The following is a 57,671-nucleotide window of genomic DNA, read 5'->3' on the forward strand; positions in this document are numbered from 1 at the left end:
CCCACTTGCTGTATGGAATGTACCGGTGACAGAGCCTGTCTCTTACAAAATCAGTAATGCTAACGTCTCAGTCAAGGAATTAGGATACGCTGAGGTAGAAGCCGAAATTTCTTCTGCCCTGAGTGGTGTGCATGATCTGTACGTGGTGTTTCATGAACCAGATCTTCGAATCGACGGATTATCATTCACTGTAAAAGATACAGAGGTAAATCCAGGGAACCCAGGAACAAATCCGGGAACGAATCCTGGTTCGCCAAGCTCGCCAGGTTCGGGTAGTGTTGGTACACCTGGCGAGACACCCGCATCAGGATCCGAGAATAAAGGCGAGATTGATTCGGGAGGGAATACCGCTGCTGCCGTCTCCGTAGAAAAGGGAAGTGAGACGGACCAACAGAAGGTAAAACGCATTCAAAAATCGGGCGTGAAGATAATCGGGGTGCCGTGGAATGTGACCATTAAAACTAAGCAAGGTATATTCTTCACGACAACTCTGCCTGTTGACGCTAGCGTTGCTGCAGACGCCACAACAATTGCATATATTGGAGAAGAAGGAGCACTTACTCCAGTCCCCGGCGTCTTGACTCAGGATACAAATGGTAACAAGGTATGGAACGTGCTGCTTAATCAAGGAGGAACCTACGCAGCTATTCAGGCATCACGCAGCTTTGTTGACGTTGATTCATCGGCTTGGTATGCCAGAGATATAGCTAAAGCAAGCAGTTTGCTTCTGATCAACGGCGTTTCGGATCAGCGCATGCAGCCGCAGGGAACGACAACATCCCCCCAAACGTTAATGGTCGCTCTGAATGTGTTAGGCATCGAGCCGGAAGCATCTGCATCCAATGAAAAATGGTTTGATCCGGTATTACGAGCTGCCGTGAAGTATGACCTGACGGAGGAAGGGCAATACGAGCCTAACGCTCCAATGTCCAGAGAGAACATGGCGGTGGTACTCGTTCGAGCATTGAAATTGGCTGGAGTAAATACAGAGCTGTCGGAAGCCGAAATGGATTCCTGGCTGGAAGACTTCAAGGATCAGGCTCAGCTAACACCTGTGAGTCGGCCAGCCATGGCAGCAGCCATCAAGCTCGGTATATTCCAGGGTTCACCCGATGGACTACTGCAACCTCAGAGCACGCTGACACGCGCACAACTTGCTGCCGTTATCGTCCGAGCCCACGATCAGGTTGCGAAATTGCTTGATCTTTAAGCCATTAAACAGCACTACGACAACAAGGAACTGGGCCATCAAACATGGCCTGGTTCCTTGTTATTTGCGGAGAAGGATTTATGCTGTTTTCGGAATTCTTCTGGAGTCCAGCCTGTCACTTTTTTAAATACCCGGAAAAAGTACTTTGGATTATCGTAACCCAGCTGTTTGGCAATACGGTAGATTTTGTCGTCCGTACTCGCTAACAGGTATTTGGCATGCCCGATTCGTAGACGGTTCACGTAATCGGTAAAGTTCTCGGAGGTCTTTTCTTTGAATAAATAGCTGAGGTAACTCGGGTTCAGATAAAACAGAGACGATACCCACTCCAGCGTCAAATCCTTGGTAAAGTGATTATCTATATACTTTTTTACGTTATCGATGACCTGATCCGATGCGTACGGGTTATCATCTTTCAACAGAAGTGCTGCTCCGGTCAGTACCTTTCTCATGTATTGCCGGATGCATTCCATATCGAAGGAGACGTTTAGAACAGCCTCAAGACTTGAGGAAGCATTATTGCTGCTCCCGTTTTGAAGATAGTCATTTAACAGCCGCTTAGTTTCTGTAATAATCTCCCTGCATTGTTCCTTCAGATGGGTAAGCAAGGTGTCAGGCTGCCGGATGTAGAAGGCAAAAAAATCGGTGATGAGTTCGTCAACCTTCTGTGAATTTCCGCTCTCAATGAAGAACAGCAGTTCAAACATTCGAGTCCACTTCAGAGGACTGAACGGAATGTTTCTCTCGGAATACACGTAACATTTGCCAAAATCAGTTATGGATCGTTCATCTAAGGCAAGGATGGTTTGGTGGTGCGCTTCTCGGACACCGTCAGTGCCTGTGAGCGGCGAGCTGATCCCAATGCAGATGTCTGTAGATTGCGCTTTCGTCAAAATCACGTTTGCTGTTTGAAGCGCCTTTTTCTGCAATTCATGAAATTCACATTCCGGATCATGAATCAGGAAAAACAGAAGCTGCTCCGATTGCGGATGAGGAATGTACAGACCATTTGAAAATGTAGGCAGCTGCTGTGCCGAGAGCGGTTGAGGGCTATAGACCGTCATTAGAACAGACTGCTCAGCTGCAAAGATGGCAGCAAATTCTGCAGAACGGAACGCAGGCTTTTTGCTGGATGCATTGGGAGCCAGCACAACATTCAAGAAGGCCTGCATATCAGCATCGATTTTCATCTGTTCTGTTTCTACGGTTCGCAGAAGGACCTCACGCTCCAAGGAACGCTCCTGTTCGATGGCATGAATAGCCTGATGGAGCGTGCTGTGAATCTCCTCTCTGCTAAAAGGCTTCAGCAGGTAATTAACGACCTTGGCTGAGATAGCCTCCTGCATATAATCAAAATCGGCATGACCACTAATGACAATGAGCTTCATCTGCGGATATTGCTGCCGTACCGTTCTGATTAGCAGCTTGCCATCAACTTCAGGCATGCGCATGTCCGTAAAGATAATATCCGGCTTGGTTGAATCAATCAGAGCGAGTGCATCTGCACCGTTATCCGCCTCGCCAAGAAGTTCAAGCGAATGATCGAAATTCTCTAATTTTTTCAACAGACCTTTGCGTATCAACGGCTCGTCATCCACAACGATAAACGTGTACATCCTTTGGTCACCTCTTTTCCCAATCAGCTGGAATCTCAATCGTAATTTGTGTTCCCTTATTCAACTCGGTATCAAAGGAAAGTCCGTAGGCATCTCCGTAATACAGTGCAATTCTTGAATGCACGTTTTTGATGCCGATACTTTGCTTCTGCCGCTGGCCAACGGCGACAAATTCAGGTGGTTGCATGAGCAGCTGTCGAAGCTCTTCCGCCTGTGACTCAGACATGCCAATACCATCGTCCCGGATTTGAAATACAATTCGGTCACCTTGAAAGAAGCCTGTAATGGAGATGGATCCTTTTCCGCGTTTGTTCTCGAGCCCATGAAAAATGGCATTTTCCACAAGAGGCTGCAGCAGTAGTTTCAGCATGCGACGGCTATGTATCTCCGGGTCCACATGAAGATCGAAACTGATCTTGTCACCGTACCGGATTTGCTGGATAGCCATATAGTTTTCGACATGTTTGAGTTCCTCGCTGACCATGACCAATTCGCTATCTGTTTTGATGCTGTAGCGGAACATGTCTCCGAGCGACTTGGTCATCACCACGATGCTCTCGACTTCTTCGATCTCAGCAATGCTATTAATTGATTCCAAGGTGTTGTAGAGAAAGTGCGAGTTAATCTGGGCTTCGAGCGCTTTCATCTGTGAATCCAGCATGAGAATTTTATTTTGGTAGCTCTCCCGTATATGGGTATCGATATCCTTCATCATTTTGTTGAACTCGTGATACAAAATGCCAATCTCATCGACTTGCCTGGCCACTTGAGGTTTGATGGTTACGAATCGGTGAGATTTGGTTTTACGCATCATTTTGGTCAATTCGATGATGGGTTTGGTGATCAGGTTCGACAAAAAGAAGGAAAGCAGCAGGAAGATGACTCCACAGCTAACAGCCACATAGAACAAGAGCTTCTGCGATATATTATATTCCTCATACAGCCGATCCATGGAGATGTTGGCGATCACATTCCAGTTGCGTCCGGGTACCTTCTGAATCACCGTCATCATGTTATCCTGTATGGATTTGTACTGGGCATTGCTGCCGACCTGCTCAGTTGCCTTAACAAGAGAAGCAGAGAGAGGCGTGCCCATTTTGCTTCCATCTGATGAATAGAGAATCTCGCCAGCATCATTTGCCAGATACAGATTGGACAGACTTGGGGCCGGATTTCGGTTCAAACCGTCGAAGATGTTCATACTGCAATCCAGCATAAACACACCAAGAAATTCATTATTGTTAGGATCGTAGAGGGCTCTGGAGAAACCTATTGATTCCTTGGCGTTAATGATATACGGTTTGACGCCGACTTCACCAATATAGAGATCACCTTTACGCTGAATCGTATCTAGGTACCACTCATCCCGAAGAGCGATATAATCGAGGCGAAGGTCGGTGCCGCTGCTGCCATAGCTGATCCATTTGCCATCTGGCGTGAACAGGTATAACCCATTGATGTAATTGTAGCCAAGCAGGATGTTCTCGAAGATTAATTTCAATTTGCTGCGGATCATGAAGATTTCATACTGGTCGTTCGTCCCGTTGAGCTTGATGAGTTCGTCACTCACTGTGCTGTAAGCGGTTGCATTAGAGGATTGCTGAAGTAGCGTGACGGAGATTCGGTCAATATTCTGCAAAATCTCTTCCATGCTTTTGACCGAATTGCCGATGGTTGTCGACGTCACGAGTGAGGTCTGTTCGTTCACCAGCTTCGTGTAACTTCGATAGGAACTGACAGAAACGACGATAATCGGCACAATCGACACGAGGACAAGGACCAGAAAAAGTTTAGTTTTGATGTTGAACAGAATCATACGTGCTCCTCCCGCCATTGTCAAATCTAAAAATAGTGCACCAAACGAGCCAAAGCAAATGCACTTGAGCGCACCTTATGATGAGAATGTGCACAAAGCAAGAATAAACATGAATTGGGGGAATGACAAGATGGAAAAAAGAAAACGACTCTGGTCCTTAACGTTAGTGCTTCTCATGATCTTCCTGAGTGCATGCAGCTCTGGCAGCTCGGAAGAGAGTGGAACGGATAATAGCAATGGGGGAACAGATGAGTCCGGGAAGGCCATTACGTTAACCATGATGCTATCGGGAAACAAGGCCTCTGAAGGAGAGGATTTTGAGCTGGAGACCTTACCGCGTCTAGTCAAGGAAAAGTTCCCGAATATTACGCTGGAAGTGCAGAAGCTGCCTGACGACCAGTACAACACATCTGTGCGAACCAAGCTTGCGGCCGGTCAGGGTCCGGACATTTTCTGGATCTTTCCGAAGAATGCGGCTGGCGGCGTTAATGATTTTGCGAAGGCAGGATTCGCTGCAGATCTATCCGACCTGACGTTCTGGGATAATATCAGCGAGGGAGCGAAGGAAGACATGTCCTACGAGGGCAAACCCTATGGAGTAGCTGAAGGGCTTGATTTTCTGGGTGTTTACTACAACAAGGAATTGTTAGAGCAGGTAGGGTATACCGAGTTTCCGAGAGATTGGTCCTCTTTCCTGGAACTGTGCCAAAAGCTGCAAGCTGCAGGTGTAACCCCAATAGCAATGGGCGATAAAGACCCGTGGATGATTCAATTCGGCATGTATCCGATCGCTGCCAATGTTGTATATCCGGGTGAGATGGATTTTGATGTTAAACTGCAAAACGGTGAGAAATCGTTGACTGATCCAAAGTGGATCGAAACGATATCCAAATATAAAGAGCTCTATGATAAGAACTATGTGGTTAAGAACTCGCTTGGCATTGGAAGTGCCCAATCTGCACAGTTGTTCATTGATGGGAAAGCAGCCATGACTTTTACCGGAACATGGGATTACGCTTCCATGACCTCCAAGGGTGCAGCTGAATTTACACGCGGATTTGCCTCACTACCGGGTAACGAGCCAGGACAGCCAGTGTTTGTGTCCGCGGCAACGTCAGCGGGGTACGCTCTGAACGCGAAATCGGCAAATTTGGACGCTGCTAAGGAAGTGCTGAACTACCTGTTCGACGGCGAATCAGATCTTTTCAAAGCGTTTGTGGAAGCCAACAGCTCCATTAGTGTTTATAAAGATGTGCAGCTTGAGAACGAATTGTTCAAGGAAGTTAACGACAACTACCAACAAACCGGAAACTCCGTTTATTTCAGTAATCAGATGTGGCCGGCAGGAGTGTCGGATGTTATGCAATCGAAGTTTGCTGAAATCATCGCAGGTCAGAAAACAACACCTGAGGATGTGGCAAACGCCATGGAAACCAAGTTCAGAGAGCTGTGGAAAAACTAGAATGATGCTGTCTACAGCAATGGGAAGCAAAGTTAGCCTTTCTTCCCTTGCTGCAGGCCTTCTTGGAAAGGATGGAGCAGGATGAGCTCTACTGTAATGAAAAAGTCCATGTACTGGTTTGCCTTACCGGCATTACTTTTCTACCTGACTTTCTGGATCTTCCCGATCCTGCGGTTGTTCCAGTACAGCATAACGGACTATAACGGATACGCCCAAGCCTACAACTATATCGGATTCGGCAACTATAAGGAATTGTTCAGCAGTGATATCCTTGGTATTTCATTAAAAAATACGCTGATCTACACGTTTGTCACCGTGATCGCCGGCAATATCATCGGGTTGGCACTGGCTCTGCTGTTAAACATGAAAATAAGAGGAACCGGGATCTATCGTTCCCTGGCGTATATTCCCACATTGTTTAGTGCAATTGTAGTCGGATTTTTGTGGAGCTACGTATATATGCCGGATTACGGACTGATTTCTTCCTTTCTCGATAAGTTGGGTATTGCGAACGAATTGAATTTCCTGGGGGACTATTCGACTGCCCTGTATTCAATTATCTTCGTCGAAATCTGGAAGACCATCGGAACAACGATGATTATTTTTCTCGCAGGGCTCCAGACCGTTCCCACCGATCTGTTGGAAGCCGGTCGAATGGACGGCTGTGGTTCCTGGAGATTGCTGCGGCATGTCAAAATTCCATTGCTGTCAACAGCGATTACGATCAACGTAACGCTAAGCTTAATCAATGGCCTCAAAGCCTTCGATTTCCCGTTTATCATGACCAATGGCGGCCCCGGAACGGCTACCAACACGCTGATCTATACGATTTATAAAATGGCATTTACAGAACAGCTCTTCGGTAAAGCTTCGGCACTTGGTGTCATTTCATTTGCCGTAATTATCGTGATTACCGCCGTCTTTGTGCTGAAAATGAACAAACGGGAGGTGTCGGCATGATGCTTCGTAAGTGGCTCAGCAAAGGGTCAGTTCAGCTTGTTGTACTCGCCGTTATGGCACTGAATCTCATTCCGTTGATTATCGCCTTTTCGACTTCGCTTCGTGATCCTAGCAATAATACGAACCCGCTGGCATTGTTTCAGGAATTATCTCTCGCAAGTTATAAGTCTGCCTTCGAGCGTATGCATTTCCCTGAAGCGCTCTGGAACAGTATTGTATTGACGGGCGTATCGGTCATTTTCGTAGTTCTGTTCGCAGCCATGGCTTCGTATCCGATGGCGCGTTTGAAGACTAAGTTAAGCAAGTTTATGTATCTGTTTTTCTTGTCTGGACTCGTGGTCCCTGCGCAGATGGTACTGATCCCGATCGTGCAGATGATCAATGCACTGCATATTCCAACCAACCAATACACGCCCATCTTTATGTTTATTACGTGCAGTCTTCCGTTCTCCACTTTCCTGTATACCGGCTTCATTCGGAGTGGTGTTCCTGAAGAAGTGGAGGAAGCTGCACACATCGATGGGGCAGGATTGTTCCAACGCTTCTGGACGGTGGTATTTCCCTTACTTATTCCCGTGACCGTATCCGTCATTATTACGCAGGGTGTCTGGATCTGGAATGATTACTTCTTCAATATGATCTTCATCTCGGGAGCAGATGACTCTCCACTGCCACTTGCCATGCTTGGATTTCTTGGGGATCAGCAAAATCCCACGCAGTGGAACGTGTTGTTTGCAGCATGTTTTCTGTGTGCTCTGCCGCTGCTGCTCGCGTTTCTGTTCCTGCAAAAATATTTCATTGGCGGCATGACCGTCGGAGCGGTCAAGGGATAGGGAGGATAAGTGTATGAATGAACACATGATAAATACGACCTGGTTAGACCAAGCAAAACGCCTTACACCTGAGCTGCATCAACAGAAAGTTTACCCGGAACGCATGGTGAGTGTGGTTCAGGAAGAGGAAGCTTTTCAAGGGTGGGGCGTGGAATCGGGCGGCTCGGCTGCTCAAGTATACGATCAGATTTTAAAAAAAGGCGATTGCATCACGCTGGATTTTGGAACACACCATGTCGGTTATGTAACAATATCACTCCGGAACGTACGGAGTAATGCCGATGCGCCACTCCGGCTTCGATTGACATTCGGCGAAATGCCATGCGAAGTCGGAGAGGATTTCAGTGAATACAAAGGATGGCTTAGCCGATCTTGGCTGCAGGATGAGATCATCAACGTGGATGTGCTGCCGGGAACGATTACGCTGGATCGCCGTTATGCATTCCGTTATCTGAAGATTGAAGTCCTTGAAACCTCGATTCGCTATGACGTCCAACTTACTGATCTGTACTGCACGACAGTAACCTCTGCTGATTTGGCAGCACTTCCCCCATTGCGACAAGACATCGGACTGGAAATGGCGAACATTGATCGGGTTGCTGTGAAAACGTTGCGGGACTGCATGCAAACCGTCTTCGAGGATGGTCCCAAGCGGGATCGACGTTTATGGATCGGGGACCTTCGACTGCAGGCGCTCGTCAACTATGAAACCTTCGGCTGTAATGACCTTGTTAAACGCTGCCTGTATCTCTTTGCCGGATCACGGCTTGAGGGCGGTCGAGTAGGGGCTTGTTTATATGAGTATCCGGAGCCTTATGTGGACGAGACTTATCTATACGATTACGCGCTGCTGTTCGTAGCCACTCTTTACGATTATTATGAAGCGACAGGGGATCGGGATACGTTGGAAGAATTGTGGCCAGTAGCGTACGAGCAGATTCACATTGCAATCGCAAGGCTGAACGAGCAGGGGATCGTACATGATGATGACACTTGGTATTGCTTCCTGGATTGGCATGATGAACTCAACAAGCAGGCTGGGGCGCAAGCGGTGCTCATCTATAGTATGAGAAGAGGTCTGAAGATTGCCCATGAGCTGGACTTGGTAGACCAGGCGGCTTGGATTAACGTTCAAATCGAAAAAGCGGTGAGTGCAGCACTCGCATATCTATGGGACGAGGAACAGAAGTTCTTCATTAGTGGAAAAGGGAGACAGGTGTCTTGGGCATCCCAAGTATGGATGATCCTGGCAGAGGTCATTGATGCACCAGTCGCCACAGCATTGCTCGAAAGACTTAAATGTCATACGAATGCTATAGGTATGACTACTCCGTATATGGTTCATCACTACGTGGATGCATTGCTCTTATGCGGAGAAAAGGAAAAGGCGATTGAGCAAATTCGAACATACTGGGGAGGCATGTTGAAAGACGGTGCGGATACCTTCTGGGAGTTATACAACCCGGATGACAAAACGTATTCTCCTTACGGCAGCAACCTGGTGAACAGCTATTGTCATGCATGGAGCTGTACGCCAAGTTATTTTATAAGACGATATTTTTCATCATAGTTAATAGCAGAGTAAGATGACCAAGTCGCGATTTCTGCGGCTTTTTTTGATTTTGAGTTAGTGGTTTCAAAAGATTGAACGTGTACAAACAAATAAAAATTTGTATGTTGGGAGGATTTTATCTGTATGGACAGGTTCATGGGGCCAAGTTGCTCTGGAGGAAACTTACCTGTTGCTAAAATGGCATTCTATTGTACAATATTTTCGCAACGATTAGTTTAAGGTGAAAGGGAAGTCTTGTAGATCAGGAGAGGTTGATGAAGTTTGATTAAACGAATTCAATTCAAACCGGGAACGTTCAGCCGGTGGATTCATGGCATCTCATTTAAACAAAGAGTTCGATTCGCCTTCATAATTATGATAACGCTTGCAATAGGTTCGGTAGGCATGACGACGTATTGGATCGCTTCGAAGGAAATTCAAAAAAACGCATTTGAATCCAGCCAAGAGACGGTAAACAAAACGAACCAGATCTTGGACGATAAGCTGTCGGGAATCTCCAATTCGGTTCGTTCTCTTATGTTCAGTTACGCCTTTAAGGACATGATGCTGGATGTACAGAGCAACGATATATCGAACTATTATGTTCACTTGTCCGAACTTCAGTATGTATTCTCACAAGTCTCCTTTAATGAACCTTTAATCGACAGCATCCTCATTGCTACACCTATCGGAGACTTTTACCCAATAGCGCAGCGGCGTACGCAAAACCAATCCTTCTATGAGTCCAGCATGTATTACGATGTAAAGGAAAACTACGGGGGGATATGGATTAAGGGGCACATTGACAAGTTTTTTACCGGTAACAGTCGCGCACTATCCTTTGTGACGAAGGGAACACTAGATAACAATTCCAATACGAATGTGTTTATCGTCGTAAACGTGAACGAGAGCGGATTGATTGGTACGGTGAACAAACATTCCTTGAATGATGACAGTGACTACTTTGTCATTGATTCAAAAGGTGAGGAAGTAATTCGGACTGCTTGGTCCTCCAGCCATAATCTGATGAAGGACAGCATGCTTTTGATGAATTTATCTGAAGACGTACAAGGTTCCTTTTTTCATGCATTCGACAATACCGATTATCTGGTGAACTATACCCGTTCTTCCATTATGGATGACTGGAGTTTGTTCGGTATTCAGCAAAAGGATAAACTGCTTGAGCAAATGAATAATGTCAAACGAACCACCTTTTTCATTATGCTTTTCTTTTTACTTCTTACCTGGTTTTTATCCACCCGATTGACTGCACTCCTGTTAAACCCACTCTATAAGCTGCAGCGCCTCATGAAGGAGGTAGAAGATAATCGCTTAAATGTCCGCTTCAAAAGCCGTTCTACTGATGAAGTAGCTCAAGTGGGTTACCAATTTAACCGAATGCTGGATGAGATCAATCGTCTCATCGATGATGTCAGACTCAGTGAATCCGGGAAAAGGAAGGCAGAGATGCGAGCGTTAACCGCGCAGATGGAACCTCACTTTTTATACAACACCCTTAACACCATATATTGCAAATCCATATTAGGTGAAAATGATGAGGTCAGCGAGATGATTATGTCCTTGTCCCAAATGTTCCAGTTAGGTTTAAGCGGAGGGAAAGACTGGAATACACTTGAGGAAGAACTGCTTCATGTGAAACAATACTGCCTCCTTCAGCAAAAATGCTACGAGGGGATGTTCGATTTTGAAGTTACGGTGACTCACGATTCGCTATTAACGTCACTCTTGCCGAAAATTTTGCTGCAACCCATTGTTGAAAACAGCATTCAACATGGCTTTAAGGATATAAGCACAGGTGGCCGGATTCAAATGCATGTCACTCTCCAGGATCGTTTATTACATCTAATCATAGAGGATAACGGAACAGGAATGGATGTTGAGCAAGTAGATAGGCGGATGCGGGAACCTCGGATCACTAACAAAGGGTATGCCCTAAACAACATTGTAAACCGGCTCAACCTCTTTTATGGAGAAAAAGCCGGAATTAAACTGACCAGTCTTCCTGGAAAAGGATCAAGAACGGAAATATGGATGCCCATTCTAGAAGGGGAGGTAGAAGCATGATCCTTGAACAACAAATGGTAAAACTCTGCATCATCGATGACATTCGAAGCGTGGTTGATATGATCGCACGAAAGCCCCCTTGGGAGGAACATCACATTGAGGTGGTTGGTACAGCACTGGATGGTGAGGAAGGTATTCGCCTTGTGCAGGAAAAGAGGCCCGAAATTGTGCTAACCGACATCCGCATGCCCAAAAAGGATGGTCTCGCCATGACTCAAGAAATCCTCGAAAAATCTCCTTCCACCAAAATCGTTATCCTAAGTGCATATACGGATTTTTCATTTACGAGACAGGCCATTCGTTTAGGTGCATTTGACTTCGTCAAGAAGCCGTTCTCGATCGACGAGATTGTGCAAGTCGTATTGAAGGCGAAGAAGGCTTATTTGGAGGAATGGCAGGAACATAGCAAAGTGTTGGAACTGAAACAAAATATGATGCAAAGCCTGCCTGCTCTGCAACAAGAACACCTGTCTCTCTTGATTCATCATCGAACCAATGCAACGACTGCCTATCTCAGATGGCAAACTCTCGGCATTCAGCTTGATTCTAGGGACTTCAATCTTTTTATCGTGGAATTGGATCGTTTCATGGACAAATATAAACAGCAGCCTGCGCGGGAAGTAGAGCTCATCCGCTTCAGTCTGCGAAATGTTCTGGAGGAAACGATTCGAGGTTTCACTCGTGGTGTCGTTTTTGGCGAGGCATTAAACCGTTTTGTATGTCTTATCAATTGCAGGGACATCGAGCTGGCAGAACGGATATCGGAAGCGTGCCGAACAAACATGTATCAATTCACGCATTCAACGATTTCCATTGGGGTTGGAACCTGTGTTGATGCGATTGATGAACTGCCTGATTCGTATCAAAAGGCATTAAATGCGCTGGAGTATCAATTCTATACCCATGGCATGAATAGTTATATAAGCACTTCGGAGGAAGAGAAAACACTCTTGAATTATACGGTTTCGACGGAACAGGAATTGCTATTCTCCTTACGCTCCGGTCATCGCGAAAAGTGCCGGCTTATTTTGGAGCAGATTTTTAATGATCTATTACAGCGGGACCCCCTGCCGAAACCGCAGCAAGTCGAAAACATATGCTATGAGCTATCCTCCAAAATCTGTAGGGTGATGTCGGAGCACTATTCACCGGATTGGGTAAAAAAGCTTGAAGATCAATGGAATGCAGTAAGGCGTTCAGGTCATGTTTCATTCCAGCTGATGAGGGAGACGGTAAAGGGAATATGTCTTGAAGCTTGTTCATGGATTGAACATGAACGATCCGACGAATCTACGAAACTGATCTATCAGGCAAAAGAATATATATGTGCACATCTGCATACGAACTTATCCCTTGATGTTTGTGCCAAGGAGTTTAATATCAGCCCCGGATATTTTTCGAATCTATTCAAAAAAGTACTGAATATTTCCTTTCAACAATTCGTTGTTCACCAGCGGATGGAGAGAGCCAAAGAGATGCTGATCGACGATTATCAGGTTCAAGAGATCGCTCAAAGCCTTGGGTACGAGCATCGCCGCTATTTCAGCGAAATGTTTAAGAAGCATACCAATATGACTCCATCCGAGTTCAAGCTCTATAGTACAGGGAAAATCAGTACGCCTCCCGATCTGGTCTAGAGTTGCTCGTTTATAGATTAAGCCTTGTTTCCGAAGGATATTTGGATGCAGGGCTTGTTTTATTGAATGATGGCACATTGATGAAGAAACCTGCCCTTGATGTGTGGTTACCCGCATTATGTAAGTGAAGAGCACCCCCTATACTAAAGGAGAAAGAACGAGATTGCAGATATGATGAGGAGGCTAGGTAAATGAAAATAAGCAAAAAAATTCTCATCTCGGCGATGTTTTTGGTGCTTACAGGGAGTTTGGCAGCTTGCAGCAGCCCCAAACCTTCCGAACAAGGATCGGGAACAGAAGCGAATGCCAAGACAAAAATCACATACTGGACGGGAGATCGCCATGATTCCGAGTATGTCAAAGAAACGATCAATACATTCAACCAAACGAATAAGGACAACATTGAGGTTGAGCTGGTCATCAAGGGAGACGATTTCGATCAGGCACTGGATATGTCCTATCAGACCTCAGAGCCACCGGATATTATCCGCGTGAAGGAAAATACCATCCAGACATTCTATAAGAAAGGATTTCTTGCACCCATTGATGAGTTTTTGACGGATGAGATGAAGGAAAAGTTCCCGGTCATGGAGGACTTGAACAGTTTTGAAGGTAAACGCTATAGCCTGCCAAACTATGGCACGACGATGCGATTGGTCTATAACAAAGAACTTTTTGACAAAGCAGGCATTAAGCAACCACCCACCACTTTGGAGGAGCTGGTCGAAACAGCTAAGAAAATAACCGAAGTGGGGAAGGCTAGCGGAGCCTATGGATTCGCTCAGAATTTCAAGAGTCCTTCGAGTGCATTTGGGCGCTCTGCGCGAGTAATCGCAGAGGTTAGCGGGTACGGAGGGTTTGGATATGATTTTAAGACCGCACGCTACGATTTTAGTAGTTTTAAGCCCATTATAGAGGCTTTCAAAAAAATCAAAGATGATGGCAGCATGCTGCCGGGTGTTGAGTCGCTGGATATTGATCCACTGCGCGCACAATTCGCAGAAGGTAAAATTGGCATGTATTTATCCTTTTCCGCAGAGGCAGGAGTTTACCAATCGCAATTCCCGGCGAAGATTGACTGGGCCGCAGCACCAGTACCATCCATTAATGGACAATTCAATGGCGCATCTGGTTTCTTGGGTGGGCAGTGGTTGGCCATTAGCTCTCAGTCTGAACATAAAGAAGCTGCATGGAAATTTCTCACGTACATGTACGACGAATCCATCCTGAAACAGTACCAGGAAAAAGGATTTGGCATATCCATGGTTCCTTCCGTTAGTGCGGTCGCCGCCAAGCCGGAAGTGAAAGGGATTGACGGATTCCTTCCAAACCAATACGACGGTGTCTGGCCAGTATATCCGTCTGTAGCAGTTCAAGGCATGAAGTCGGATGATGCGTTTTTCAGTTATATGCTGAGTGGTGGCGATCTGGATTCCATCATTAGCGATTTGAACACTCGTTATAACGCCGCATTGGATGCTGCCATCGCAAGCGGGGATGTGAAGGCGGAACCAATAGCAGATTTTAATCCGCTTGATCTTGCGGGGCAATATGCGAAGTAGAAGCAGACCGGGGATGGTGCTTATACCATCCTTACCTTTAAAAAAAGTGAAAGAAATACAGGGAGTTGAGAGGATATGAATAAAGCGAAGAATGCTGCCTTCTCATACAGTTTTCTTTTGCCTAGCTTTATTCTGACCATGGTTTTAGGCATTTACCCGATGGCATGGGCGCTGAGATATATGTTCTATGACTACAAAGGATTTGGCACGGAGCGATTTGTAGGTTTGGCCAACTTCAAACGCATTATGGGAGATCAGCAGTTTTGGGAGTCCGTTGCCAATACGTTTATTTATGCCGGAGGCAAACTTCTGCTATCGATTCCGCTTGCCTTGATCCTGGCTGTGATTCTGAACTGGAATATTAAAGGAAAGAATCTGCTTAGAGCCATTTTCTTCATGCCGACGATTATAAGTACGGCGGTCATGGCAGTTGTCTTTTTTACAATCTTCAACTCGTATAATGGCATTCTGAATCAATTTCTGATGAAGTATCTTTTTATTCAAAATGCCATCGACTGGCTCGGCGTGGATTATGCAATGCTGACCGTTATTCTAGTGGCGGTATGGGGAGCGGTTGGAAATTACATGCTTTTATTTCTGGCGGGTCTCCAAAACATTCCCCAAGATGTGTACGAGAGCTCTGCACTGGATGGAGCTAACAAATTCCAGCAGTTCAGATACATCACTATTCCAATGCTCGGTCCTGTCATGCAGATGATTATCATGCTCGCCATCATTAATGCACTCAAAGGTTATGAAAACATCATGGTCATGACCGATGGAGGTCCGATCGGGAAAACGAATGTCATGTTCCTCTACGTGTACAAATTATTTTTTCCACCGGCTGGCGGGGCCGCGGCGACGCAAATTCAGGAGTTTGGGTATGGGAGCGCCGCCGCCTTTGTTACCGCCTTGATTGTCGGCGTGATTACAATACTTTATTTCTACGGCTCTCGTAGAATGAGTCAGAACGATTAAGGAGGAACGTTCATGAAAATCGCCTGGAATACCGCACTATGGACGTTTCTGATTGTCGTTGCATTCCTGACCCTGTTCCCTGTGGCAATCACCTTTCTCGGTTCTTTCAAAACCAATGCTGAGCTGACGGCCGGGGCCACATTTCTGCCGGCTGATTGGCAGTTTTCCAACTATCTCGAAGCATGGAAACAGGCGAATTTTTCAACCTATACGCTGAATAGCCTCTTCGTTGCCAGTGCCTCGACGCTTGGGACATTGCTCGTGGCTTCCATGGCAGCGTATGTCGTGAACCGCATGGATTTTATCGGTAAAAAGATCTACGTCAGCCTTCAGGCATTTACGATGTTTGTGGCCATTGGAGCTGTCGTGCTTCGACCTCAATTTGACCTTATGGTTAAGCTTCATCTACATGACTCACTGTGGGGAGTCATTCTGATTCTGATCAGCGCCCATGCTTCAGCCTTTTTTATCCTGCTAAGTTTTATGAACGGGATCCCCAGGGAGTTGGACGAAGCGGCTCGAATCGACGGCTGCTCACCGGGAAGGACATTTTGGAGAATCATCATTCCCTTGCTTACGCCAGGACTTGGTGTCTGCGCGTTGTTTGCCTTCCGAGGGGCGTGGAACGAGTATCTGCTCCCGTTTGTATTTACGCTTAGCAAACCTGAATTGCAGACGTTGACCGTCGGTTTGGCCAATCTGAAATACGGGGTCGCCGCCGCTTCACAGACACACTTCATGATGGCTGGGGCGTGCCTCTCTATTCTGCCGATTCTAATCGCTTATATTTTTGCTAACAAATCTTTTATGCAAATGACCGCCGGTTCCTTGAAGGGCTAGCAGGAATCGATCCAACCAGGAGGCATATGCCATGAATTCAATTCATATCGGAGATTTGACCTCAAGTTCTGTCATTAAACGTTATCCGGAAAATCCGATTCTGGATGCATCCCGGGTTCCATACCCGACTGCTCTTGTATTTAATGCAGGCGTAACCAAATTCAACGGGACGTATGTGATGGTGTTTCGGAACGATTACGGCTCCACCGAACAGATGACACTTGAACCACATCATACCACCGACCTTGGAGTCGCTTTCAGTACAGACGGTATCCATTGGGAAGTACGGCCTAAACCTTGTTTTAAGCTGTACGATCAAGAGATCATTCGGGCATATGACCCTAGACTTACGGTGCTAGACGGTCGTTGTTATATGTGTTTCGCCGTGGATACGAAGCATGGTATTCGCGGTGGAGTTGCTGTTACGGACGACTTTGAGAACTTTGAAATTTTGAGTCTATCCACGCCGGATTTGCGCAACATGGTATTATTTCCCGAGAAAATCGGTGGAAACTACGTGAGACTTGAACGGCCATTCACCGTGTACAGCCGAGGAGGAATGGACCGGTTTGATATGTGGATATCCGAATCTCCGGATTTGAAATATTGGGGCAATTCCGACTTACTGCTGGCTGTTGAAGACGTTACTTTTGCCAATGACAAGATCGGCCCTGCCGCTCCACCAATCAAGACAAAGCATGGGTGGCTTACCACATTCCATGCTGTAGATATTGATCCAGCAAGGGGGAAGAATGGATGGGAATCATCCTGGAAGAAGAGATATACGGCTGGCTTGATGCTGCTTGACCTGAATAATCCGAAGAAAATCATTGGCAGGGCCAAGGAACCCTTAATAGCGCCAGAAGTAAGTTACGAGATCGAGGGAGGGTTCAGGAATAACGTAATCTTTCCTGGCGGGATGATCCTTGAATCTGATGGTGAAGTGAAAATCTATTACGGCTCGGCGGATACGGTGGAATGTTTGGCCACGGCACATATCGATGATCTGATCAAGCTATGCCTAAACGATTAAAACGAGGTGGATAAACTATGACAGTATGGAACCTGCTAAAGGATCCGCCTGTTCGTTATCGAACAAAACCATTCTGGTCATGGAATGACGATCTAAATAAGCACGAGCTTTTAAGGCAGATCGAAGAAATGCGTGAGGCAGGTATTGGCGGTTTTTTTATTCACGCCCGAGGAGGCTTAACGGTACCATACATGGGTGAGGAGTGGATGGATTTAAACCAATTCTGTATCGAGAAGTGCCAGGAACTTGGGATGGAGGTGTGGCTGTATGATGAAAATGGCTGGCCCAGCGGTTACGCAGACGGAAAGCTGCCTGCCCTCGGTCATTCCTATCAGCAAAAGCGACTTTCATACGAGTGGGCACCCTTTAATCAAGAAGAAAAAGTGACGATTGCCAGCTATATTCAGATTGGAGATCAGCTGCATCTCCTTAAACAAGATGATCCACGCAGACCTGACTTCCGCGTGTATTACGAGGTCAATCCGTATTATATTGATACGCTAAGCAAGCATGTAGTGAGCACATTTATTGAGATGATTTACGATGCTTACTGGCTAAGGCTTGGGCCAAAATATGGTTCTGCAATCAAGGGAATATTCACGGATGAACCGCAGTTTGGTCGAGGTGATCTTCCGTGGTCACTGGAGCTTACGAATGTATTTGAGAGCCGTTACGGTTATTCGATTCTTGAAGCTCTTCCAGGACTGTTTCTGGATACGGATAACTGCCGCAAAATGAGATATGATTATTGGTCTTGCGTTACCACGATGTTCACAGAAGCCTATGCCAAGCAGGTAGGTGAGTGGTGCGGGGAGAGGGGCTGGATGTCTGTTGGTCACGTCGTAGACGAACAAACGCTTATGAGTCAAGTTACCTCGGTAGGCGACCCTCTTTGCTTTTATGAGTATCTGCATATTCCAGGGTGTGACTGGCTGGGCCGATCTGTTGGCGAAGATCCGCTGGTTCCCAAGCAGGTCAGCTCTGTTGTGCGTCAACTCGGCCAAAAACAGGCCATCACTGAAAGTTACGGCTGTACGGGGTGGAATATCAGCTTTCGGGATCTGAAACGAATCGGCGAGTGGCAATTTGTTCATGGAATGAATCTCATGTGCCAGCACTTGCAGGCATATTCGCTAAGAGGTCTGCGAAAGCGGGATTATCCTCCTTCTCTTTTCTATCAGCAGCCTTGGTGGGAACACTATCATCGCTTTAACGATTACTTTGCCCGGTTATCGATGCTTCTGGTCGAAGGCTCCAGGCAAGCGGAGGTATTGCTGCTGCATCCCATCGGCACCGCTTGGGTGGAACAACAGGGTTCAGATTCAGCAGGGATAGAGCCGTATCATCAATCGTTTGCACAGCTGTCTCGCTGGTTGTGTCAATCGTTCATTGAACATGATTACGGAAGTGAAGGGATGTTGAAGCGCCATGGAAATGTTGATGGCGGACAGTTCGTTGTAGGAGAAGCCCGCTACTCGGTTGTAGTCATACCTCCATGCGTCACATTAAGCAGCAGGACAGTCGGTTTGCTTCATCAGTTTATCCTCCAGGGGGGGATGTTAATTGCACTTGAACCCTACCCACGGTTGATTGATGGAGAACAGAATCAAGAGATCGATCGTTTGATCCATGCTGCCCTAAAACCCGCCCATACCCGTTTATCCATAGCCAAAATGATATCCGGTCAGGTTGCGCCGTCGATCTCAGTACATGACAGGTTGGGAAAACCTATTGTATCCGATATGGTTAACGTCCAGATACTTAAGCTTGACGACGCTTACCTTTACTATTTGGTAAATTCAGGTGATGAGTCATATTCGGATATTGAACTAACCATTTATCAAAAGGGAACGCTTTGTCTTATTGATTTGGAAAGCGGTGACCTCAAATCAGTGAACCAAAGAACGGTCGATGGCGGTACGCGCGTTGCATTGACGCTGTATCCGGCTCAGTCCTATATGTTCCTGCTTACACAGCATGATGTGAAAAGTCATTCCGATCCAATAAATCTGCTTCAAACGGACCTAAGCAATAGTCCTATTTATCATCTGGATAACCAGTGGAAAATCGAGCAAATCGATGTGAATAGCATCACGCTGGATACCTGCAGGTATCGCGTAAAGAATGGGGAATGGTCAACGGAAATGCCCCTTATTTTTATTCAGGAAAAGCTGCTGCAGATCGGTTCCCCCGTTCATATCGAGTTGGAATTCAGCATTAACCTTGCATTCGAACCTGCTGACGGGCAGGAGATGTATTTAGTCGTGGAAAAACCGGAAAAACTGCAAATTGTAGTGAATGAAATAGATGTTGAATCAATCAGCAGCGGTTGGTGGAGGGATATCTCTTTCCAAAAGATAAATATCGGGGGATGCCTATTCAAAGGAAGAAACAAGATCAGGTTCAGCCTGTACTTCTGGAATTCACCTGAAACGTATGCAGCGATGGCTCGGGCAAACCAATTCGAATCCGAAGCGAATAAGCTTACACTGGATACGGAACTTGAAAGCATATATATTATCGGTGATTTTGCTGTCATTTCCCAAGCTGGTTATGTGGGTGATGAACATGGAGTGAGATGTACGGAGGGACCATTTATACTCGCCGATTCTCTGCAAATATGCTCGTTGGAAGACGATTTGGTAAGTCAGGGTTTACCGTTCTTCGCAGGAAGCATTAGAGTTGCGCAGACGATCCAAATACAATTCGGTGATGGAGATTCCTGGCTTTGGGATTTTGGTTCACAACCAGATGCAACAGTCACCAGGTTAAGGATTAACGGAGTAGAGATTCGTCTTTTCTTATGGGAGCCGTATGTCTCCAATATCACGGATTTTCTTAGACCAGGAGAAAATCACATTGAGCTGGAATTGACCGGAAGCTGCAGGAACTTGCTCGGGCCACATCATCATATAAAAGGGGAGCCAATTAAAGTAGGCCCAGACAGCTTTAAGGATAAGCCGGGATGGACGGATAAGGATCTGGATCCGAATACTTCTATTTACCAGGAGCGTTATGCGTTTGTACCTTTTGGACTCTCTGCCACTCCCAGATTGGTTCGTATTCCTGAATGATTAGAACAAGGATAATTTTGCTGAAGAATTATTGTATGCGCTTTCTAAGGTGATGAAATGACTGGAGGCGATATGAAATGGCATGGGTTAGAACGCATTTTCGTGCAACCATTATGCTTACTATAGTTTTTGCTTTACTGCTGACACCCTATTCGAATTCTCACGTTAACGCATTGGAGAGTGAAGAACAGCATCTTCAGGGGAGTTCAGCGACAATTACAACCTACGAGCCATCGGTCCGGTATGCACGTTCCGTGAATTACACGCTTAAGGCAAACGGTGTGCCTGTTCCTGTTGTGAAGGGGTTCAGCGATTATGACTATGCGCATTTTTCGATGTCAGATGGCCCCGTCACTTACGAATTAACGATCCTGAACACGGACAAGGTGCATGAGTATTCGATAAGTCCGAAGAAACTCGGAATCCAAGCGGACAAGATCGAGGGGAGAACCATCACTTTCACGACTCAATCTGACGAATACCTTATCGTAATGATGAATAATCGCAAGACCCGCATGGTCATCGCTGCAGATCCACTCGAAACGGATGTACCTGCTTCAGGTGGGGAGGGGATCTTTAATATCGGAGCCGCGCCGTATCATGTGGCATCCTCAGGTTCGTCATCCACTGGAGTTTCAGCAAGGACCCAGGCCATTCAACAGGCCATTGAAGATGCCAGCCAATACGGGACCTTAAAAGGCGGAGGAGCCCAAGGGATAGTTTATGTACCTGAAGGAACTTATTCTATTGGCAACTTGGTCTTAAAAAGTAATACAGCCATCTATATGGCACCCGGAGCCACCTTGGTAGGTACGGGCAAAACTACAGATTACACGGAGCACTGGTTCAAGGATTCGATGGGACGACCCGCAACCTGGTGGATCTCCACGGCTTTCCAATCCGAGAACATTCGAATATATGGACGAGGTACAATTGACGGCAACGGGCAAGCGCTGCATGATGACAAAAGTACCAATGGAAAAGGAATGATTAATAACCTGGTTGTTCCGATCGATACGACCCACTTTGAGATGGAAGGCATTGTCATCCGAGAATCAGCGGGCTGGGCTGTGGTTACGGTGCGTTCAGACGATCTTGTCTTCCGAAATCTAAAGCTCTTTAACAGTTTGGGCATGGGGGAGAACGATGGTATCGATATTTGTGAATCTCAAGATGTCATTGTACAGAATGCCATTGGCATCTCACTTGATGATCCTTTCTCCACAAAATCATGGAAATCGGATACGGATATCGCTTCCGGAAGAGTGCCATGGCCGGGTAATCCTGAGCCTGTTCGCAATGTGCTATTTGAGGACACGATTGCTTGGACGTTGTGCTATGGATATAAGGTTGGTCAAGGCGTTATGCAGAATCAGTCCGATATCGTATTTCGCAATGGCGTTGTTTATAAAGCAGCAGTCGGGTTCGCCATTCATCACAAGTACGGCACCGGTGCGGTGAGCGATGTTCGGTTTGAATCCATGGATGTGGAAGACATTAGCGGGAAGAACGAAGACAATAGTGCCTGGATGACCCTATTTACGGTGAATGCTGGCAATAACGGTGTTGGGCCCATCAGTGATATTAGGATTAAGGATATTACGGTACGTGACGCTGGCGAAAGTTTTGCGAAAATGAAAGGCATGGAAGGTGCCAAGATCACGGATGTGACCTTTGAAAATATATATATGCCTGGAGCAAGCCAGCCGGCCACTACACTTCACGAGATGAACTTTTTGAGCAAGGAACATTACGATGATATTACAATCAGGCCAGTTCAAGATGAGGAACCACTTCCCAGAACAAACTTAGCGCTTCATCGTCCCGCAGTAGCTTCATCTCGTGATGGAGTTGAAGATACCGCTCCATACGTAAATGATGGAAATTTCACTACGCGCTTTGGTTCAAAACGGGGAGTGGACCCGGGCTGGGTATATGTGGATTTAGGCGAGAGTAAAACGATAGATGAAGTGAGGTTGTATTGGGAAACTGCTTATGGCAAGAGTTATCGAATACAGGTTACCGAAGATCCGAGTCATGAGGGGAATTGGCAGGATGTATACAGTACCACAGCAGGTCAGGGTGGTATAGAAACCATAACCTTTGACGAAGTTCAAGCACGGTATGTTCGAATGTATGGAACGGTTCGAGCAACCATATACGGATATTCGATCTGGGAGTTGGAGGTTTACGGTCCCGAGTAGAATATAATAGCATTGCGGCAGTCTATATCCTTGAATCGATGCATTAGGAGACTGCCGCTTTTTAAATTATTTTGAGATGTGATCTTTATCCAAGCAGAGTTACGATGAAAAAAGTGCTTCCGTTGCAACTGGTTTATGGATCGGGAGAGGCTGAAGGGCAGTTGTCTGATCAAGATGGACAAATGCATCATAACGGTCCGCCATGCTGGAAGGTACATAATTGCCAAACCGTTCAAGCTTCGGATCATATACCACACCGATGGCGCGGTGACCAATGACTTTATGCAGTAACGAGGACGCTTCGGAGAGCATGACCATGCCATTACGGCCTCCTCCTGCCTGATGCATGTAATCCTCCCAACTGCCCGGCTGCCCGGGTGGCACGACCATTTTCTCAACAGGATCTCCCCAGGCTCTTCCCGCAAGGACTTCTCCTTTATAGGTTCCGAAGCCAACGGCAAACACCCGATGTTGTGCATCCTCACGCAGCAGCTGACCAACATTCACCATGCCATCTTCCAGCATGTCTGTTGCTCGCGCATCTCCAATGTGTGTATTATGCTCCCATACAATGGCTTTGGCAGAGGATCCGTAATAGGACATGATACGCTTCAGTGATTCCACCATATGCATGTCACGTACATTCCATGAATCCGGGCCACCGCGGACCATCGTTCGATAATAGGCTTCGGAGCTGGAAGTTACCAGCATGTTAACCTCTGCATTCAATTCTTCTTCACTACCAGGGTGCACCATACGCTGTTTCTGCATCTGCTTTAGTAGTTCGACCACTTCATTCTCACAGCTCTCGGAAAGTAATCCTGCTGCAATACCATAACTCTGATGATCCTTGTTGTATGGATCGAAGCAGGCATAGGTGCGGCGGGCCTGTTCCAATTGAGGAGACCTGGTTTTCTCCAAATACCCAATAATGGCCTCCATCGATTCCCATAAGGAGTACATATCGATCCCATAAAATCCGACCTTAGAACGTTCACTACTGTCACTGATTTCAGCTGCATTATATTCTTTTAGCCACTCGGCAAAATCACGAATTTCTGTATTCGCCCACATCCAGGTCGGCCAGCGAGTAAAATCACCTAGTGCGTCTGCTGCCGAAGAATCGGTACCCGGTGCTTCTTTTATATACCGATTCAATCGATAAGCAGCAGGCCAATCCCCTTCAACACCGATGATGTTGAATCCCTTCCTTGAAATCAGCTTTTTCGAAAGCTCAGCCCTGTATCGATAGAAGTCAGCTGTCCCATGACTTGATTCCCCCAGGAGCACAATATCTGCATCCCCGATCGCATCAACCATTCGGTCCAGATTCTCCATCTCGTCCAAAGGGATAAATAAGGCACCCAGTTCTTTTAAATAAGCGTCTTTCTCTGATTGAGAGTTAAAATTCATGAAGTTCTTCCTTCCTATAAGCGGTATGAGAGAATTATTTCCGAATTGTTCACTGAATAACCGAATCAAGCCGCTTAGGTGGGGAGGGTAGGTTTGATATTGTCTTTTATAAGGCTTTCTTTAGTGCTCCATTTTCAGCTAGGTCCAGGCTCCTTAAGGATTTTCGCTGATAGTAATTGTTCTGAATCAAGGCAAAAATAACAAGTAGTGCACCGTAGAATTCATTCATACTGATTTTGTAGCCTTGTAAGGCCATGAGTACAAAGGTCGTTACCGGAACCACACTCATAAATAGGATCCCGTTTATGGTGGAGAGCATTTTGATTCCTGCATTCCAGCTCAGCAAAGCTATGAGACCAGGAAAAATAACCATGAACGTCATTTGATACTTAACAGAAGACAGCGTATGCCAATCAGGCGTCTGCAGTAAACCGAACAAGGAACCTAACGCAACAATAAAGAAGGAAACAATCGTCCCCAGCAAGCAAGTTAATGCAGAATATCGCAGAACAGACCATTCACCGAACTGACTTCCTCCCAGTGAATACAGAACCCAACCTACCGCTCCAATAAATATAAAGAGAACAGGGACAAGGTGTTCAGCGGCCATTGCAAAAAAGGTAAGACTCCCATTGGTAATGACAAGTAAAGCACCTGTTAGAGCAATCAGGATACTGATCATCATGAATCGTGCGGGTTTGATTTTTGTTCTGAACCATAGGATGACAATGGTAATCATGGGCATAAGTGCTTCCATAATAGAGGCAATAATTGTACCTGAATCGCCCATCAAGTCCTGTCCGGAAAAAATCATGAAGTTATACAGCGTGAAGCCCATCGTTCCATAAAAAAGGAGTTTTCCTCCTTTTCCCTCCAACCGGAATGCGGATTTTCCTTCCTTGAAGACAAGTAATATCACAAGTACAACCGTCACGAAGAAATAGCGGAAAAACGAAAAATACAGTGGATCCATGAATTGTAATGCGCTGTGCGCTACGGGGAACATGGCACCCCAAGACATGCTGGCAATCAGGCACAGAGCAGTGCCCAGACTAACGTTCTTTCTGTTCATTTTGACAACTCCATCATCATTGGTGTCCAATTTAATCCACTGAATCATATGATATAAAAAGTGGAGAGTAAAATGATTGAAAATCGTACTTATCATCATTTAAAATGATAGGTGAACGAGATAGATAAGATAGATGGTTAACTGCATGATCATATACATGGGGGAACGAGCAAATTGGAATTAAATGACTTGAGGATTTTTAAAACTGTTGCGGAGCGGGGAAGCGTGAGCCAGGCTGCTGTTGAGTTAAGTTATGTTCAGTCCAATGTAACCGCAAGAATCAAACAGCTTGAAAAAGATTTAAAGACCATGTTGTTCACCAGGCATAAACGAGGAATGATTCTAAACGCGGAAGGTAAACGGCTGCTGATATACGCGGAAGAAATATTGGCCAAGTTTGATGAGATGAAACGTACTTTTCAGAGCGCGGATGCCCCTTCAGGTATTCTTAACATTGGAATCGTAGAAACGATGATCAGCTTGCCTGGTATACTATCCAACTATGTTGAGAAGTACCCCAATGTGGATTTCTCCTTGAATGTAGGTGTGAGTGAACAATTGCTTCAGGATGTGATGAATTTTAAATTGGATGGGGCTTTTGTTACCGGACCGATCAATCATCCTTTGATTGAGGCGAGTGAGATTTTTCGGGAGGAACTCATTCTTGTTACCAAGAGCAGTTCATTTACAATTGAAGATGTCACGAACACACCGCTATTGTTATTTAACAAAGGGTGCAGCTATCGTGAGAGGTTAGAAGGCTGGTTAAGGGAAGAAGGCATTGTTCCTAGAAAGATAATGCAGTTTGGCACATTTGAAACGATAATCGGAAGTGTTACCGCAGGGATCGGGATCACAATTTCTCCCAAATCTTCTGTAAGTCACCTGATTGATGAAGGCAAAGTGCACGCATATCCTGTTTCTCAAACGTATAATGAGGTCTCAACTGTATTCATTCACCGGAAAGATTCCTTCCTAACCAGTACACTTCGTTCATTCATAGACGAATTAATGTTATCCGCAGATCGTAAGACAAATGGGTCAAATGTAAAAGGGTCAGAGTGGGGAAGGAAATGAAGAAGCCGGAACAATTACAAGTACATAATAAACCGGCAGTACCTCGACTGAAAGATGTAGCTATAGGTTATGTATCCTTGTTGTTCATGTGCTCTGCGGCACTATTCGTATTCGTTCAGATGGATATGGTCTCCATGCAGCGTCTGTTAGCTTTTGAGAAACCTTTGCTTATGGTCCTTCTTGTCCTGGGATGCTCGCTTGGCCTGATCTTATTTGGTGTTTTGATGACGTATCTGGTACCTGAGAAGTATATTCAGGAGTCCAATAAGGAGTATGCCAATCAGCCCCTCTGTTACATTTTTATTTTTATGAGTTTGGCAGGTCTCTTTGAAGAGCTGCTGTTTAGGGGGATCATCCAGAATTTATTTTATATCGTATTGGATGAGAAGTGGGTCGCAATTCTTGCTTCTTCAGCCTTGTTTGTAGCTTTTCACTTTTCCTATTTCAAAACTCCTATCATGCTGCTCAATATTGTGATACCAAGCCTTCTATTCGGCTCATTGTATGGGGCTACTGATAATTTAATTGTCCCTGTAATTGTTCACGTAGCGATGAATGTGGGTGTGACACTGCTATTCAAGTATAAAGTCATCGTTCTTAAAAAAGATAAGTAAGACAAGGGCAAGGGAGCTGATCATTATTACCCATAACACCTGGATAAATTGAACGAAATACCAAAAAAGGACCAGACATTTAGTCAGGTCCTTTTTTTAATTATTGCATATAAATTAACACGATGGTATGATCAGTTCACGAGTATCTTTATGTATACGAGCATAGTAAGTCTATCTTATATTTTTATTGTAGCATGCCGCTAAAATCTTGTCAAAGGATTTTTTTCTCAATTTGATGATTAGGAGAGATGTTGAATGAGTTCTATGGTTCTCAGTTTCCAGGAGATCGAAAAGACACAGCTTTGGCTTGTGGGTGGGAAGGGTTTGAATCTAGGAGAATTATCCAAGAGCGAAGGGATTCAAGTTCCAGACGGATTCTGCGTTACAACGTTGGGATACCAGAAAGCCATCGAACAGAACATGACATTCCACGCTTTGCTCAGTCGACTAACGATGCTTCATGTAGAAGAACGAGATCAAATTGGTGAAATCAGCAGAGAGATTCGGCAGATCATTTTAAATTCGGAAATTCCTTACGATGTTGTCGATGCAGTAAGCCGCTACCTCAGCCAGTATGGGGATGAACATGCATATGCGGTGCGTTCCAGTGCAACTGCCGAGGATTTGCCGCATGCTTCATTTGCAGGTCAGCAGGATACCTATTTGAACATCATCGGCAAGGAAGCCATACTGGAGCATATCCGCAAATGTTGGGCGTCCCTTTTCACGGATCGTGCTGTAATCTACCGAATGCAGAATGGATTCGATCATAGTCAGGTATACTTGGCTGTTATTATTCAGAAGATGATTTTCCCTCAGGCTTCAGGAATTCTATTTACTGCTGATCCCATGACGTCAAGCCGAAAACTTTTATCCATCGATGCCAGCTATGGTTTGGGAGAAGCACTGGTTTCCGGCTTGGTATCTGCTGATGGTTATAAGGTACGGGAAGAAGAAATTGTCGATAAAAGAATTGCAACCAAAAAACTCGCAATCTATGCCCGTAAAGAAGGAGGGACTGAGACGAAAACAATTCGATCTGATCAGCAACAAGCTCAAACACTCACGGATCATCACATTTTGGAGTTAGCTCGGATAGGAAGACAGATTGAAGGATACTTTGGTTGCCCGCAGGATATTGAGTGGTGCTTGTCCGATGGCGCGTTCTACATTGTCCAGAGCCGACCAATTACGACGTTATTTCCGATCCCTGAAGTGAATGATCAAGAAAATCATGTGTATGTTTCTGTTGCCCATCAACAAATGATGACTGATCCCATCAAACCACTCGGACTGTCATTTTATCTCATGACAACTCCTGCACCCATGCGTGTAGCGGGCGGGAGGTTGTTCGTGGATGTAACGCCTATGCTAGTCTCACCTGTCACCAGAGAAAACATTGTGAATGCCCTTGGGAAATCCGATCCGCTTATCAAAGATGCTTTAATGACTGTAATTGAGCGAGGAGATTTTGTGAAAACATTACCGAACGACAATCAAGCTGAGAATTCCGGTAGAGGCAATAGAGGTTTGCCCCCAGCAGGCACTCAAACTCCAATTAATGAACAAGATCCGTCCATCGTTACGGATTTGATCAAGAAGAATGAAGCATCTATAGAAGAATTGAAACAAAAGATCCAAACAAAATCAGGATCTGACTTGATTGATTTTATTCAGGAAGATATCCAGGAACTTAGAAAGATATTATTTGACCCGCGAAGTTCAGCTGTAATTACAACGGGTATGAATGCTTCATTCTGGCTCAATGACAAGATGAACGAATGGTTGGGTGAAAAAAACGCAGCAGATGCGATCTCCCAGTCTGTTCCAAACAATATCACGTCCGAAATGGGGCTCGCCTTATTGGATGTCGCAGATGTGATTCGTCCTTATCCTGAGGTCGTTCAATACTTACAACATGTACAAAAGGATCAATTCCTGGATGATCTTGTTCAATTCACTGGTGGCCAGGAAGCACAAGAAGCGATTCATGCCTATCTTGAGCGATATGGAATGCGCTGTGCCGGAGAAATTGATCTAACCCGAACTCGCTGGATTGAAAAACCATTGACACTTGTTCCCCTGATTCTGGGTAATATCAAAAACTTTGAGCCTAATGAAGGGAGCCGGAAGTTTGAGCAAGGGCGACAGGAGGCTTTGAGAAAAGAAGAGGAATTATTGAAGCGATTGAAGCAGCTGCCTGATGGAGAGCAGAAAGCACAAGAAACAAAAGAAAAGATCGACATCATTCGAAATTTGAGCGGGTACAGAGAGTACCCTAAATACGGCATGGTTCATCGTTACTTCATTTATAAGAAAGCTTTGCTCAAGGAAGCCGAGCGACTTGTTCAAGCGGGTATTTTGCGGGAAAAAGAAGATATATATGATCTTACTTTTGAAGAACTTCGCGAAGCGGTGAGTACCCGTAAAGTAGATGACCAGATGATCCGCAGGCGAAAAGATGAATACAAGCTATATGAAAAACTCACCCCACCACGTGTGATCACGTCAGATGGTGAAATCATTAGAGGTAAGTATAAAAGAGATAACCTCCCAGCAGAAGCATTAGTGGGTCTCGCTGTCTCTTCAGGTGTTATCGAAGGGCGTGCACGTGTGATTCTGAACATGGAGGAGGCTGAGCTGGAAGATGGAGATATTCTCGTTACTGCTTTTACAGACCCTAGTTGGACACCACTATTTGTATCCATCAAAGGGCTAGTCACCGAAGTAGGTGGACTGATGACCCATGGAGCCGTTATTGCACGTGAGTACGGCTTGCCAGCGGTGGTTGGCGTGGAGAATGCAACGAATCGTATAAAAGACGGGCAGAGAATTCGTGTGCATGGAACAGAAGGGTATATTGAAATATTGTCGTTGTAGCTACAACTTCAGAAGGGCAGCATGAGATTGAGTTTAAGACTAAGTTAGTTGCAGTTAGAGATATGCATGTTACCTTCAAGCCGCTAGTTTAGCGGCTTTTTTTGTTTTTGCGGAACAAGTTATTTCGGATGGTAGTCAACGCTTACAAATGGTCGTATAGTAGTAATATGTGATTCGTGGCGTGACCATGGTTCACAGTGTGCAATAATAAAAGATTCTACATAGAAGGACGGATAAACATGGACTTTAAACCGCTTGCTTCATTTATTGATCGCATCACATCCTGGAGAATTCCATGGGCTGAGGTGATGGTCATCCATCAAAATGATACCGTTTTCCACTATCGTAACGGTTACGCTAATCTAGAGGAGAAAACACCGATCAACGATGGGGCCATCTTCAATCTCTATTCCATGACCAAAATCATGACGTGTGTTGCAGCACTTCAACTTGTAGAAAGAGGGCATATGCTGCTCAGTGATCCAGTGTCCGACTATCTGCCGGAGTTTGCAGAGATGAATGTGAAAAAAGTCATGCCGAATGGTGAGATCCGATTGGAGAAAGCCACAAGAGCCATTACGGTGCGAGATTTGTTTACAATGACCGCGGGCTTCTCGTATGACGTTGGTGCGCCATCTATCAAAGAAGCTGTGCAGAGCACCGATGGGAAACTGCCAACTCGCGAGTTTGCGAAAGCGCTCGCGAAGGAACCGCTTCTGTTTGAGCCAGGCACACATTGGAACTATAGCATGTGTCACGATGTGCTGGGAGCATTGATTGAGGTGGTAAGCGGCAGACGTTTCGGGACATATCTGCAGGAAGAAATCACCGGACCACTCGGCATGAACGACACAACTTTTGATCTGAACGACGAGCAGCAGTCACGTCTGATTCCGCAATACGCGTACAATGATGAACTCGAAAAAGCCATCCGCATGGACGGTAACGGGTTCCGTGTTGGTACGGAATTGGAGAGCGGAGGCGCGGGACTGCTATCTACCGTACGCGATTATGCGTTGTTCCTGAACGCACTCACTGGTCATGGTACCAGTCCTGAAGGTGTTCGGATTTTGTCGCAGGCATCCGTGGAATTAATGCGGACAGATCATCTGAATGAGATGACGCGCCCTGATTACTCTTGGGATCATATGGGCGGATATGGTTTTGGACTCGGTGTCCGTACGCATATCTCCAAGTCGGAGAGCGGTTCATTAAGCCCTCATGGCGAATTTGGCTGGAGCGGCGCTGCCGGATGCATGGCGATTATTGATCCCGACTCCGGGCTCACTGTCATGTATGCCCAGCATCTGCTTAATAGCCAAGAGCCTTACATTCAGAGACGTTTGCGCAATGTTGTGTACTCCTGCCTATAATTTTGAAGACGAAGGCAGAGCACCAGTAAACAAATCAAGTTGGCTGGAAAGTGAAAGTTTACAAGATCATCGTATATAAGATATATCCTTATAACGAAAGAAACAGGGACACGTGTTATGGCGTGTCCCTGTTTCTTATTTTTTCGTCTATTTGGTCCTGTCAGTTAGTATCTACATTGGAATTGAGACCAACCATGTGGAGTCGTAACGACTAATACATGGATGGATTCAGTTTCATTTAAGCTACCTGTTTTATAGTTGATTTGTGCTCAAGGAGAGCTTGATCAAGTTCACTGAGCTAATAGTTTTAACTTGCTTAACAGAGCAAATACATCATACAGCGTACATCGTACATAAGGAGACATGCACATGAAATTCAGAAAAATAAGATCGGTCCGAACAAGGCTCGCTGCTTCGCTGCTCGCCATGCTACTGCTCCCTAGCTTGGTCATCGGCGGATTTTCGTACTTCACGGCCAAGAATCAGGTGGATACACAGCTCGCCAATATGGCGGATACAGACATTTCATTAGTAAGCAGCATGGTTGATCAATACATACAAAGCACAATAGCAGATGTGGGGCAGCTGTTCGATTCCATTTCATCTGCTGAAAATCCGGATAAGCTGTTAAATGCCTATACCAAAAACCATCCGGAAGTGGAAGCTGCGGTATTTGTTACGGATGATGGTCAATTTTCATATAGCTCAAGTAACCAGAACGAACCAAGCAATTACAATCCAAAGGATCATGAGTTTTATGCCAAAGCAGTTGCTGACCCTAAAAACGTCGTATTGTCCGAGCCTTACACCTCTGAACAGTCGGGCCAAACTAGTGTAGACGTAGCACTAGCGTCGAGTGACGGCAAATCCGTTGTTGCCGTTACACTGGACTTAAGTACACTTCAGGAAACCGTAGGAGATATTCAAATTGGCGACAATGGCTTCGTCGTTATTTTTAGTGCTAATGGTTCCATGATTGTGTCACCGTCTTGGGGATCGGAAGGTTCCGGCACGGAAGGAGAAGCACCGGAATCGGGAGATGGGCCGCAGGAAGTTTCCACGAATCTCGAACAGGGAGTTCCTCAAGAGGGCGAAGGGTCTCCACCATCCATGCTGGATGAAGACTCCGGGCAGATCGAACAAACGTCACCGGAAGGAGAAACGCGCGATCTAGTGTACATCACCAACGCGTTGACAGGATGGAAGATTGCTGGCGATCGCTCTCCCATCGAGGTCGTACAGGCGGCTGAACCCATCTGGAACAATACACTTCTGGTCATTCTTGTCTTTGTTCTGCTTGGCTTTGGACTCACCGTAGTCATTGTACGTTCTATCACCAAGCCATTACAAACGTTGAATGAGTTTTCCATTGAAGTAGGCCAAGGGGACTTGAGCCGTAATACATCGATTGCTTCACGAGACGAATTTGGTGATTTGGGAAAAGCCTATAATCAAATGGTAGGATCCCTGAACGGGATTGTATCTGAAGTTGCGGATTCATCCAGTCAGCTTGCCGCAGCTTCTGAGCAGCTATCTGCGAATGCTGGACAAGGTGCAACGTCAACAGAACATATCACACAAATCATTGAACAGATGGCACAAGGTGCTGATCGCCAGGTGTTGCTCGTTGAACAAAGTATGCGAACCATTCAGGTTGTTGCCGGAAACATGGGTCATATTGCAGACAACGCCTCTACTACAGCTGTAGCCACGGCTCACGTTGCCCAAAAATCGAAAGAAGGCGGGGAGGTTATTCAGGGAGCTGTGTCGCAAATGAACAACATTCATCAGTCCGTCAACCATGTGTCGGATGGCATCAACCATCTGGTTCTAATCTCGCAGGAGATTGGACAGATCATTAAGGTGATCTCTGACATTTCAAAGCAAACTAATTTGCTTGCTTTAAATGCATCCATTGAAGCGGCCCGAGCAGGCGAGCATGGTAGAGGATTTGCGGTCGTGGCCAGGGAAGTGGGAACGCTGGCTGAGCAGGCAGCTCAATCTGCCGACCAGGTAAACGGACTGATTGGATCCATTCATGAAGGAATCAAGCAGGCAGAAGGTTCCATGGATGCAGCAATGGATGAGGTTTCAACGGGGATGGTCATCATGGATCATGCGGGACGTCTGTTTGAAGAAATTAACCTCTCCGTAGACACTGTTAATGGCAAAGCAGGTGAAGTGTCTACGATGGCGGAACATATTGTGAAGGAGACTTCCAATGTTGTAGCTGCAATTGAGGACATCTCTCATCTGTCTCACGAAACAGCAGCAGGAGCACAAACTGTATCCGCAGCAACCGAGGAACAGTTAGCCTCCATGCAAGAAATCAGTTCATCTTCTACTTACCTGGCGCGTATGGCGGCAAGACTTCAGGAGTTGACGGATAAATTCAAAGTCTAAATGGGAGCGCTAGTTTTTCCATAAATGAGCATTAGCTAGCCTCAGTTGTAAATTCGTAATGAATCTTTATCAGATTCCTTGAAGATTGCATGATCAAAACATATATAGTATCTATGTCTAGCAGCCGTTTCCCGATGTTGCATCGGGTGACGGTTGTTTTATTTTTTTGAATCATACCCATTTATAGAATTGATATAATAAATGCAGATTTTTCTCCGGAATTTTTGCAAATATGAAACCTTATGTTCATGTTAACCATCTAACACTCGTCAACGCGGAAGGAGGGGAACTTATTGGACGTACCCAAAGAAGTAAGAAGAGCTCAAAGAGGCAACGTTCAAGCTTTCGAGAATCTGATACAAGCACATAAAGTCGTTATGTACCAAGTGTCCAAAACTATTCTTACACGGGATGCGGATTGTAGAGATGCCATGCAAGAGTCAATTTTGAAGGCGTTCGAAAAGATCAAGACACTACGAGATCCTATTTTTTTCAAAACTTGGCTGCTCCGCATTGTTATTAACGAATGTAACCTGATTCATCGGCAAAATAAAAAAGTGACAGACCTAGGTGATTTTAATGTTCCTTTTACATATGAGGATGGATATGAACGGATTGAATTGGAACAGTTACTTGAGACGTTACCTTGAGAAGACAGGCGACTCCTTGAGCTGTATCACATTAATGATATCTCCATTAAGGATTTGGCTGAGATCTATCAAAAATCCGAAAATACGATCAAAACGAGGTTACGCCGTGCTCGTGAAAATGCACGACATATCTTGGGGAAGCAGGAGGGCTATGCATGGAAAAATGGGAGCAGCAACTAAAGGAACAAGTGAATTGTCAACTTCCCGAAAACATGGATATATTCATGACCCAAACGCTTAACGAACTGACAACAAAACACAAACATAAAAGATCACGTAGACGCCTGTTCTATACATCAACAGCTATTACTGCTTCATTAGCTTTCTTGGTTGGCATGGCGTCTTTGTCTCCCGCATTTGCAGATGCTGTGAAATCCATACCAATCATTGGATCTGTCTTTGAGTTACTAGGGGACGATGGAGTAAAGAGCGGGAACCAGTTAGGAATATCACAAAAACTTAATCAACAGGTACGAATTGGTGATCTGGACGTTACGTTTATAGAGAGTCTATACGATGGTTCTTGCATCCACCTCGGCTGGATTGCATCCACACTTAACGATAATATTTTTGAGTTTACAAGCAATATCAAATTTACAGTGAATGGTAAGCCAGTTTGGAACTATAGTTCGGGCGCCCCTGCTCTGAACCTGGAGAATGGCACGTATGCTGGAAGGCTTCATATAGATCCAAAAGAAAAGTTGCCAGACAAGTTTACCCTGGGTATTGTTTCACTTGATGAGACAACCACGTATGTCGAGATCCCGATCGAGCGTCAAGGAAGTTATCAAACAATTCCAATTGCTAAATCAGGAATGTGGAAAGACTATGAAATGAGTTATGATGCACTTGCGCTGTATCCAACGACAACGCAGTTGACCTTTCGCCTACAAGATACATATAGCGCGATCGGGATATTAGAATTTATGGTGAGAGATGAACATGATCATGTTTTGAGGACTACGGGTAAGCAAAGTATGAGTATGACTGGGGACAGTAGTGAATACAAGTACCTTTATGAGCCCTTTGATTCTCAGCCCAACCATGTCACAATCACACCCTATATAAGTACAGTTTATACGACGGCAAAATTAAACTTGGATTGGAAGGGGAGACCGATCACTATTCTGCAGGGAGAAGTAGGGTCTCTCATCATATTGGATCAGCAATGGGAGAATAACCAACTGACCCTTACCTTTGAAGTTACAGGAGAACGTATTAATGAACAAGTAAGCGATATTTGGCTTTACGATCGAATGGGTAATCCATTTCCAAGAGTGAGCCCTCCGATTCGGATTGAGGGTAGTGACACGTATGAGGTTACATTTTCCAATGTCAACAGCACGGAATCTATCCAGATCGCCACCCCTGTTTTCAATCCAACGAAATATTTTCAAGACCTTGAAGTCACTGTTGATATGAAAAAACCGAACTGAAGTTATAACATATTTATCCATGGAAATGAAAAGTTTCTCGTGAGTTTAAAAGTAAAAAGTTATATTCATCCATATGTATTCTTCATATGTCTCAAAACAGGAAAAATAATGTTACACAACTACAAGTCGCTAAGTTTAGCGACTTTTTTTGTTTCAAGTTTGGAGTCTGTCTTTCCAAAGCAAAATGCATATACACGTAAATAATCGTCATAATAAGGAAATGCTGCTTGAAGAAGGGGGTGGAGTGAGAAAATGAGCGAACCATCTGGCACAATTCCGAAAGATGATAGCATCACACCAAGTTTGAATGAATCCACCGCCAGAATTCAAGAAATCTTTACGAATACTCCCGACTTGATCATTCGGAAGCTATACATTAAACAAACCGGTGAACAAGCTGCCATCATATACATGGACGAAATGACTGACAAAACGATACTGAATCATGATGTTCTTGCTCCGCTTCAGCTAGAGTCCGGTAACCCGTCGGAAGACTTCATCACAACAGTGGGGTATGTAAAGCCTTATTCTAAGTGGGAGGACCTCAAACGTTCCATTATGATCGGTTATAGTGTGCTTTTTATTGAAGGGCGAAGTGACGCCTATGTACTGGATACGAAAGGTATTCCCCAGCGTGCAATTGAAGACCCTCAGCAAGAGCCTTCACTGAAAGGGGCGCATCAGGGATTTATAGAAAACGGCTCTCAAAATGTAGCCTTAATTCGACGCTATATCGCGGACAAGGAATTAAAGCTTAAACGGTATATCGTTGGGACACGAGGCCAGACGGCCGTATCGTTGCTTTATTTGGAGGATGTAGTTGATCCTGAGGTTGTAAAAGTTCTTGAAGAACGCATTCAATCCATCGATGTAGACGCCATTATTAATACGGGCGAATTAGTTGAGTTTATTGAAGACCAACCGCTCGCTTTGCTTCCTCAGATCATCACGACAGAAAGACCGGATGCTGCTGCCTCGCAAATATTGCAAGGTCGGTGTGTCGTGGTCGTTGATGGTTCGCCCAGTGTAGTGGTAGCTCCAGTTACGTTTATGTCCTTTTTTCAAACGGTTGATGATTACAGTTCCAGATGGTCCATCTCGTCATTTCTTAGATCATTGCGTATTTTTGCTTTTTTTGTCGCTATCTTTCTGCCGGGTTTTTTCATATCCGTTATTTCATTTCATTATGAAATTATACCCATGAAGCTGTTGTTAACGCTTGGTGAATCCAGGGGCCAGGTTCCGTTTCCTCCTTTTGTGGAAGCAATCATCATGGAACTGACTCTTGAAATGCTAAGGGAAGCAGGGGTTCGACTTCCGGCTCCAATTGGTCAGACGGTGGGCATTGTTGGAGGTATTGTCATTGGTCAAGCGGTTGTACAGGCTGGTTTGATTAGCAATGTCATGGTTATCGTAGTCGCGTTCACAGCGATATCCTCATTTATTATTCCGAATCAGGATATGGCTGCTGCTGTGCGATTAATGCGTTTTATGATGATGGTTTTCGCCACCTGGTTCGGGTTCATTGGACTGGTAGTCGGCATGATGACCATAATCGGCAGATTAATAACGTTAAACTCACTAAACACTTCTTATAGTACGCCTATTGCTCCATTCAGACCTGTAGATTGGAAGGATACCTTACTCCGGTTGCCGTTATGGATGATGAACACGCGCCCGATCAGCACGCGATCACGCCAGACAAGACGACAAGGAAATAGCAGGGAATGGAAGGAGAAGAATTAGTAGATGAAGACATATCGCCCGATAACGACGCTTCAATTCATCCTTATCATTTCTACTTTCCAGATCAGTGTTGCCTTCCTGGCTCTTCCAAGAGAGCTTGCAAGACATGCTGGAACGGATGGTTGGATGACGGTCTTCTTAGGATGGGGGCTCGCCATGTTAGCCTCCATGGCAATGGTGAAATTAATGAAACATAGTCCGGACAATACAATACTTGAATTAGTTCAGCGTTATATGGGCCGGTGGGCGGCAAAACTGGTTACTCTTCTATTTATGATTTATTTTTTGCTGCTCGCATATGACGGTTACGCGGTTGCTACGCTTGTCATTAAACTCTGGTTGATGCCGACGACGTTAATTTATATTCTGGCCTTTCTGCTTCTGATTCCTACCTACCAGATTGCGCAGCATGGATTTCAGGTGATCGGGCGGTACACCGAAATTGTTTCGATGCTCTCCATGTGGATTCCCCTGGTTTATGTGTCAACGCTGAATCGTGCTCACTGGCTTTACTTGCTCCCACTATTTAAAGAGGGTTGGCTTCCCATATTTACTTCCATAAAAATCATGATCTATCCCTTGCTGGGTATTGTACTGGTTTTGTTTCTGTACCCTCATTTGGTGAAAAAGGAAAAGGCTATGACTGCTATGGTAATCTCCAATTCCCTGACTTGCCTGGCATATTTGGGGATCACCATTATTTGTTTTGTTTATTTTAGTCCTGATGAGATCGGAGAATACAATGATCCGGTGATTAGTATTTTGAAGTCTATTGAATTTCAATTTATTGAACGGGTCGAAGTGTTGTTTATTGCATTTTATCTGTTTATCTTCTCATGTATTTGGATTCCCTCCATGCACATTGTTTCCAGATGCTCTGCCTCGTTGCTGGGAAAAGGTAAGGACAATATTCACCTTGCTGTATGGTGTATTGTGATACAGATCAGTTTTTTCATCTATCGCCCGAGTTTTATGGCAGCTGGACAAATCAACAATTCACTCAATCTCATCGGATTTGTGATGGAATTCGTATTGCCTGCAGCCATTCTTTTGTATGTCGTTATTTTCAACAAATGGAAGGGGGGGAACAAACATGAAATGGGTTAATAAAACGGGTATTTTTATTGTAGTTTGCATAGGGGTGTGCTCAATCACAGGCTGCGGAAGTGGAAAAACCAATTTGGAAGATGCTACCGTACCATTGGCATTGGGCTTGGATGTCGAAGACCAAAAGCTCCATTATTATGTCTCCGCCCCTGTATTCAGCAAAGACATTCAAAAGAAAAGCCGCGAAGCGCAAGGGTTAGCTGAGGGATTAAGATCGTCCAAGAATCAGCAGGATGCTCAATTTCCAGGTTCGGTAGGAGGACGGAATTTTCAGGTCATTGTTGTAGGGAAAGAATTACTTAAATATAAAGATTGGTTTAAAGTATTGGATGTGACCTTTCGTGATCCGCGAAATACGATTACCGACAGGATCATCGCAGTTGATGGCCCAGTTTCGGATATTTTTAACTTTCAATCGAAGGATCAGCCGCCAATACTCATGTTTTTAAAAGCGATTGTCGAATCAGGAAGCCAAATTTCGACTACGGTCTCAACAACTGCGCAAGAGCTGCATCGACAATTGTACGACCGGGCGATGACTCCTGCCATCTCGGAAATCAAGATTGAGAATAACAAGATCATACTTAAAGGAACGACTCTCCTATCTAGGCAAGCCCAGTACCGAACGTCCCTGACCTATCAGGAAACTTCACTTCTTCAAATTTTGAAAAGGGAGGCGGGACCCGGAATCAGTCTCACTTATCCTGTAGATAAACTCCAACAAACAGTTCCGTATAACATAGATAAAGTAAGTTTTACGCTAGGAGGCACCTCAGTAAAGATTAAATCTTCTCATGAGAACGGGAAATTTCGATACAAGGTAAAAGTAAAATCAACTATTGCCATCACGGAAAAGTTTCTTGAATTTGAACTTCAGGATAATTTCAAAAACATGGAAAAAAAATTGAGCGAGGAAATGACAGTAGCCATTGAGAAGCTCATTAAAAAAATCCAGCAGCACGAAATAGACCCTGTCGGTTTCGGGTTCTATGCACGGGCTTTTCAGTACCCGTTGTACAAGGAAGTGCAGGACCAATGGGGAAAAGAGCTATCCCGTGCCCAGTTTGATGTCGAAGTTGATCTTCGAATCGCTGCCACCGGGGCAGTAGAGTAATCTAACAGATCAAGACTATTCCTATGTTTATGGAATACCGCAATAATTGCTCGTTCTTCTGGTGGTTAGGTGATTGGGATGGAGATGAAAGCCGACTTACAGAAGAACAATTCAACGCAATCGATAATGCCGTTAGCTCATTGAACGAGATGTACCTTTTCATGAATGTGAATTTAAATTTAAGAATTTCTCTCACTTCCTAACATAATAAATATTATGTAAACTAATTGAGCGCGAAATTGGAAAACCTGAAATAGGTGTGCCTAATTCGGATCTAAAAATTGAATAAACATGCTTAACGCAATGTTATTGTTACCATAAAATCGAACACACAACTAACTCCGTGACTCTTAATATACTCAATAGGTCGCGGAGTTAGTTCGTTGTCCTTTTTTAATTTAGACAGGGAAAAGTGGGTTTCCATTCATTCCTATCCACAGTCCGGATGCTTCCAACTGGCCAGCCAGATGGAGCAGCCAGTCTTCACGCCCTTTGGTTGCCATAACTTGCACGCCCATCGGCAAGCCATCAGCTGTGAGGTGCAGCGGAACACTCATCGCAGGCTGGCCTGTCAGGTTAGCAAGTTGGGTGAAGGGAGTGTAGGTGAGACTTGGCTCAAACATTTCATAGATCAATTGCTGCTGATGCACCTTGTCCAATTCGCTAATCTGCATCAGATGCTGAATTTGCTCCTCATGAGGAGTTAGCTCTCCAACCTTTGGTGCAGGAAAAGCATTAACGGGTGTGATATAGAAGTCGTATCGCTCGAAGAGCGTAGACATCTGTGCGGCAGCCACGTCCCATTCGGCGAGGCTGTGAACGAATTCCGCAGCCGTTACCTTTTTGCCTGCCTCAGCCAGCACCCAGGATTCAATTTCCATATCGCTCGATGTCAAAGATCGGCCCAACGCATGCTCCATGGAGGCGATCATCGCCGCCATTTCACCGCTGTTCATCATATAATAGTTCTCCATCAACCGAACACCGTTGACCGGACTCAATTTCTCCTCCACGTGATGACCTTGTTCTTCCAGCCACCGAACCAGCTTGTACACTGCTTCCTTTGCATCCTCGCTGACAGGGGTGCCAACAGGTGAATCCGTGGTATAAGCAATCTTTAGTTTGCGTTGGTGCGGATAGTTCATATCGGCCAAGTAACTGCCCGGAAAGAGCGGGGCATGAAACGCGGCTTCAGGCTGAATGACCTGCAGGGTGTCCAGTAAGGCGGCACTGTCTCGTACAGTCCGGGATAGCGCGAAGTCGATGGATGCACCTTGCCATTGACGGCCTACACCTGGTCCAACAGGAGTCCGTCCCCGAGTAGGTTTTAGTCCGAATAGTCCACTGAAGGAGGCTGGAATCCGGATCGAACCCCCGCCATCACTGGCTCCGGCCATAGGTACGATACCTGAAGCAACAGCTGCGGCTGCACCGCCGCTTGAACCCCCGGGTGAATGATTCGTGTTCCACGGATTGCGACTCGGACCATGAAGAAGGGGCTCAGTAATATTTTTGAGGCCAAATTCCGGTGTGTTCGTATGTCCAATAATAACAAAGCCTGCATCCCGGAGTCTGGATACAAAGTTAGAATTGCGCAAAGCCCGATGATCCTTGAGAAGGCGGGAACCGGAAGTCAGGATTTCCCCCTCCAGCGATTGCGAGATGTCTTTGAGGAGCAATGGAACGCCTGCAAAAGGCTGTTCATCTGGACGAACGTAGCCGGCTTCCTCACGTGCGCGTGTTTCATATGTACGAATGACCGCATTAAGCTGCGGATTAACTTCTTCTAGGCGAGCATAAGCCGCTTCCAGCAATTCAACGGGGGAAACTTCCCGTGAGCGAACCAGTTCAGCCAGACCTATGGCATCATAGGACGTATATGAGAATGAAGACATGACGATCGTTCCTCTCCGAAAATATGAAATAGTATTAATAGCTGTCCATATGTCATCGTACCACTGGAATTATAAAAAGACAAAAGGCACTGCCGATCCAGAAGGATGTGCAGTGCCTTTAAGATATAAATAAGATCTTTATTACTCTGTCCGTAGCTTAGGAGCTGCGTCTGCAGCTGTGGTAGATCGTTCCTGCTGTTTGGATATAGCGAACAAAGCAATCCAGATGAGAATGAATCCAAGCAGTTGTTCCCATGTGATGAGCGTTCGGAATGCAATCCAGTTCACAAGCACACCTGCCATTGGGAAGCTCAGCTCAGCCAGTGTGGCCACGGAAGCTTTGGTGGACGAGAGACCTTTATAGTATAACAATAGACTCAATAAACCTGGCAATAGCGCCTGCCCCAGAATATTAAGCGCTACAGCTGCCTGTTCTCCTGCACCGGATGGCAAGGTCCACGCTGCACCTTCGTTCCAGGTCATGAAGATCAGCAAGGGCAGAGCTACGACGAAGCGAAGGGAGGTGACCGTCTCATAACGGGTTTGCCCCAGCATCAGTCGGCCCATCACCGTGGAGCCGCCCCATAAGGCAGCAGCGCCAAGTGACAACAGGCTGCCCGCATGAATCCAATTGTTCCAGTTTCCAAGCGGAAGTGTAAACCCAAATGTAAGCAGATAAGTTCCGATAAGAGCAACAACAAATAACCAACCGAAGCGGCGCGGCAGTGTTTCCTTCAGTAAGAACTTAGCTAAAACAATCGCGAAGATAGGCTGCATTTTTTGCAGCAACAAAACGGTATTCGGATCATTGTGTGTCAGTGCGAGCGTGAATAAAACCGTTGCCAGTGCAGAGCCACCCCATGAGATAAAGATAACGGCGATCCAGTGGCGGGCTCGCAATTGTTTCAGGTCGGCGCGGAATTTCCATAAGACGGGTATAGCGACTAAGCTTACGATAATATGCTCCACCAGTACAATTTGAGTAGAGGTCATTGTTTGCAGCAAAATGATGCGGAACAATGGATCTACGCCCCATAGGGCTGCACCGAGAACAACGAGCCAAAATCCGGTATTGCTTCGTTCCTTGCGATAAACAGTTGATGCATGCTGTGTCTTTTCCATATTCAGGACTCCTTCGTCAGAACACGGAATCTTCAGTTGGTAAAATCGACAAAAGCCCCCGTTTTGGCATAAACCAAATAAACGGGGGCTCATCCATGAACATATCGTCAGGAAAGAAACCTTCCCATAGGCGGTATGTCATGTGTTGATCTTCTCTCATCCGGACTGTACCGTCGGCCTTGGAGTCACACCAAGTCAGTCGCTGATAACTTAAGCAGTTAACAGCGAGTCGCGGGCTGGTTCCTGAAGGAACATCACCGCCGGTTGGGAATTGCACCCTACCCCGAAGATCCTATTCAATTTATAGGTTATAGTACAAGTTGTAACATTAATAATTTCATCTTATTCCTGTAAGCGCTAGCAGTTCAAGCATTTTTTTAGAAGATGATGTTCCAGCTTCCTTGCTGCCTGCGCAGAAGCACAATCTGACCGGCGTGATAAGCATCGTGAAGGACCCAGCGGGCGAGCGTTTGAGCCCAGTTTTGTTCGGAATCCAAATAAGCTTCTTCGAGTCTGGAATCCTGTAAATTAACCAGGTTATCGTGCAACTGCTCTGCCACCTTAGTGGTTCGCTCCACAAGTTGGCTCCAGCCAACTTGGTCCAAGGGGTCACCGGGACTGTCAAACGTAGCTTCATTCGATTCGGCAGCGGGTACAGATGGAGCCTGACCTTGAAGGCGCTCTAAGATACGCTCGTTGTAATAATACATATGATTGACCAGCTGCCATATGCTTAGTCCTCCTGAAGGAGGGATCCAAGCTGCTTGCTCTGCGGTCAGCTCTTCAAGTGCCTTCGACAATGGGACGATCCAGTTACATTGATCCCAGGTATCTTCTTTTTGAATAACCAACACATCTAATGCAGTTGTAACAGACGTCATCTTTAAAGTTCATTCCTCTCTAGTGGAACTCATCTCATGACTTGCGTCTTCATGCTTGTAACTAGCTAATATGGTTTGAAATGGTTACAATTAATATAACACAATACAAAAGAAAGTAACCATCTTTATTTGATTTAGATAGTTACATTAGCGGGGGTATAGATGGATAGGTTATGGACAGATTTTGTGAATAGCGACTATCATGATTGGCGCGGCGGGGATCGATCTGAAGACAGACTGGGAAAATCAAGCTGGCAGCAGAATTTCTTGAATCGTTGGCAATTAGAGGCACAAGTGCCTGCATCGACTGAAGAGGAATCCACCATGAGAAGCTTTAGAGATGAGTTACAGTCTCTGGCTATCCGCTTGTCAGCGGGAACGCCCCTAACGGAGAAAGATCTAGCATGGTTAAATGACTTTATGCGGAGTGGTGGGGTGATCAGACGACTAATCTCACAGGATCAAGGACTGGATGTTAAGCTGGTTCCCATCCATGCACATTGGTTTCAGGTGATGGCAGAGGTCGCTGCTGACTTTGCCCTAACACTGGTAGAGGGCGAAGGTAAGAGAATTCGATGCTGTGACAACCCGGACTGCCGCTGGGTCTTCTATGACGATACTCGGAGTAGGACACAGAAATATTGCGATGAAAAAATGTGTGGTAATCTAATGAAGGTCAGGCGTTTTCGAGCGAAGCGTAAGCTGGAATCCAGCGAAAAAAAGAATGAAGTTTAACAATTTAAGAACAGTCATCACTATTGATAGTCGTTTGGTGTTCAGAATTGATAAATATTAACAATCGGTATATAATGTATATATACTAGCGAAAATATAGTCACAAATCATATGTAAGGACAAGCAATGCGGATCAGATCATTTTACAAACCATTACGATTGGAGAGGTGTCTCATGGGGACAGGTTATCTATTGAAAAACGGTTGTGTATTATCGATGGATGCTCGTATTGGTCAGTTTAACAGGGCAGATGTACTTATTCAGGACTCTTTGATTGCAGCCGTTCAACCGAATATCGAGGTGTCCGATGCAGATGTTGTGGTGATCGACGCATCAGACATGATTGTCATGCCTGGATTGGTGGATACACACCGGCATATGTGGGAATCTCTTGTGAAAACAGCTGGAACGAACTGGTCGCTGCCTGTGTATTTGCAAAATCTGTACTATGGTGCCATGGGAAGCAAGCTTCGACCACAGGACAGCTACATTGCCAATCTTCTAGGTTCTTTGGAAGCGCTTAACGCGGGTGTGACGACGGTACTTGATTGGAGCATGCCATATTCACCTGATCACACCGATGGACTTATTCGTGGGCTGCAGGATGCAGGGATCCGAGCTGTCTTTGCTCACGGTGTTCCAGGGGAAACCGCCTATTGGAATCGGGAAAGTACCCTTTCATACCCGGAGAATATCAGAGGGGTGAAGGAGCGTTATTTCTCCTCTAGTGACCAATTGGTCACTTATGGACTAGCTATTCGCGGCCCAGAGTTTAGCCACTGGGATACAACGGTGCAGGACATTCAGCTCGCAGAAGAACTGGATGCAATTTGTTCAATGCATGTCGGGTTTGGTAGCTGGGGATCTGCAGACCGTTCCATTAGCCGAATGTACGAGGCAGGGCTGCTTACCCCGCGTATTAATGTCGTTCACGGCAATACGATGGGCATGGACGAATTCAAAATGCTGGCAGACACTGGAGCCTCTTTGTCAGTTACGCCTGAAGTAGAAATGATGATGGGACATGGCTATCCTGCTACAGGATATTTTCTAGAACATGGTGGTACGCCAACGCTTGGAGTGGATGTGGTGACTTCGACAGGTGGAGACATGTTTTCACAGATGAAATTTGCGTTGCAAGCTGAGCGTTCCAGAACGAACGAGTTATTGCTTGCGCAAGGCGAAATGCCTGGAGAGCTGAGTTTACAATCGAGTCAGGTACTGCGGTTTGCAACTTCGGCCGGTGCACAGGCTTTAGGGCTGGAGCGGAAAACAGGTTCAGTCACACCGGGAAAAGAAGCCGATTTGATTATGATTCGCACAACCGATCTGAATTTGTTCCCCGTTCACGATCCGATCGGTGCTGTTGTGCAATTCGCCAATCCATCCAATGTGGACACGGTCTTTGTTGCAGGAAAACTTGTGAAGCAAAATGGTAAGCTGCTGCATGTGAACCTGGACGACATTCGAAACAAAGCGATGGAAAGTAAGGAATATTTATTAACACAGTATCGGATGTCTGATACGGATCGGATTGTATTTTCTTAAGGATCGGGCAGAAATTAGGCTGGAAGTAAAGATCTCGTATAAATTGTTTAGCCAAAATCAATTGTCGAGAGACACCTGTATCACATAAGAATATATCGCATTGAAGGAGCCGCTAAATGTAGCGGCTTTTTTTATATCTAAACAAAAGGAAGTCAACTATAGACGAGAGCAATGAGGGGGAGAGGTAGCCCTCAGACGAATTATGGCGCGAAGTGACAGCAGAAAAAGACGAAAAAGCCCTTAATTTATGAAGATGCTTATAACAACGAGTTAAAGTGGTTTACGCTCTTGTAAAAGCACTCAAAAAACTGCGCATAATATAAATTATACGCAGTTTTGTTTTAAATCGATTTTCATTTTGCGACCTATCCATCAGTTCATGATATTATTCGCCTCAAAAGCACAAAATAGTACAGTGATCAAAAATAAATTTAGTATATCAACGCGACAACGTGTAGAATACGATAGATTTTTGTAGGTGATCGGTAATATAGAACAAACGACTTTTTTATAGAACAGATCGAGATGAAGCAGCTAGGAAGGTATACTTCAATCTACGTTTGTAATGAGAGGAACATGTCTATGTCAGAGAATCAGAAACGATCTTCGCTGCTTCGGAAAAAGCCACTTGCCTTCGGACAAGAAAATAGTGCGTTAAAGAGGGCACTAGGTCCTTTGGACTTAACAACACTTGGAGTAGGAGCAATTATCGGTACAGGGATTTTTGTATTAACAGGAGTCGCAGCGGCAAATTATGCTGGTCCTGGATTAGTGCTCTCCTTTTTGCTTGCAGGCATCATCTGTGCATTCGCTGCACTATGTTATTCCGAATTCGCATCCAGCGTACCTGCTTCAGGGAGTGCATACACGTATAGTTACACTGCCTTTGGTGAAGTCATTGCCTGGATTCTTGGCTGGGATCTGATTCTGGAGTATGGATTCGCCAGCGCGGCAGTGGCCAGCGGATGGTCCGGTTATTTTCAGTCGCTGCTGTCAGGCTTCGGATTACAGCTTCCGTATGCACTGAGCAGTGCATACAATCCTGAAAAGGGGACCTATTTCGATGTTACCGCAGCAGCCATCACGTTACTGATCACCTTCCTGCTCACCCGTGGAGTCAAGGAGGCAGCCCGTGCCAATGGCATAATGGTGGCGATCAAAATTATTGTCGTGCTGATTTTTATCGGAGTGGGTGTGTTTTATGTACAGCCTTCCAACTGGCAGCCGTTTTTGCCGTTTGGCATCTCAGGAGTAACCGCTGGTGCGGCGACGGTCTTTTTTGCCTATATTGGATTTGATGCGGTTTCCACGGCAGCGGAGGAAGTCAAACGACCTCAACGGGACTTGCCGATTGGTATTATTACTTCCTTGGCGATCTGCACTGTGCTGTATATCGTTGTATCCTTGATTCTGACAGGCATCGTGCCTTTCCACATGCTAAATGTTAGTGATCCGGTTGCATTTGCGTTTGAATTCGTGAATCTGCATGGTCTGTCCTGGATTGTGGCTCTTGGTGCAATCACGGGGATAACAACCGTTCTGCTCGTTATGATGTATGGGCAGACTCGTCTACTGTATTCCATGTCACGTGATGGATTACTATCCCCGGTATTCTCAAAAATCAGTGGTAAAAGTCAAACACCTGCGACAGGTACATGGGTGGCAGGTATCATCATCGCGTTATTCTCAGGGTTCATCTCACTCGGTCATCTGGCTGAGCTTACCAACATCGGTACATTGTTTGCATTCGCAGTCGTAAGTCTGGGCATTATCGTTCTGCGAAAAAACAACCCTGATCTCAAACGCGGCTTCAAGGTGCCTTTTGTTCCATGGATTCCGATACTGAGTGCAATTGGTTGTGTATATCTGATGACCCGTCTAGCTGCTCTGACATGGATCACGTTTTTCGCTTGGCTAGTTATCGGTTTGATCATTTATTTCATGTATGGACGTCACTACAGTCACCTGAATCCTCTGCGGCGGGGATCAATAGCTGTTGATCCACAGCCTTCGAAGTCAGAGGGAAATAAATAATAAAATATAATGGCTAAGTATCACTAGATATTCCTGATGCACTCACTACCCCATACTGCCTAGCTTACACTAGAGCAATATGGGGTTTTCTGTTATAAAGCGAAGGGGAAATAAGAAAAAGAAAGTTGGCTTTAGACCTATATTCGGGTATCTATTAAAGTACATGTCCATACTCGATCATACCCAGCTCGGGGTTGCGGCCAATTCAAATATGACATATATTGAGGGATGTGACATGCCATCAGACATAGGAGAGGGGATGTATCATGAACACACCAATACATACTACTAATCAGCTTCACCTGAATCCGAATTTCGGGTTTGCACTAGCAGACTCTGTCGTACTCGCAGAGGCAAAAGTGAATATCTCACATCCTGAGGGTAAGAATGCCTTTCAGCTGGAAATGGACCCGGATCGCAAGTTGAAAGATGGACGCAAAGTATCCGTTATTGCACAGCAGCTTGATACGCCGATTCACCGGGATGACGCTGCGATCATATATGGTCAGGAACTGGGTTTCGTTCAATATCCTGTTTCTTTGAAACCTGAAAGCACGATTTTCTTAGACTCCATAGAAGGAATCCAGCAGCCTATACAGTGGGGATGGACCGATTTTGCAGAAGGTGATTACGAGCTTCGGATTTCATTGCACCTGAAGACGCCCCGGATTGCTGAAGGTCCTCTGGAACCTGAACAAGAAGCTATGGTAAAATACGCGCAGGTCATTACGGTATTAATGAATTTGTTTCCATCAGAAGCAAATCAAGATCAATCTGCCGTTTCATCCACATGGAGCAGAGATCATCATGTATTTGACGGGTATGGCAGTGGTGGGTTTATATTGGCGGATCTGCAACGCATGTCAAAACGAGTGGAAGAGCTTATTGGTTCTGGTGATCATAACTTGATTGAACAATTCGGAGAGGGTGATCTCTCGGACACATTATTGGAGGAAGGGCTCGTGGCTATGGCCTGGGGCGTATCTCCGTGGTGTTACTCAATCTACTCCGCACCCGACAAGCAAGCGGCTTCCCTACTTGCAGTGGACAAGCTTGGTGAGGAGCCTGAGTTCAGAGGTGTTTACCGGATTGCACCGGCTGTACAGCAGTTAAGCATCGTACCTGCTCATGAACTGGCCAACTGGCCGGCATGTACCACGAAGGATTGGCCCGTGATCGATGTATCAGGCGAAGGGGAGACTTTGCATATGGACCTGTATGTACAGATCTGCGAATCGGTTAACGGTTTGTTCGAAAATCCGCTGCCATCCTTTGTGCTAACGCGCAGCGAAGGTTGTCCGAAGGAGATCAGCCCACTTATTGATGTCATCATTGTTGATTAAATGAAACGAAGTTTTATTTCAGGAACATAACGTGAGCAGAAATGGCTCTCCTTACTTATATACTAGAATGAATCGTGGTGACGAATACCGATGATAAGCGAGGAAATTCAGGAGCAATACTCTGATGAGCTTGAAGCTTTTCACATATGGATGAAAGATGCAGGTTACACGGGACACACTGTAAAATCATACACGGGTGACGTCGCCGAATTTCTCTCTTCTATTCAAGGAAAGTCGCTGGAGCAGGTGAAGAAGCTGCATGTCTTGTCATTTCTGTCACGTGCCCGCGAACGTGGAGTTAGTGATGCGACGAGAAATCGCAAACATGCAGCGGTAAATTGTTTCTTCAAGTCGCTGATTGAATTGGAAGTGTTAACGAATAATCCCGCGTCAGGTATCAAAAAATCCAAAACCGAGAAAAATCGGGCCCCCGTCTTTCTGGATGAAAGCGGTCTGGAACGATTCCTGCAATCGGTAGAAGGAAAGTACCGTACACGCAATCTTGCGATCTTTCTGTTAATGGGTTATATGGGATTGCGGGTTGGTGAAGTCCATGCGCTCAATTGTAAAGACTATAATGCGGAGCGGCGCACGCTGGACGTCTTCGGTAAAGGCCGTAAATGGCGCACACTCCCTGTTCCCGAGATGGTTGCGGAGCTGTTAAACTTGGCTGTAGAAGAGCGTTTATCTCCATGGCGGGCGAAGGAAGAAGCGATGTTTGTTTCGCAAAAAGGGAAGCGGTTATCCATTCGCAGTATTCAGCTCATATCTACGGAAACCTTCGAACGTTTTCAACAGGAGTCTCCGACTCATCAGCGTCTGCACTATTCCAGCCATAAGCTGCGACACTCATTTGCAACCATGATGCTGCGGCGCGGCGCCGATCTACGTACGGTTCAGGAATTGCTTGGTCACGCATCGATTCAAACCACAACCGTTTATACGCACGTCACCAGCCGGGAGAAGGAAGAGGCGATGGCTCTGCTGGACGTCAAACTTCCGGAGTTTATGGTATCTCAACGACTCTATGATTAGGAGAGATGTGCAGAATGGGAGGGAACAAAACTACCCCAACGCTGGACGGGCTACAAGAAAAAACAGCCTCTCTTTGGGAGGTGCTCCTGGTGTCAACTAAACTGGGATTGACTTCCTTTGGAGGACCTACTGCACATTTGGGTTATTTTTACAATGAATATGTACGCAAACGACAATGGATGGATGAGCGAAGTTATGCGGATCTTGTGGCGCTGTGTCAGTTCCTTCCCGGACCAGCCAGTAGTCAGGTTGGTATTGGAATTGGTGTAATTCGGGCAGGTATTATTGGAGGGCTGATTGCATGGATCGGTTTTACACTTCCTTCCGTAATTGCTCTGGTGTTGTTTGCTTTCCTACTGAAGGAATATGATATAAGTAATGCCGGATGGCTTAACGGATTAAAGATTGTAGCTGTCACGATCGTCGCTCATGCGATTCTGGGAATGGGCCAAAAATTAACGCCTGATAAAATGAGGGTTACGCTTGCTGTGTTGACAGCAACAGTTGCTTTATTATGGACAGCTGTTTACAGTCAATTCATTCTTATTTTGTCAGCAGGATTGATTGGTTTGTGGTTGTATAGGAAAACATCTGCTCCGCAGGTTCCTGATCTTGTTGTCCCGATAAGTCGAACGGTCGCCGTACTTTGTTTGACTACCTTTATTGGTTTGTTCATAGCACTGCCGATATTGCGTCAGTTTACGGGGATTCAGTGGTTATCCTTATTCGATTATATGTACAGATCGGGTTCGCTGGTCTTTGGGGGAGGACACGTGGTTCTGCCACTTCTGGAGCAGGAATTGGTACCCAGGGGATTGTTGACAAAAGATGATTTTCTGGCTGGGTATGGGGCAACGCAGGCCGTACCAGGACCGCTGTTCACTTTTGCTGCTTATCTCGGAGCAATCACAATGGGTGTTTCAGGGGCGATTGTTGCTACGATAGCCATTTTTTTACCGGCTTTTTTACTCATCATTGGCACGCTTCCTTTTTGGAGTTCCCTCCGCAAAAATCAGTACATGCAAGCAGCACTGATTGGAATAAACGCAGCGGTGGTTGGCATTCTTCTGGCAGCTCTATATCAACCGCTATGGACGACAGCCGTTACTACACCTGCTGATTTTTCGTTGGTATGCATTCTCTTTATCATGCTTGTTTTCTGGAAGTGCCCACCGTGGCTCATTGTCATTACCGGGATTATAGGTGGTACGTTAATTGAACTATTATAGAAAGAACTGATGAATCCTCGGATTCATTGGTTTTTTTTTGGTTATGAGGCGATTGAAATAAGTGGAATTATAGAAATTCGCTTATTTTCTGATTAGTGGATCGATACAAAGAATAAATAATACACGTAATAAATATTATGTTAACTAAAATGAAGTGTCGGACTTTGTTTAGGCCATTACCGTTTAATTCATACGAAAGAACCATCCGAATCGGCATGAAATCCGATCCAGATGGTCCTTTGGTTATATTAAAATAATGACATTATTCCAGTCCTTCAATCTGTTCCTTTAATTTGTTTGCTGAAGCCTGGAAAGCGACTTTCTCTGTCTCATTTAGAGGAAGCGGCAATATTTCACGTACTCCGTTACGATCCACCACGCATGGAACCCCGAGATAAACATCAGAAACGCCGTTGTAGTCCTCCAGCAGTGTAGATACGTTTAGGACCGATCCTTCATTGCCCAAAATGGCTGCTACAATACGATCCAAAGCAAGTGCGATTGCATAGGAAGTGGCTCCTTTGGCATTAATAATCTCATAAGCCGCATTCTTGGTGCGATCAAAGATATCCTGCTGTGTTTCCTCGTCGAGTTCCAGATCTGTTCCGGCTACGTTGGCTAGACTCCATACAGGTACTTCGGAATCACCATGTTCCCCAATGATGTGTGCATGAATGCTGCGGGGATCAATACCTTTGTTTTTACCAATCAGGTAGCGGAAGCGTGCGCTGTCGAGCAAAGTACCGGAGCCAATTACCCGTGAAGCAGGCCAGCCGCTCTGTTTCCAGGACGTATAAGATAATATGTCTACAGGATTGGTGGCTATGAGCAGAATACCATGAGAGTTCACTTCGGTAATACGTTCAATGATATCTTTGAATATGCTTGCATTTTTCTTCAGGAGGTCAATGCGGGTTTCACCCGGCTTCTGGGAGGCCCCGGCCGTAATGATTATGATGTCTGCGTCTTTGCAGTCCGAGTAGTCACCAGCCCATACTTTGACGCCTCCGGTAAATGGAAGCCCGTGGTTCATATCCAGCATTTCGCCTGTGGCCTTATCATGATTCACATCCACAAATACCAACTCGGATGAGCGCTGCCTTAACATCAGCGTATATCCCGTTGTTGTTCCCACCGCGCCCATGCCAATAATGACTACGCGACTTGGTTTGAGCATTGCACTGTTTACCATGTTCATATCCTCTCCTTTTTGAGGTAGACTTCCATCCATATTAAGGTATAAATGTTTGAAAAGAAAGCGATGTCTATAAAATATTTCACTTTCATTGTCTGTTTAAGGAAGATTGAGTCGAAAGTACGCATGGGCATCCAACGATGGTACGAGGACTTGATACGGGTTCGCTCCTGATCCCTATTACCCAAGATGAGCCTTTTCGACATCGTTTGTGGTAGAATGGGAGAAGTGGATTCTAATGAATCGTAAAATGTATACCGATCGGACAGGCATGCGCGCCTGCTATTGGATGAGAGAGGTGAACTCCACTTGCGTTTGCAATGGACCAAAATCGCGCAGACAGCATTGCTGTCTATAGGAATAGCTGCCCTGCTGGCTGCCTGCACCGACACAGGTCAGACCCCGGTGGCAGAACCGCCCCAAGAGCAGGAAGAGATCGGAAATACCGGACAGACATTAACGGTTGTTCCTCCTGATAGCAGTACGCAAGCGACAACAGATACAGCGGAATACCAGATCCAAACACGTCTGACCGACTTCCAGCTGCTTAATGACAACGGAGGGTTGGCGTGGGGTGTTACGAGAAACGCACTGCGTTTATACTACACTCAGGATCAGGGCGTAACCTGGACGAATATTTCTCCTTCGGAGAATGTGCAATTTCCAGCCAACCCGCAGTATGGGCAAAGTATTTATTTTGTGGATCGTACCCATGGATGGATCGTTCGTGAAGGGTTGGGCGGAACCGATACGATGGTCTTGCGCACGAATAATGGGGGAGTAAGCTGGAGCTTGTCTTCCTTATCCAAGACGGACAAAGTTACTGCCATATCCTTTGTATCCCCCGAGAAAGGCTGGATTCTGACTACGGTGGATACCTCCATCGGAAAGCAGGATAAAAAGCTGTATGTTACCGAGGATGGAGGCATCACCTGGAAGGAGATGTCATCCAGTGATGAGGATGATCAGCCTCCTTCGGCCGAGATTCCGACACGCGGATATACAACAGGCCTGACTTTTTCCGATCCGAAACACGGCTTCTTGACAGCCCTTGAATTTGGAACTCCGAAGCTGTATGTCACGACAGATGGCGGAGAGAATTGGAAGACTGGACCGACATTTTTTGACCGCAATGACTTCAATGGGTGTGGCAATTTCAACATTGGTTCGCCTCAGTTTTTTGGTCGGGAAGCGAAGGGGGCCTGGATGCCTTTAACCTGTTCCAGCGGTGATTATACCAAGTTCAACGGATACTTCACAGATGACGGAGGTAAGAGCTGGACGTTATCGACCTTCGGCCTGAATAAGCAGAAGGGAATCAATCGTAACCTGACTCCCGCTTTCCTGAATGCTTCAGAAGGATGGATAGTTCAGTCGGGCACGACATACCAGACCAAGGATTCGGGAAAAAGCTGGAAAGCACTTCCGGGTAGTAAGGTCATGGACGGTATTCTGGAGGATTACCCGGAGATTGTGAAGCTGCAGATGGTTTCCTCGAAACTGGGCTGGATTCTGGTAGAGAATACGGATACCAAGAGATCCTTGCTCCTGCAGACTGTAGATGGTGGTATGCAGTGGAAAGTGCTGTAGGTAAGCTGAAAATAGGCATTGTTTAGAAGAGAAACCGTCGGGTTTCTTTTCTTTTTAACCACTTTGTGAAATTAATCACAATAACTTCGTATAAATAATGTTATATTGAATTCAAGAAGAGATGGGAGTGATGAAGATGAGAACCAATGAACAAACTCAATTCACGCAGGCGGACGAATTAACGAGATACATGCTTCACTTATGCTACAATTGCGATGATGCCAACCGTTGCACAACTGAAGAAGAAGTGAAGGCCTGCATGGCGCAATACGCTCAGGCAGAAGAACCGGAACAAGCGGAGGGAGCAGAAGCAACCCGCGGCTTCATGAACCTGATGTATGCATAAAAGCAATGCAAGATAGAGCATGGTGACAGATAAAGAATGCTGATGTACTGAATGCAAGGCCCCTGATCAGGGGCTTTTTATTTGCAACTAATCATGAACCTCAAGCTGCAACATGAAAGAGGTTATTCGCGAGGAACATTTTCTGTCCGTTCCTTACAATTTGAACTCCCGATAACAAGTTCCATATTACTCGCGCATATACATGTACAGGAGACGGGTCAAGACTCTGGCTGTCCTAGGTGTAAGAACGGAGGGGAGAGACATGGGCATTGAATCATCCTGGATGTTTGATTTTTTCGGAACCGTCTTTCCAGTCGTATTTGTTCTGATTATAGGTATTGTTCTTCTGTCTGTGGGGAAAGAAGTATGGAGATGGGGGCGCAACAACGCAGAGCCTCTGCTTACCGTACCTTCGCGGATAACGGGCAGAAGGATGCAGATCAGTCAGTCGCAAGCTGAACCAGGCAGTTCAGCCCGTACGCTGTATTACATTACCTTTGAAGTAGAGAGCGGAGATCGCCTCGAGTTCAAGGTGAACGGAGAAGAGTACGGATTGTGCTCCGAAGGAGATGAAGGCCGTCTTTCCTTCAAGGGAACACGGTATATAGGCTTCGAGCGCTACAACCGCCTGTATTCAGAACGTGTACGCGGATAATCCGGCTGGCTTGCGCCATAGTGGCGTAAGCTTTTTTTAATGTTAATTTTCTTGGACAAGCGTTTCTTAAAGGTGGTATCGTGTTTTTATATAAGGAGAGGGTCTTTATAACAATAAGGTTTCTTGATTCAACATATTCGTATGTGATGACAGAAGCGTCTTAATAGAGGAGGAGTTCATGATGTCATTTACAGATCAAGTCGTTGTTGTTACGGGAGCAGCTCAGGGGATCGGACGCAGCGTTGCCGAAGCTTACGCGGTTGCTGGTGCCAAAGTTGTACTTGCCGATTATCAGGAGGCGGAAGGAGCCGCTGCTGCTGCTTCGATTCGCAATGAAGGCGGTGAAGCCATCTTCGTTCAGTGCGATGTTCGCAAGGAGCAGGATATAACGAATTTGATTCGCACAACCATCGAAGAATTCAAACAGATTAACATCCTGGTGAACAATGCCGGTGTAGCCAGGTGGAAGTCTCCGTACGAGCTGACCTTGGAGGAATGGGACGATGTGCTTAATACGAATGTAAGAAGCTGCTTTCTCGCAAGCCGTGAAGCGGCCAAACATATGAAACAAAATGAAGATGGAGGCGCTATTGTTAATATGGCATCGACACGTGCGTTTATGTCTGAACCTGAGACAGAGGCCTATGCAGCGTCCAAAGGAGCCATTGTGGCCTTGACACATGCGATGGCGGTCTCACTTGGCAAGGACGGTATTCGGGTCAATTGTATCAGTCCGGGATGGATTGAGACAGGCAATGTGGACGAATTGAAGCCGGAAGATCATGAACAGCATCCTGCAGGACGCGTAGGCGTCCCTTCGGATATCTCCCGCGCATGTTTATATTTGTCGGATCCAAGCAATACCTTTGTCACTGGGACCAATCTGATGATTGATGGGGGCATGACTCGAAAAATGATATATGAGGACTAGAACCGGGATTCCCTCGATCTGTTGTACAAATTGAATGCTCCAGCATCCGTAAGCCCAAGTTAAGCACTTGGGCTTATTTGAAATTCAGAAATCGATTGCTATAATGAATGTGATTTTACAACAGAACAAGAATGGAGGGAGTATATGTTCGGGAATTCATCCCGGAAGATCATTGGCTTATTACTGCTGATTGGAGGGATCATAATGACAGGAATGGCTTCGCCTGTGGAGGCAGACACGGGCGACATACGGGCAGCCTGGGTATGGCAGGCCAAGTCTGTCCAAGATGATGGAGGAGACGAGCTGCTGGCTAACGCAGCTAAACATAAGATTAACAGACTCTATGTGAACGTGGATATGAATATCTCGGATGAGGTATATCGCACGTTTATATCCAAAGCCAGTGATGTGGGTATTGCTGTTGAAGCACTTGGAGGGGACCCATCATGGGCCATTCAGGGCCGTGAAGCGCCAATGCTCCGTTTGGCTGCGTGGGTTTCCGATTATAATCAGGGAGCTGCTGCAGAAGAACGATTTGATGCCATCCATCTGGATATCAAACCCTATGTTCTGCCTGCATGGAAAGACGATTCAGAGTCTTTGGTTCAGTCATGGGTAGCGAATATGAAATTGTTGCTTGAACAGGTCGAGGCAAATGGTGCCATCGACATTAATGTGGATCTGCCATTTTGGCTGGATTCTTATACGATCGCTGGTACAAAAACAACAGATGATACAGATAACCTGCCGTTATCACGCTGGTTCATGGAACAGTTCAATCATGTCACTTTACTAGCTTACCGCGATAACGCACAAGGGAATAACGGCATTATTCAACTCATTGAACAGGAGATGAATTGGGCCGATGCCAGCGGTGCGTCAGTCACCGTTGGCGTAAATACGAAGCCGATGCCTGGTGAAGAGTTTACGACTTTTGCCGGAAAGGGAGCAGCGCAGCTGGAGAGTGTCTTGGCAGAGGTTGCGGAATCGTTACGTAATCACGCTTCATATGCCGGTTCTGCCGTACATGATATCGTATACTGGGGACAGCTTGAACCTGAAGAACAGCCTGTGCCGGAGAAGCCAACCTTACAGCCTGAGATTCGCGGAACTTACATCTGGGAGGCCTCGCAGGTGACGGATGATGGCGGTCAGCATATTCTTGAATTCGCCGCAGCACAGCATATTAACTTTTTATATGTCCGGCTTGATCTGGACCAGCCCTACTCAAGTTACCGCAGTTTTGTTAAACGAGCCCAGGCACAAGGGATTGAAATTCACGCCATGGGCGGTCATCCCATCTGGGGTAGATCCGAGAACAGACCACGGATCGAGCGACTGATCAATTATGTGAAAAATTATAATGCCGAAGTTGAACCCGAAGA

General features: G+C 45.7%; 42 protein-coding genes, 1 pseudogene and 1 riboswitch (2 of these 44 cut by a window edge). Of the genes and pseudogenes, 35 read left to right on the forward strand and 8 right to left on the reverse strand.

Features of this window, described 5'->3' with window-relative positions:
• Positions 1-1,210: the 3' end of a glycoside hydrolase family 3 C-terminal domain-containing protein gene (locus MHB82_RS14600; protein ID WP_341175064.1), read on the forward strand. Its footprint begins 3,242 nt before the window's first position; 1,210 of the gene's 4,452 nt are visible here — the last part of the coding sequence; its start codon lies beyond the left edge, outside the window; the stop codon is at positions 1,208-1,210.
• 38 nt (positions 1,211-1,248) lie between these two features.
• Here the strand turns inward: MHB82_RS14600 and MHB82_RS14605 are convergent, their stop codons facing one another.
• Together MHB82_RS14605 and MHB82_RS14610 are read right to left on the reverse strand one after the other, a co-directional pair.
• Positions 1,249-2,826, reverse strand: a complete 1,578-nt coding sequence (locus tag MHB82_RS14605) for a response regulator transcription factor (RefSeq protein ID WP_341175065.1) — start codon at positions 2,824-2,826, stop codon at positions 1,249-1,251.
• Positions 2,827-2,833: 7 nt separating this feature from the next.
• Entirely contained in the window at positions 2,834-4,642 is a 1,809-nt protein-coding gene (locus MHB82_RS14610) for a sensor histidine kinase (protein ID WP_341175066.1), read from the reverse strand.
• A 130-nt stretch (positions 4,643-4,772) separates the two neighbouring features.
• Between MHB82_RS14610 and MHB82_RS14615 the strand changes: the two genes are divergently transcribed.
• The 12 genes from MHB82_RS14615 to MHB82_RS14670 all read left to right on the forward strand — a co-directional run bounded on the left by MHB82_RS14615 (position 4,773) and on the right by MHB82_RS14670 (position 22,862).
• Positions 4,773-6,104 carry an ABC transporter substrate-binding protein gene (locus MHB82_RS14615; RefSeq protein WP_341175067.1) on the forward strand — a complete coding sequence of 444 codons (1,332 nt, stop codon included), beginning with the start codon at positions 4,773-4,775 and terminating at the stop codon, positions 6,102-6,104.
• 81 nt (positions 6,105-6,185) lie between these two features.
• Positions 6,186-7,064, forward strand: coding sequence for a carbohydrate ABC transporter permease (locus MHB82_RS14620; RefSeq protein ID WP_341175068.1), 879 nt, complete (start codon positions 6,186-6,188; stop codon positions 7,062-7,064).
• A complete protein-coding gene (locus tag MHB82_RS14625) occupies positions 7,061-7,897 on the forward strand; it encodes a carbohydrate ABC transporter permease (RefSeq protein ID WP_341175069.1) in 837 nt (278 codons plus the stop codon). Before MHB82_RS14620 ends, MHB82_RS14625 begins: the two co-directional genes overlap by 4 nt.
• A 13-nt stretch (positions 7,898-7,910) precedes the next feature.
• The gene (locus MHB82_RS14630) at positions 7,911-9,467 is read left to right on the forward strand and encodes an alpha-L-rhamnosidase-related protein (RefSeq protein WP_341175070.1); all 1,557 of its coding nucleotides are present in this window, start codon (positions 7,911-7,913) and stop codon (positions 9,465-9,467) included.
• A gap of 264 nt (positions 9,468-9,731) precedes the next feature.
• Complete coding sequence (locus tag MHB82_RS14635) at positions 9,732-11,534, forward strand: sensor histidine kinase (RefSeq protein ID WP_341175071.1); 1,803 nt, start codon at positions 9,732-9,734, stop codon at positions 11,532-11,534.
• A complete protein-coding gene (locus MHB82_RS14640) occupies positions 11,531-13,171 on the forward strand; it encodes a response regulator (protein ID WP_341175072.1) in 1,641 nt (546 codons plus the stop codon). Before MHB82_RS14635 ends, MHB82_RS14640 begins: the two co-directional genes overlap by 4 nt.
• A gap of 191 nt (positions 13,172-13,362) precedes the next feature.
• Entirely contained in the window at positions 13,363-14,733 is a 1,371-nt protein-coding gene (locus tag MHB82_RS14645) for an ABC transporter substrate-binding protein (protein ID WP_341175073.1), read from the forward strand.
• Positions 14,734-14,808: 75 nt separating this feature from the next.
• A complete protein-coding gene (locus MHB82_RS14650) occupies positions 14,809-15,711 on the forward strand; it encodes a carbohydrate ABC transporter permease (RefSeq protein ID WP_341175074.1) in 903 nt (300 codons plus the stop codon).
• Between the two features lie 12 nt (positions 15,712-15,723).
• Entirely contained in the window at positions 15,724-16,551 is an 828-nt protein-coding gene (locus MHB82_RS14655; RefSeq protein ID WP_095358066.1) for a carbohydrate ABC transporter permease, read from the forward strand.
• Positions 16,552-16,582: 31 nt separating this feature from the next.
• Positions 16,583-17,584: a glycoside hydrolase family 130 protein gene (locus MHB82_RS14660; protein WP_095358065.1), complete on the forward strand. Its 1,002-nt coding sequence runs from the start codon at positions 16,583-16,585 to the stop codon at positions 17,582-17,584.
• 17 nt (positions 17,585-17,601) lie between these two features.
• A complete protein-coding gene (locus MHB82_RS14665) occupies positions 17,602-20,658 on the forward strand; it encodes a glycosyl hydrolase (protein WP_341175075.1) in 3,057 nt (1,018 codons plus the stop codon).
• Between the two features lie 77 nt (positions 20,659-20,735).
• Complete coding sequence (locus MHB82_RS14670; RefSeq protein ID WP_341175076.1) at positions 20,736-22,862, forward strand: galactose-binding domain-containing protein; 2,127 nt, start codon at positions 20,736-20,738, stop codon at positions 22,860-22,862.
• 99 nt (positions 22,863-22,961) lie between these two features.
• Here MHB82_RS14670 and MHB82_RS14675 read toward each other — a convergent pair whose 3' ends face one another.
• Positions 22,962-24,275 (reverse strand): erythromycin esterase family protein, encoded by a 1,314-nt coding sequence (locus tag MHB82_RS14675; protein ID WP_341175077.1) that lies wholly within the window; start codon positions 24,273-24,275, stop codon positions 22,962-22,964.
• Positions 24,276-24,381: 106 nt separating this feature from the next.
• The gene (locus MHB82_RS14680; RefSeq protein WP_341175078.1) at positions 24,382-25,347 is read right to left on the reverse strand and encodes a DMT family transporter; all 966 of its coding nucleotides are present in this window, start codon (positions 25,345-25,347) and stop codon (positions 24,382-24,384) included.
• Positions 25,348-25,521: 174 nt separating this feature from the next.
• Here MHB82_RS14680 and MHB82_RS14685 point away from each other — a divergent pair, with 174 nt between their 5' ends.
• From MHB82_RS14685 to MHB82_RS14735, 11 genes and pseudogenes are all read left to right on the forward strand, one after another.
• Complete coding sequence (locus MHB82_RS14685; protein WP_341175079.1) at positions 25,522-26,424, forward strand: LysR family transcriptional regulator; 903 nt, start codon at positions 25,522-25,524, stop codon at positions 26,422-26,424.
• A complete protein-coding gene (locus MHB82_RS14690) occupies positions 26,421-27,038 on the forward strand; it encodes a CPBP family intramembrane glutamic endopeptidase (protein ID WP_341175080.1) in 618 nt (205 codons plus the stop codon). The genes MHB82_RS14685 and MHB82_RS14690 overlap by 4 nt, the downstream gene beginning before the upstream one ends.
• A gap of 255 nt (positions 27,039-27,293) precedes the next feature.
• A complete protein-coding gene (gene ppsA / locus MHB82_RS14695) occupies positions 27,294-29,918 on the forward strand; it encodes a phosphoenolpyruvate synthase (RefSeq protein ID WP_341175081.1) in 2,625 nt (874 codons plus the stop codon).
• Positions 29,919-30,157: 239 nt separating this feature from the next.
• Positions 30,158-31,291 (forward strand): serine hydrolase domain-containing protein, encoded by a 1,134-nt coding sequence (locus MHB82_RS14700; RefSeq protein WP_341175082.1) that lies wholly within the window; start codon positions 30,158-30,160, stop codon positions 31,289-31,291.
• Positions 31,292-31,660: 369 nt separating this feature from the next.
• Complete coding sequence (locus tag MHB82_RS14705; RefSeq protein ID WP_341175083.1) at positions 31,661-33,694, forward strand: methyl-accepting chemotaxis protein; 2,034 nt, start codon at positions 31,661-31,663, stop codon at positions 33,692-33,694.
• 293 nt (positions 33,695-33,987) lie between these two features.
• Entirely contained in the window at positions 33,988-34,344 is a 357-nt protein-coding gene (locus MHB82_RS14710) for a sigma factor (RefSeq protein WP_341175084.1), read from the forward strand.
• 15 nt (positions 34,345-34,359) lie between these two features.
• A pseudogene (locus MHB82_RS14715) lies at positions 34,360-34,524 on the forward strand (RNA polymerase sigma factor); the annotation flags it as partial.
• The gene (locus tag MHB82_RS14720) at positions 34,500-35,780 is read left to right on the forward strand and encodes a DUF4179 domain-containing protein (RefSeq protein ID WP_341175085.1); all 1,281 of its coding nucleotides are present in this window, start codon (positions 34,500-34,502) and stop codon (positions 35,778-35,780) included. The pseudogene MHB82_RS14715 and the gene MHB82_RS14720, both read left to right, overlap by 25 nt.
• Positions 35,781-36,032: 252 nt before the next feature.
• Positions 36,033-37,526 (forward strand): spore germination protein, encoded by a 1,494-nt coding sequence (locus tag MHB82_RS14725; RefSeq protein ID WP_095358053.1) that lies wholly within the window; start codon positions 36,033-36,035, stop codon positions 37,524-37,526.
• A gap of 3 nt (positions 37,527-37,529) precedes the next feature.
• A complete protein-coding gene (locus MHB82_RS14730) occupies positions 37,530-38,633 on the forward strand; it encodes a GerAB/ArcD/ProY family transporter (protein WP_341175086.1) in 1,104 nt (367 codons plus the stop codon).
• Complete coding sequence (locus MHB82_RS14735) at positions 38,620-39,747, forward strand: Ger(x)C family spore germination protein (RefSeq protein WP_341175087.1); 1,128 nt, start codon at positions 38,620-38,622, stop codon at positions 39,745-39,747. Before MHB82_RS14730 ends, MHB82_RS14735 begins: the two co-directional genes overlap by 14 nt.
• Before the next feature lie 398 nt (positions 39,748-40,145).
• Here MHB82_RS14735 and MHB82_RS14740 read toward each other — a convergent pair whose 3' ends face one another.
• The 3 genes from MHB82_RS14740 to MHB82_RS14750 form a co-directional block, all read right to left on the reverse strand.
• The gene (locus MHB82_RS14740; RefSeq protein WP_341175088.1) at positions 40,146-41,642 is read right to left on the reverse strand and encodes an amidase; all 1,497 of its coding nucleotides are present in this window, start codon (positions 41,640-41,642) and stop codon (positions 40,146-40,148) included.
• 141 nt (positions 41,643-41,783) lie between these two features.
• A complete protein-coding gene (locus MHB82_RS14745) occupies positions 41,784-42,764 on the reverse strand; it encodes a DMT family transporter (RefSeq protein ID WP_341175089.1) in 981 nt (326 codons plus the stop codon).
• A gap of 144 nt (positions 42,765-42,908) precedes the next feature.
• Positions 42,909-43,059, reverse strand: a riboswitch (FMN riboswitch).
• A gap of 82 nt (positions 43,060-43,141) precedes the next feature.
• Complete coding sequence (locus MHB82_RS14750; RefSeq protein WP_341175090.1) at positions 43,142-43,645, reverse strand: DinB family protein; 504 nt, start codon at positions 43,643-43,645, stop codon at positions 43,142-43,144.
• Between the two features lie 162 nt (positions 43,646-43,807).
• Here MHB82_RS14750 and MHB82_RS14755 point away from each other — a divergent pair, with 162 nt between their 5' ends.
• The 6 genes from MHB82_RS14755 (at position 43,808) to MHB82_RS14780 (ending at position 51,569) form a co-directional block, all read left to right on the forward strand.
• The gene (locus tag MHB82_RS14755; protein ID WP_341175091.1) at positions 43,808-44,380 is read left to right on the forward strand and encodes a CGNR zinc finger domain-containing protein; all 573 of its coding nucleotides are present in this window, start codon (positions 43,808-43,810) and stop codon (positions 44,378-44,380) included.
• A 174-nt stretch (positions 44,381-44,554) separates the two neighbouring features.
• The gene (locus MHB82_RS14760) at positions 44,555-45,928 is read left to right on the forward strand and encodes an amidohydrolase family protein (protein WP_341175092.1); all 1,374 of its coding nucleotides are present in this window, start codon (positions 44,555-44,557) and stop codon (positions 45,926-45,928) included.
• Between the two features lie 582 nt (positions 45,929-46,510).
• Positions 46,511-47,962: an amino acid permease gene (locus MHB82_RS14765; RefSeq protein WP_341176637.1), complete on the forward strand. Its 1,452-nt coding sequence runs from the start codon at positions 46,511-46,513 to the stop codon at positions 47,960-47,962.
• Between the two features lie 266 nt (positions 47,963-48,228).
• Positions 48,229-49,305, forward strand: a complete 1,077-nt coding sequence (locus MHB82_RS14770) for a hypothetical protein (protein WP_341175093.1) — start codon at positions 48,229-48,231, stop codon at positions 49,303-49,305.
• A 90-nt stretch (positions 49,306-49,395) separates the two neighbouring features.
• Positions 49,396-50,340: a tyrosine-type recombinase/integrase gene (locus MHB82_RS14775; protein WP_341175094.1), complete on the forward strand. Its 945-nt coding sequence runs from the start codon at positions 49,396-49,398 to the stop codon at positions 50,338-50,340.
• Between the two features lie 14 nt (positions 50,341-50,354).
• The gene (locus tag MHB82_RS14780; protein WP_341175095.1) at positions 50,355-51,569 is read left to right on the forward strand and encodes a chromate transporter; all 1,215 of its coding nucleotides are present in this window, start codon (positions 50,355-50,357) and stop codon (positions 51,567-51,569) included.
• A gap of 262 nt (positions 51,570-51,831) precedes the next feature.
• On the opposite strand, the gene MHB82_RS14785 is transcribed toward MHB82_RS14780, so the two are convergent.
• A complete protein-coding gene (locus MHB82_RS14785) occupies positions 51,832-52,761 on the reverse strand; it encodes an L-lactate dehydrogenase (RefSeq protein ID WP_095358040.1) in 930 nt (309 codons plus the stop codon).
• 312 nt (positions 52,762-53,073) lie between these two features.
• On the opposite strand from MHB82_RS14785, the gene MHB82_RS14790 reads away from it, so the two are divergent.
• From MHB82_RS14790 to MHB82_RS14810, 5 genes are all read left to right on the forward strand, one after another.
• Entirely contained in the window at positions 53,074-54,354 is a 1,281-nt protein-coding gene (locus MHB82_RS14790; RefSeq protein ID WP_095358039.1) for a VPS10 domain-containing protein, read from the forward strand.
• Positions 54,355-54,490: 136 nt separating this feature from the next.
• Complete coding sequence (locus MHB82_RS14795; protein WP_095358638.1) at positions 54,491-54,700, forward strand: hypothetical protein; 210 nt, start codon at positions 54,491-54,493, stop codon at positions 54,698-54,700.
• A gap of 262 nt (positions 54,701-54,962) precedes the next feature.
• Positions 54,963-55,355: a DUF2500 domain-containing protein gene (locus MHB82_RS14800; RefSeq protein WP_095287123.1), complete on the forward strand. Its 393-nt coding sequence runs from the start codon at positions 54,963-54,965 to the stop codon at positions 55,353-55,355.
• Between the two features lie 181 nt (positions 55,356-55,536).
• A complete protein-coding gene (locus MHB82_RS14805; protein WP_341175096.1) occupies positions 55,537-56,286 on the forward strand; it encodes an SDR family NAD(P)-dependent oxidoreductase in 750 nt (249 codons plus the stop codon).
• A 204-nt stretch (positions 56,287-56,490) separates the two neighbouring features.
• Positions 56,491-57,671, forward strand: partial view of a hypothetical protein gene (locus tag MHB82_RS14810; protein ID WP_341175097.1) — the 5' portion only. Its footprint extends 511 nt past the window's final position; only the first 1,181 of its 1,692 coding nucleotides appear in the window; its start codon is at positions 56,491-56,493; the stop codon falls past the right edge of the window.

The sequence above is a fragment of the Paenibacillus sp. FSL K6-2862 genome (assembly GCF_038005125.1).
GTDB lineage: Bacteria > Bacillota > Bacilli > Paenibacillales > Paenibacillaceae > Paenibacillus > Paenibacillus illinoisensis_A.

Excerpts from the sequence above, each read along its gene's own strand:
- MHB82_RS14675 (WP_341175077.1), bottom strand. The coding sequence starts at position 24,275 with ATGAATTTTAACTCTCAATCAGAGAAAGACGCTTATTTAAAAGAACTG.
- MHB82_RS14625 (WP_341175069.1), top strand. The coding sequence starts at position 7,061 with ATGATGCTTCGTAAGTGGCTCAGCAAAGGGTCAGTTCAGCTTGTTGTA.
- MHB82_RS14740 (WP_341175088.1), bottom strand. The coding sequence starts at position 41,642 with ATGTCTTCATTCTCATATACGTCCTATGATGCCATAGGTCTGGCTGAA.
- MHB82_RS14775 (WP_341175094.1), top strand. The coding sequence starts at position 49,396 with ATGATAAGCGAGGAAATTCAGGAGCAATACTCTGATGAGCTTGAAGCT.
- MHB82_RS14725 (WP_095358053.1), top strand. The coding sequence starts at position 36,033 with ATGAGCGAACCATCTGGCACAATTCCGAAAGATGATAGCATCACACCA.
- MHB82_RS14655 (WP_095358066.1), top strand. The coding sequence starts at position 15,724 with ATGAAAATCGCCTGGAATACCGCACTATGGACGTTTCTGATTGTCGTT.
- MHB82_RS14660 (WP_095358065.1), top strand. The coding sequence starts at position 16,583 with ATGAATTCAATTCATATCGGAGATTTGACCTCAAGTTCTGTCATTAAA.
- MHB82_RS14750 (WP_341175090.1), bottom strand. The coding sequence starts at position 43,645 with ATGACGTCTGTTACAACTGCATTAGATGTGTTGGTTATTCAAAAAGAA.
- MHB82_RS14795 (WP_095358638.1), top strand. The coding sequence starts at position 54,491 with ATGAGAACCAATGAACAAACTCAATTCACGCAGGCGGACGAATTAACG.
- MHB82_RS14690 (WP_341175080.1), top strand. The coding sequence starts at position 26,421 with ATGAAGAAGCCGGAACAATTACAAGTACATAATAAACCGGCAGTACCT.
- ppsA (WP_341175081.1), top strand. The coding sequence starts at position 27,294 with ATGAGTTCTATGGTTCTCAGTTTCCAGGAGATCGAAAAGACACAGCTT.
- MHB82_RS14680 (WP_341175078.1), bottom strand. The coding sequence starts at position 25,347 with ATGAACAGAAAGAACGTTAGTCTGGGCACTGCTCTGTGCCTGATTGCC.
- MHB82_RS14605 (WP_341175065.1), bottom strand. The coding sequence starts at position 2,826 with ATGTACACGTTTATCGTTGTGGATGACGAGCCGTTGATACGCAAAGGT.
- MHB82_RS14700 (WP_341175082.1), top strand. The coding sequence starts at position 30,158 with ATGGACTTTAAACCGCTTGCTTCATTTATTGATCGCATCACATCCTGG.
- MHB82_RS14765 (WP_341176637.1), top strand. The coding sequence starts at position 46,511 with ATGTCAGAGAATCAGAAACGATCTTCGCTGCTTCGGAAAAAGCCACTT.
- MHB82_RS14665 (WP_341175075.1), top strand. The coding sequence starts at position 17,602 with ATGACAGTATGGAACCTGCTAAAGGATCCGCCTGTTCGTTATCGAACA.
- MHB82_RS14745 (WP_341175089.1), bottom strand. The coding sequence starts at position 42,764 with ATGGAAAAGACACAGCATGCATCAACTGTTTATCGCAAGGAACGAAGC.
- MHB82_RS14610 (WP_341175066.1), bottom strand. The coding sequence starts at position 4,642 with ATGATTCTGTTCAACATCAAAACTAAACTTTTTCTGGTCCTTGTCCTC.
- MHB82_RS14780 (WP_341175095.1), top strand. The coding sequence starts at position 50,355 with ATGGGAGGGAACAAAACTACCCCAACGCTGGACGGGCTACAAGAAAAA.
- MHB82_RS14705 (WP_341175083.1), top strand. The coding sequence starts at position 31,661 with ATGAAATTCAGAAAAATAAGATCGGTCCGAACAAGGCTCGCTGCTTCG.
- MHB82_RS14755 (WP_341175091.1), top strand. The coding sequence starts at position 43,808 with ATGGATAGGTTATGGACAGATTTTGTGAATAGCGACTATCATGATTGG.
- MHB82_RS14670 (WP_341175076.1), top strand. The coding sequence starts at position 20,736 with ATGGCATGGGTTAGAACGCATTTTCGTGCAACCATTATGCTTACTATA.
- MHB82_RS14805 (WP_341175096.1), top strand. The coding sequence starts at position 55,537 with ATGTCATTTACAGATCAAGTCGTTGTTGTTACGGGAGCAGCTCAGGGG.
- MHB82_RS14650 (WP_341175074.1), top strand. The coding sequence starts at position 14,809 with ATGAATAAAGCGAAGAATGCTGCCTTCTCATACAGTTTTCTTTTGCCT.
- MHB82_RS14615 (WP_341175067.1), top strand. The coding sequence starts at position 4,773 with ATGGAAAAAAGAAAACGACTCTGGTCCTTAACGTTAGTGCTTCTCATG.
- MHB82_RS14785 (WP_095358040.1), bottom strand. The coding sequence starts at position 52,761 with ATGGTAAACAGTGCAATGCTCAAACCAAGTCGCGTAGTCATTATTGGC.
- MHB82_RS14640 (WP_341175072.1), top strand. The coding sequence starts at position 11,531 with ATGATCCTTGAACAACAAATGGTAAAACTCTGCATCATCGATGACATT.
- MHB82_RS14720 (WP_341175085.1), top strand. The coding sequence starts at position 34,500 with ATGGAAAAATGGGAGCAGCAACTAAAGGAACAAGTGAATTGTCAACTT.
- MHB82_RS14800 (WP_095287123.1), top strand. The coding sequence starts at position 54,963 with ATGGGCATTGAATCATCCTGGATGTTTGATTTTTTCGGAACCGTCTTT.
- MHB82_RS14730 (WP_341175086.1), top strand. The coding sequence starts at position 37,530 with ATGAAGACATATCGCCCGATAACGACGCTTCAATTCATCCTTATCATT.
- MHB82_RS14620 (WP_341175068.1), top strand. The coding sequence starts at position 6,186 with ATGAGCTCTACTGTAATGAAAAAGTCCATGTACTGGTTTGCCTTACCG.
- MHB82_RS14760 (WP_341175092.1), top strand. The coding sequence starts at position 44,555 with ATGGGGACAGGTTATCTATTGAAAAACGGTTGTGTATTATCGATGGAT.
- MHB82_RS14735 (WP_341175087.1), top strand. The coding sequence starts at position 38,620 with ATGAAATGGGTTAATAAAACGGGTATTTTTATTGTAGTTTGCATAGGG.
- MHB82_RS14630 (WP_341175070.1), top strand. The coding sequence starts at position 7,911 with ATGAATGAACACATGATAAATACGACCTGGTTAGACCAAGCAAAACGC.
- MHB82_RS14645 (WP_341175073.1), top strand. The coding sequence starts at position 13,363 with ATGAAAATAAGCAAAAAAATTCTCATCTCGGCGATGTTTTTGGTGCTT.
- MHB82_RS14770 (WP_341175093.1), top strand. The coding sequence starts at position 48,229 with ATGAACACACCAATACATACTACTAATCAGCTTCACCTGAATCCGAAT.